Here is a 53,160-nt window from a genome sequence, read left to right on the forward strand (position 1 = left end):
ATCTTTGTTTTTCTTCTATTACCTGCAAAAAGGTTGTATAAAGCTTAGTAAGCATATCAATTGAGTTAATGAACATTCTTTCATTTTTTGATATGTCCGAGCTAATCTCTGAAGTAGGAACAAGCCCTGTATAAAATAATCTGCCATAGTAAATTTTGCAAAATATCATGGCTGCCCGTTCAAATGTGGCATCATCTTGGCTTAGATAGAGCTTTATAATACTGCCTGATTCGAGTGCAACTAAACTTGAGCCATACTGGTCATTAATTTTCCTTTCTTTTAAGCTGGTTCTAAGTGATTTTTTTCTATAAGCTCCGCCTTTTTTAATAAACTTTTCACGCTTAAACAAGCTTTTCTCATCATCAGACATAGAAAAATTCAAAGGCCTAAGCATTTTTTGTATTCTTTCATAATCAAACTTTGAGCCAAATCTTATATAAGCTTCCTGTTTATCAGGGCATACTACAATATACTCAAGATGTTCAGGCAGATTATTTTTATCAAATGCATATTTTTTATAATCTGCGTTTAATTTTGACAATCTAGTTTCCTTGAAATCCGGGTTTTCATGTAATTTTTTAGTTCTGACCAATTCCTGTATCTTTCTTAAAAAGTCTGTCATTCTATCTTCAAATAATTCAGGAAATATCAGCTTGAATATGGGCTGATATTGCGCAAAATAAACTTTTCTTATATCTCTTCTAAAAAGAGCATCTTGGTGTATTCGTGTAACTAGCCCTATTGCAGCCTGCAACCCCTCTTTCAATCTTCCATTTTCTGCAAGATTGAAATAAGGCAATGAAATAGCATAGTCTTCAATTGTTAGCGCATGGGTATTGTCCAAATAAAGTTCAGTTATATCTGAACCTCTTTTAGTTTTTAGCGCTTTTAAACTTATTTTCTGATGCAAATCAGCAGAATGCAGCAAGTCCACTATAGCTTCAGTATTCAAGGGGTCCTTAAAATAAAATAGCACATCTTCTTTTTTTATTGGCATGCATTTGAGCAAGCTATAAGCTGGCAGATATGATGTAATTCCGTCTAAAAGCATTGTGCCTGTAAAGTTTGTGTTCTTGAGAAGTGTGGTTTTATGCGCAGGATCAATGGAATGCAAAACATAATCCGCTATTGCTCCCAATGCGACATCTTCTAAAGCCCCAACATCATAATTTACTTCCTGCTTTTCTAATCGCATCGAAATTGAACCATCCAAAGGTGCCGGTCCTCGAACAAAGATTCGATTTATTTCCCTGGTTTTTTTACTTTTTGCAAGTTTTTCGACTTCGGAAAGTACGTCCACAAGCGTTTTTTCAGCCATAGTGTCTGTTAATACTATTGAATATATAAAATTTTCGTTTACTAATCATTTATAAGTGATTACAAATATAGAGTTAGTGGATGTTAACCAGCAATGAAAAAATATCATTGAATTAACGCCAAAAACACAAAAACCAAAAGCCTTAAATAGAACCACTTACTTACCTTTTCTAAGCTTTTTGATCTTAAAAATAAAATCAGGGGGGAAATAAAATGGCAAACCAGCAGATACAGCCGATCTTTATTCTGCCTGAAGGCAGCCAGAGGACAACTGGAAGAAACGCGCAGAGGACAAACATAATGGCAGCCAAGTTAGTTGCTGAAACTGTAAGGACAACTCTCGGCCCGAAAGGAATGGACAAGATGCTTGTTGACAGCTTAGGGGATGTTGTCATAACAAATGACGGGGTTACAATTCTTGAAGAGATGCAGATAGAGCATCCTTCTGCAAAAATGCTTGTTGAAATCGCAAAAACACAGGAGAATGAAGTTGGCGACGGGACAACAACAGCAGTTGTTATCGCAGGAGAATTATTGAAGCAGGCTGAGGATCTGCTTGACCAGGAGATTCATCCTACGGTTATTGCCCGCGGCTACAGGCTGGCTTCTGAGAAGGCAATAGCCATCCTGAACAATATTGCTGAAACAATTGATGAAAATGACGCTGAAACATTAAAGAAGATCGCAATAACGGCCATGACTGGCAAAGGCGCTGAAACAGACAAGGAGCATTTATCAGACATTACTGTCAAAGCAGTGAAAGAAATTGCTGAGAAAGAAAATGGCGATATAATAATAGACATTGAAAACGTAAAGCTTGAAAAGAAAGTCGGCGGAGCTGTTGAGGATACTGAGTTAATACAGGGTGTTGTCCTGGACAAGGAAAAGGTTCACTCAGGAATGCCGAGGCTGATTAAAAATGCAAAAATCGCTTTAGTTGATTCTGCATTGGAAATAAAAAATACCGAAATTGACGCCAAAATTGAAATATCAGACCCTGAAAAAATGCAGGCATTCCTTGATATGGAAGAGAATATGCTCAGGAAGATGGTTGGCAAGATAGAAAGCTCCGGAGCAAATGTTGTATTCTGCCAGAAAGGCATTGATGACATGGCGCAGCATTTTTTATCCAAGAAAGGAATTTATGCTGCAAGAAGGATAAAGCAAAGCGACATGGAAGCTTTAGCGAGAGCAACTGGAGCTAAGATTGTCACGAATTTGGACGAGCTAAGCAATGATGATTTGGGAAATGCAGGGATAGTTGAAGAAAAAAAGATCGGAGATGAAGATATGACCTATGTCAAAGACTGCAAGAATCCCAAGTCCGTAACTATTTTGATCAGAGGCGGAACAGAGCATGTTGTAGATGAAGTTAAAAGGGCAATGGAAGATGCTATCGGCGACACAGCAGCTGTGCTGAGAAGCAAAAAGATTGTGGCAGGCGCAGGCGCAGTTGAGATAGAGCTTGCCCGTGAGTTAAGGAAATACGCCGAATCATTGTCCGGAAGGGAGCAGTTGGCTGTCAATGCATTTGCAAATGCTGTTGAAGTCATTCCTAGAACGCTGGCAGAGAATGCCGGGATTGATCCAATTGACATTTTAACAGAGCTTAAGGCAGCTCATGACAAGAAGCAGAAATGGGCAGGAATTGATGTTTTCAAGGCAAAGGTTGTTGATGCCTTCGAGCAGGGCGTTATAGAGCCTTTGAAGATCAAAACACAGGCAATAAGCTCAGCTTCAGAAGTTGCAGTAATGATATTGAGGATCGACGATGTTATTGCTGCAGGCGGCGGATCTAAAGGGCCTTCAATGCCTCCTGGAATGGGCGGCGAGATGCCTGAATACTAGTTTTATTTTTTTACATTTTCTTTTTAAAAAATTAGATGCAAATTTAAGAAATAATCAACCTCTTTCCAGTATCCTCACCGTATCATCTATTGAATTCTCATCTATCCAGGAATTATCACCTGCTTCTTTTGCCATCGACTCTTTTTTATATTGTTGCGGTGCTTTCCATGCTCTTCTTTGCGTTATATTGCTGCGCTTTTCAGCAACAAATTTCTTTGCAGCATCTAGCCCTTCACTCAGGATTATTTCGATAATTTCCTTATCTGCTTCGCTAATCTCAATGTCCAAATCATCTAAAAAGCCGTTCCGACGGAAATATATGTTTATGTTATGCTTATAATTGACAATTATGCTCATTTCATGCGAGCATTTTTTTATTTCACCGTCAGTACAGTCATGTGGCGACGTCTTAGCGTGAAAAAAATATGTTGCCAGATCCTTATTCGCATATGGTTCTTCCATGCGGGATTAGAAGCGAGGATATGCTTATATTCTTTTCTATTTTGACCATTTTGAAGTATTGCGTAGGAAGATTTTGTTCTATAAATCTCAAAACGAAATCTTTATATACATTTACCCCTTAATTCCACAATAATTAGATTTTATAATGTCAAAAAGAGGTGTTTAGCATGGCTGAGGAAAATGAGGATTATGATCTTATGCCGCATCGCGAACTGATGAATCTTAAAAGGCAGGTTGATGAGATCAAGCAAAATCCGATTGTAAATGCTCCGTCAGGAAAGGAGCTGATGAATTCTGTGAATGACCTTAACAGGTCAGTTGGCGGCTTGCTGGAGCTTTTCAAGTCTGCAACAGATGAAATGAGGCTGGAAGATAAAGACCAGGATCTTGCTGTAAGGAAGATCGACCCTATTCTGGAAAAGCTTGACAAGGTTATTGAGCAGAATAAATTGATTGCAGAAGGCCTGGTTTCAATATCAGACATGATTGAGGATTTTATTTCAAAGCAAGGCGGATCTAAGCCTCAAGCGCCGCCGCCAATTCCAAGAATGAATATTGAATCAGAAGAACTGCCGGCTTTCAGCCCTTCACTTAGGGAAGCGCCGTTTGGAAGCCAGGCTCCAAGGCCAATGGACATTTCAAACCTTCCTCCACCGCCAAGTTTCGGGCAGCAAAAGAAAAGGCCATTTGGATTCTAAGATGAATTCTGATGAAGCTATAAATGCAAGCATAAACAAAGCGAGAATAAAGCATTTTCTCAGGCATTTATATAAGGCAGGCGCTAAAATAAAGGAAAGGGAGAGGTCAAGAGAAGGCTTAAAAAGGCATATTTCAAAATTAAAAGCTGTGAAAGAAAAGCCAGTATTCTTGGCAGAATTAAAAAAACTTGAAAACAAAATATTTGATGTTGTTGAGAAGGAAAAGAGTGTTCTTTACAACCAGCAAAGGGAATCTGCTGTTGTAAACCAATTAAAAGACAGGATTGCTTATCTTGAAAATGAATTGAATCTGCATAAGGAAATTAAAGAAAGAAAAATATCTGCTGAAGAAGAGTTTGCCAAACAGGAAACTGCTGAATTAAGGTCATTGTTAAGGGCGCTTGAAAGAAATTACCATAAGATAAAGGGCAGGGAGAAGAGCAAGGAGAAATTAAATGCAATAAAAGCAAGGATTGAAGAAGTGAAAAAGAAGATAAAGTTTCTAGAGTGAGTTTAATTTATTCTAGCACCTTTCTTTATGATATCATAATCTCTTATAAAATTAAACTTTAAAAATAAATTTAAACAGGCTGTAAATCATTAATCACCCATTTCCCATCTTTTTGAGACATGTGGCCTTTATCTAGACAATGCTGCCTGATATATGCGGAGATTGCCATATAGACCAAAGCACCAGTATATCCAGTTGTCATTGCAATGTCTCTTACTGTTCTGTCATTATCATAAAGAAACTTAATGAACCTGTTGTCTTCTGCAAGCTTGAATTGAAGCGTTGAGAATATTTGCTCATCAAATTGGTATTCGTCCTGTTCAGGAAATTGAATGTCTAAATAATCCCGGATATTTTCATCATCTTTTAAGAAATCATCAATTTTGCTCTGCATATGGCAAATTTTATTTCTGCCTTTTCTAGTTAAGCTGCACAAGCCACATCGTTCTTCCAAAACTTCATTTCCGACACCCTCGTTTAAAACTCCAACTATGTTGATGCTTGTCTTAAATCTAAAATGTTTTCTCATGATATCATTCCATATTTTAGGTCCTGGTGCACCTTCAGGCAGTTCCATTTAAATCACCTCCTATTAAACATCCTTTGCCATCACAGTGTTGCGGCCATTGGCTCTTGCCCTTTTGCATGATTCTGTGATCAGCTGCTCGACCTTTGCGCTCAGCGCAGGGGCATAGTCAACTGATATGTTTATTATGGCTTTTTTAGCGCCTTCCTTCTGCATCTCCTTTGCGAACTTGTCAGCAACTTCCTTTATTTTTGTTTTGACAACGATTTCAGTCATTATTATTACCTTTTAATTTAACATACATCGTATGTTTAAATAGTTTCTTATTATTGATGGTAAATATTATCATGATGGTCGAGCTCTTCAAATATGACTTTCTTTTCCTGCTCATTTACAGAAAATAAAAGAATGAAACTTTTGTCCATATGCACTCGCTTGAGATGCTGCATTGGCGCTTTAAGGTTTTTATAATGCTGCGGATTTTGAATTACTTCCTCGATTTTTTTATGTATTATTTCAAGCTGCTTGGGGTTTTTCTTAGAAATTTTGCTTAGTTTTTTGTCTAAGCTGTCTTTAATGTCAAAAGAGTACATATTAGCTCATGCCATATCTTTTTCTGAAATTCTCAAGAGTGCCAATTTTTATGGTTTTCTCTTTTGCTACCCTTTTCATCCTTTCTATGAATTCGGGCCTTAGTTCAGGCTCTAAAAGTTCTCCCCCATAATCAGCTACAACCTTTTCTATAGCTTCAGATTTATCTTTAAGGTTATACCTCGCTTTTACAATATTCAGTATTTGGTTTACACTTTCCGAAATTTGGATCATTGCCTGCACCATATACATCACCTATATTTAATATATATGTTGAGTATATAAATGTTTTGCTTTTAGAATCACTTGTGCGCAAACCAAAACACAAACTTGTCCTTTTCTTTTTTATCCAGCCTGCAGAATGCAAACCTTTCAAACTGGACAATCGTGCCTTCGCCAAGATCATTTACTGATTTTTCTGCAAGCCCTTTTTTAATTGATCCGTCATCCATAAGAATTTCTGCATTAACCAGATCTTTCCCGGCAGCCAGCCAGTGCATTATCCTCTCGCCTCTATCCTTGTATTTTTCGTATTCCAACGATTCAAAAACAAATCTATCTTTTACTTTTTTAAAATTAAGGCAGTCCATAAGCCTGTACAGCTTATTTTCCTTCAATTGCCTGAAATCATCATTCGCAATGTAAAATTCAGTGTACGTGTTAAATTCCCTTGCGCCTCTCTCCTTGAAATCAGGATGCAGGTCAAGCTCGCAGACTTGTATCGGCGCTTTTTCTATTTTTATTTTCTTAGGGTCTTCCACAAAAAAGTACCTGTTCGCTTCTTTTTCAATCAGTTTCCTGTTTTCAGAATAAAGAATATCAACCGGAACTGTTATTTCACTCTGCGTCATGCCGAAGCTCAAAATAAAGTTTCTTATTGCTTCGGGCTTTATGCCCCTTCTTTTTAAAGACTGCAGGCTCCATGTTCTTGGGTCGTCCCATCCCCTGTATTCCCCGGACAAAACTTCCTTGCTGGACTTTGATTTGCTTATCTTCACCCCTTCCAATTTCAATAATCCAGTATGTATCAAAACAGGATGCTGCCAGCCAAAAATATCCCAGATAAACTTCTCCATTTCGCTTTCAATCATCAGCTCTTTTCCTCTTATAACATGAGTCACACCCAGAAGATGGTCATCAATGCCCCACGACAGTTCAAGCATTGGCCAGACTTTGTATTTTTTTCCAACTTTAGGATGCTCTCTTTCAGAAATCCTGAACAAAACCCTGTCCCTGAATGCAGGATTTGGATGCTGCATTGAGGTTTTCAGCCTTAAAACTGCCTCTCCTTCTTTGTATTTTGCCAGCATGTTTTTCCATTCTTTAAGATTTTCCTGCGCAGATGCTTTTCTATGCGCGCATTCGTTGCTGTTTTCCCTGTTCTTCCTTAATTCTTCTGCCGGGCATAAGCAGACATATGCTTTGTCCTTTTTGATCAATTCCTCTGCATATTTGTAATAAATGCTTAATCTGTCTGACTTGTAGATTATGCTCGGCTCAAAATCAATGCCAAGCCATCTTAATCCTTCTGGAATAAGGTCAAATGCCTCTTTGATCAGCTGCTTTTCCTCTGAGCCGATTGTGTCGTCAATGATCATCAGTAATTTTCCTTCGTATTTTTTTACGTATTCATCATTAAGTATTGCCGGCCTTGCATTGCCAATGTGCAGCGGCCCGGACGGATAAGGCGCGAGGCGCATGACAACTTTGCCCATTTCTGCTTTTTCAAGGTCATGCAGCCCTTTTTTCACATTCTCTTTTTTCTCCAGCAATTCAGGAGCAAGGACTTCAAGCTCTTCTCTTATCTTATCCAAGCCCATTTTGCTGATCTTTTTTATAACTTCAGAAGTCTCCTTTGCTATTTCCTTGATCTTTGGCTTAAATGCAGGATGCTCTGCAAGAACTTTCCCAATAACTGCCCCCTGGCTTGCTTTTCCTTCGAATTTAAGGGCATTTTGAAGCGCGTATTTGTAGACTGATTGCTTTATATCCATAGTGTTTTTGTTTTTATGGATATATTTAAAGTTTGCTATAAATTGTTTATTTGTGGGTTTTGTTGATTTCTATTCTCAATATATTTTTAGTAAATCATTTATAGAAGTCTTATGTGGTTTTACTTCAGAAATTATTAATGTAATTTTGGTAGATCTTATTGTTAAACAAGATGTCATAGGGATTTAGAGTTTTGTTATAAGATCCCTTATAATCTTTGTTATAATGCCCAGCAGATTTAATTACATCTTCTAGTGTACTACAGCTTCCAACAAAAGTTTCAGCACTAAATGATGTGTCTCTTAATGCTTTAAAAATCTCCAAGAATCTTCCAAAATCAATTGTATTTTTTACTCTTAAACGAGAGGTTCCTGCTCCATATCCACGTTCAAATCCTGCAATAAAAGCGTTTCTAAAGTGAGGATAAATTATATATTTTGTATTTTCGCCATCATTTTCAAAAAGCGAAGATACTACCGTCCTTAAACTTATTGGCCCTTGCATTGCGCTATTTTTTATTGTTTCGTATTCTCTTTTTTGCAATTCTATTAGCTCTGATTCTGAAAAGTCATTAGCATCGCAAGAAGCATCAAAATCGCCAAATCCCAGCTTTACCTTGCCTGTTCCATTATAAAGGATCATGTTGCCAACGTGAGCATTGCTTCTTTCATTATCGCAGCTCCATGTTTGGCCGCTTCTATCCATGAGGCTTTTTAATTGTCCTACAATAAACCCCATATCAGAATATAAGTGTGTGATATTTATAACTGCTCTTTCTTTTTCTGAATTTCTCGAATATCTTCCATCAGGAAGCTTCTTGTTAAAAAGATTTTCAATTAAAAACATAAATTCATCTAATCTTGTATCGCCTTCCACCTTGATAATGGAAGCAGAGAAGCTCTCTCCCTTCACTTTTGTAGGATAATGCCAGTATCCTTCGCAGGTCATTAGAAGATCAATGCCCTCATTTCGCAAGACTGTATTAAATCTGTCTGACATTTGCTTTTCAAATTCAGCTGACTGTGTCGGTTGGCCCCCAAAAACTTCAAACTCTCTCCTATTGAAATTTATAACTTTGGGATTTTTAGGGTCTAAAGAAACTCCTTTCAGTTTGTATAAAGTACCGCTATCATTAACTAAAACTGACCTCCGGCCACTCCAGATTCCCGGTATAGTGTCATTAGGATTTCCGGGGTGTTTACTAAGATGTTCGTCTATTTCTTTGTAGTCAACCGAATCCGCAATAATTAAATCATCATCGCCTCTTTGCTCAAATGCATAAACCGAGTCAGGCATAACTACTCTGGGGATCTTTAATTTTTTCGGTATATCGCTATCTGATTCTAATTTTCCATTAGTTACTTTCAAAAAATTTCGGTCTCTCTTGATTAAAAGCTTCATAAAATGATTTAAATAAGCGCATATTTATAAATCTTTCTATTTTTACCCTTAAAAAGTAGTTACAAAAGATATGCTGTCTTTAAAAATGTCAGAATTTTCCATCCAGTTTTTGACTGGTGGCAGAAAGCCAACTTTTGTTGTATGTAAAAAATTCTGAGCATGCTCAAAAACCACCTGATGTGATGGAATGTAGCTAAATGCCACCCCTCTATGGTGAGTGGTTTTTGACAGAAAATTTATTAAATAACACTTCATTTCCGGCATCAAAATGGATTCTGAAGCTGCTGGGGAAAGTGAAAGACCTAGAGAAGAGAACCTTGCAGAGAGAATACTAAAAGAGCATCAGGTTCTTGATCTCAATATTGGAAAAGGGATCAAAATAGAAGCCGGAGACCAATTCTTTGGCATAGCGCAGCCAATAATCCAGGATGGAAAGCTGGTTGAGCCAATGTGCGGCATCATCCCCAGGGGCATTTTAGAAAGCTACATGGACAAAAAAGGCATGACTTATGGCGTTTTTGAACTTTTAAAAAAAGGTAAAATCGGATTAGTGGATTTGAAAGGTTTGCCGCCAAATATTTCTCTACATGATTTTGGCTTTGGCAGGTACAGATTTAAGATTACAGAAGTTTTAGAGGAAAAGATAGAAAAAATAGGCCATGTATTCTGCGCCAGAGTTTTAAGCGAGGAAAAGACAGGCGTTAAGCATACGCACTATAAGAAAGAAGTTAAATTTTTAACAGAAGTCCCTGAAAAATTTAGAAAAATATGGCTTACTGCAAAAAAACCTGGAACAGATGATGTTTATTATGTTTTAAGGGGCAATGATGAAATTGAGTGGAAAGGGATTGAGAGAGGAGACAGCTTCAATGCAACATTAACGAATTACAATGGATCGGGCAAGCATGATTTTGAGATAAAACAATTCAATGAATTTGGCTATATTGGCCATGTAAAGCCAGAAGACAAAAATCATGAGTTTAAAACAAATTTTGATTACAAAATGCTGCGTACAAATCTTGTTTATAGATTTGTAACTGTTCATGTGATGCCTCCGGGAGAAAGATTGCTGCGCAAATTCTACTGCATTCCGCTGCATTTGGTAAAAGGCATTGATGCAGCTTATGCGAGATATGAGCCTGCTAAGCCTTGTTTTTTTCGATAAATATTTATATTAAGGTTTTTTGAGTGTATATATGCCTTATGATGTTGTTCTTGGAAGAAGCGAGGAGGATAGAAAACACTTTGGTTTAAAGGGAACAGTATTTCTCGGAAAGCAATATGTCAAGATGGGCCAATTAACATCACTATCAAATCCAATTTATCTTGATGTTGCGAGGAGCCATGTTGTTTTTGTATGCGGCAAAAGAGGTTCCGGAAAGTCCTACTCGATGGGCGTTATCGCAGAAGGCATATCTGACATGCCTCAGGAAGTAAGGCAGAATCTGAGCATAATAATGCTTGACACAATGGGCATTTACTGGACTATGAAATACCCAAATCAGCAGGATGAAGAATTATTGAAAGAGTGGGGTATTGAAGCAAAAAGCTTAGATGTGCAGATTTTCACGCCAGTTGGCTTTTACAAGGAATATAAGGAAAAAGGAATTCCAACAGATGCTCCGTTTTCAATAAAGCCTTCTGAATTAAGCTCAGTTGACTGGTGCACTGTGTTTGATGTCAAGACAACAGACCCAATAGGAGTTGTAATAGAGCGCAATATAAATTTGCTTGCAAAGGAAAAAGAGAATTATTCGCTGAAAGACATTACGCAGAAAATAAAAGAAGATGATGAAACTGACTTGAATGACAGGTATGCTGCGATGAACCGCTTTATGAATGCCGAAGAATGGGGATTGTTCAGCGAGGAAGGAACGCCTTTAAAAGATCTTGCAATTGCAGGCAGAGTAACAGTTCTTGATGTAAGCTGCTACGCAACAGTCCCAGGAAGCTGGAATATAAAATCATTGGTTATAGGGCTTGTTGCGCAGAATTTGTTCATACAGAGAATGACTTACAGAAGAGGCGAGGAGTACAAGTCAATACACAAAGCAATGCATTTGTTCAGCGAGGAAGAGGAAAAAACAGAGATGCCGCTTGTATGGCTGGTCATTGATGAAGCGCATGAATTTTTGCCGAATAAAGGCAAGACAGTTGCAACTGACCCCTTAATTACAATATTAAGGGAAGGAAGACAGCCAGGCATTTCATTGATTCTGGCTTCTCAGCAGCCTGGAAAGATCCATACAGATGTGATGACACAGGCGGACATTATAATAAGCCACAGGGTAACTGCAAAGATTGATGTGGATGCCCTTGGAACATTGATGCAGAGCTATATGAGAGAAGGCCTGGACAAATTTCTTAATGACCTGCCCAGAGTGCAGGGGTCTGCCATTGTTGTTGACGACAGCAATGAGAGGATCTATCCTATGAAAATAAGGCCAAGGTTCACGTGGCATGGCGGGTCTGCGCCGCAGGCGATAAAGGAAGAGAAAAAGATATTTTGATGATTTAAGGTGATTTTTATGGTGTTAATAAGTATTGGAAATGCAATTCAGAAGTCGGCTATTTTTTAGAAGGGGACTTAATCACATAACTCTTTCTAACACAGATTCAAACCTTTTTGGATCTCTACTTGCTGTTGCTTTTCCGAGATTTAATGCATCATCAAGACTTAACCAACCAAGAACATCATCGCTATTTCCTTTCTCTTGAAGTCCAATTCCATCAAAGAGCGGTAGTGCTTCATATAATTTATAATCTCCACCATATGAACCATCCCGTAAAACTATGCTTGTACTGAATGGGCTACATTCTCTGTAACCTCCTACATCTAATTGTACGCCTCCCCATTGTGGATGTAACACAGCATATTCAGCCCAATTTGGATCCACTCTCTGAAGTTCTCTGATTGTATGTTTCCAATTTTCATATGTTTCATTAAGTCTTTCTTGGTTAAGTAATCTTTGAGCATGATTTGGTAATCCATATTGTTTCAAGGCATCAATAAAATTTAACATAAAGCCAATTCTATCTTCACTTTCATAATGTAAGTTATCTACTGCAGTTCGATACTCGCCATTTGTTTGTCTTCCTTTATGACTTATTGTTAATTGTTTATATGCTCCTTGAAGAAATCTACTTCTATCATAGGTTTTTAATTTACTCATTCTATCACTAAGTTTTTCAACCAATTGATCTTTCATATTATCAATAATAATCAACATTATGTATATAAATGTTTTGGTTATTTATCACCCCCTGGTTAATAAACAAAAAGTCCCTTCCCTTGATTTAAATTCGTCGTTTGTTCTTTCTATTGGAAATGCCTTTAATTTTCTAATATAATCGCCAAAAGGACAAATAAACAAATTGCTTCCAACTCCTATTGCGGGTGCTTCAAAACCATTTTGGCGCAGTATAAGGCTGAGTATACAGTAATCCAAATGGCTTTTATGATTTGACATGTAAATTATTCTAGATTATATAGCGGTGTATGAACCATTCTACCCTACCTTCTTGACTTGCATAAAAAGAATGGTCGTAATCATCTGTCAATTTGCTTACATCAGCTTTATTGTCCGGCATCAAGGCAGAGAAATAAAGGCTGCTTTAAAATTTTTTCTATTGGCAGTTACTTTCGCCTGTCCATCTTCAGTTCAGCTTCGCTCGGGCCGTAAGTCATGGAGATGATCGAAGCAATGAACATCAGTATGAATAACAGCAGGAATGTGAAGCTGAACGATTCTCCGATTGCATCTGCAATTGCCTCATAATAGAACACAACAATGAAAAACCCGATTATGCTCGCTGCCATGAACGTGCCGGATAACGGAGCAATAGGCCTCTGGATCCATGATTTCTCTTCAACCATAAAATCACCTCTTTATTTGGTTGTTTTTGGCTTTTTAGTATTTATATCTTTTGTTTATTTCAGAATTTGCTAACCGATATTCTGACCTAAAAACTGCGGGTAATCTTTAATTAGAAAATCTACTTGCTCTTTGGTTATATAAAGATTATAATTCTCATCGGTTTTGTAGTGTGTTAAAAAAGAATTCAATTCAGAGCGCAGAGCAAATGCTTCTCTTGTTATTGGTTTTCCTAAATCGAAAGCTGAAAAAAACTTATCAATAGACATTGGTCCATCTGAATGTAGGATCTTCCCAACAAGAACTAATGGCCCTCCATCGATTACATCTTTGACAAACACGTCTGATTTATCTCCACCGTAAAAATGTGTTTTGCAATATCTCTCAGCAAGCCCTTTAAGCATTTCATTTTTTTCCCGAAGTGGCCTGAAAAATTCTTTCCAATCTATCTCATCCATTTTACCATACACCTTTTTATCCAAACTTGACAAACTTCAAGCCATTAACCTGCTTTCTGGCTTTTTCAAGCTTTTTATTGAAATCATCCATGAATTCCGTCATCTTTTTGCATGCGATCTCTTTTATCTCGCCGCTCAGCATTTTCCCTGATTCATAGTCATCATGGATCTTTTTCAGCTCTTTATCATCTTCAACTAAATGATATTTCAGCAGCTCGAAAACCATGTCTTTCTCTATAACCGCTCCAAGCCTTCTCTGCTCTTCCAAAGTATCTCTGCCGCCAGTCAATGCCTTCTTTATTTTACTGCATGCGGAACTTGCATCTTCAGGCAGTTCTATCATGCTGTCGGGATTGGATTTTGACATTTTTAGCGAGCCGTCTAATGCAGGCATAAACTTGTGATACAATGAAGATGGCGCAAAGAACTTCTTTTCCTTAACTCTTGCTACAATGTCTCTTGTCAGCCTTAAATGAGGATCCTGGTCAATGCCGACAGGAATTATGCCGGGCATTCTTTCATTTATTTGCGGATAAAGAATATCTCCAACCTGCGTAACAGCAGACATTATCCTACCCGGGTCTGCATTCCCGTATATTGCTGTGAATTCATTCAATGTAATTTTTTTTGCAAATTCATAAGCCAGATGAACAACATCCTTGTTTTCTGACTGGAAGTAAAATATTGTTTTTTTTGGGTCTAAGCCAAGGGCAATGTAAGCCGGAATGTGAAAATTCAATGCTCTTTTTTTGGCTTCTTCCAGAGGAACGCCTCTTGCAGCAGCTGATTCCAAATCTGCAACCAAGATGAATGTTTTTGCGCCGTGATCCTGGAAATACTTGATGTTCTCAACAACCATCTTTGTTCCGAGATGGATCTTCTCAGCTGTGGGCATTATGCCTGACAGGACATAAAATGGCTTTTTTTCCTTTATGCATTTGGAAATAATGTTAAGATCCCTGCCTGCAAAAACTATGCCTCTCCTCATCAGCCTGTTTGGATCTGGGAATAGACCTAGATCAAACGGCTCCAATCCGAAGTCTTTAACGATCTTCGAATAGTCTTCAGGGAGTTCGCTTCCGTAAACGTCTATGATTTTTGACATTGGTGATCACTTACAGGGCTTATTATTTAAAGTTTTCTTAAAATAGTCTGCTAAAACTTTTCCGCAAACTATTGATGATGTAAAAGGATAACCGGGGAACCTACCACCATTTCTTGAGCCATCTGCCTTGCACTCCCCAATTGCGAAAAGGTCTTTGCAACCTGTGGCTTCTCCCAAATTATCTGTTTTAATGCCCCCAGCAGTGTAATGTGCCGTAGGTGTGATCTTAATTTTTCCGTCAGTGCCTGCAAAATAAACTTCAGAGCCTCTTTTCATATAAGCAGTTATTTGTCTAAGGAGTTGATCAAAAATTTCATGATACTTGTTGTTTCTGACCAAATCACGGGTTTCTTTGTCAAAAACAAAATTGCCTTCAGAGTCAATGAATTCACCCTCTCTGGTTTCGTTTCCAATCAAGATTTTTCTTCCTTCATTATATCCAAAAGGATGAATAAAAATGCAATCAGTGTTGATTATCTCGCTGCCATTCTTTCTGACAATATCAAAAATATTGTAACTTTTGTATCTGAAATTATTGGTATATTCAAAAGTTCCTGCATACCCTCCTGTAGCCAAAACAAGGTATCTTGCTCTTAATTTGATATCTCTGTCTTTTTTTATGAAGTATACATCAAACAAGTCATTACTCTTGGCAAAATCCATTAGGTTTGCTTCTGTTTCAAATGAAGAAATGTGTTGCTGGAGTTTTTCTAAAATCATTCTTCCGCCCTTTTTTCTACCTGAGGGAATTACCCCAAAACTTCTATGCTCAAAATTTATCTCAAGCTCTTTAAACAAACTTAAAACAAGATCTGCTCTGGAATAAATGAATCTCATTCTTTTTTCATCTTCGCCTAATTGTGTTGTGCTTTTTTCAATTATATCATCTAGTTCTTTATTTTTAGGCACTCTGCAATGGCCAAAGCTCATTGACGACGTATTTGATAAGAGCGTCTTTTGTTCAGTACAAACAAGATATTTAATATGCTTCTTTTCCAGTTCAAAGGCCAAAACACTTCCGGCAATACCGCTGCCAATAATTAAGACGTCATATAAACCATGCATGCCAGCGATAATCACCGCTTATGATTTTCATTCCCTTTTCCTCCATGTTTTAAGTCAGTATGACTGATTGAATTTAGATATTTTCGGCACATCCTGGCATAAAAAAGGGTGCAAATTGACTCACTCGGTTCATAAAAGAAATCCGCTGCAATGCCTAAAAAAGAGCCATCTGCACCGCAATAATAGCTGGATGGATCCGGTACAGTCCAGGAAGAATCTCCTTTTGGTGGCTCAATCTTTATCAAAGGGCATACTTTATCCTTCACTCTACGTTCCAATGTTTTCTTTTCGTTTTCGTTCATGATGTGCATTTTAATTTTCCTCCACGCTTTAAGTCCGTGCGACTTTGATTTATTGTATATGGGGACTCCTAAATCCTGAGGATTTGTTAGCCTTCATCTCGGTGCAATATCAAAAACTAAACTGATTATTGCATGTTCTCCATAGCAGTTATCGTCTAAATGATTGTCCAATGCGCTTTTAACTTCTTGTTCTGATGAGTTAGGGCTTAACTTGTATCTTGTCAGTATGGCTTCAAGTTCTTTTTCTCTTGCATCATAAGTGCGTCCCCTTGCTACAACCATACCAATATCCCTTAGTTCATCTCCCAAAATGGGGTGTTCAATCTGATAAACTAAAACAGAGTACCTTTTTGGTTCATATTTCATTTTCTTTTCCTCCATTGATTTTATATGGGGACGTTGGGATTTGAACCCAAATTTACCGGTCTGGAGCCGGCAGTGATAGCCGAGTTATACTACGTCCCCAAAAAGCAAACTCGGCATAAAGATCAGAAGAATTATCGCCAAAGCCAAGACTCAAAGAACATAGATCTGATTAACAGCTGATTTTTATTATAAATTTGTATAGTTTTATCTAAGAAAATGTCCTTAACTCCACCGACAATCACTTTTGTGAGTCATATGAATTGGAAATATGGGCTACTATTTAAATATTTCTTTTATTACTGCCAACGAGTTCTCTTTTTTCTTCGGGAACACAGCAAGGCTGATCTTTATATGATAGCAGTTTCCTGAGTCAGTAATGCAAAACTCGTCATTAAACAGCTTTTCCTTGTCCAGCCTTATGAAGAAATTAAGATCCTCATCTGTTCTCGAATCCGCCTGCTGCATTAAAAGCTCTTTTTGATCTTGCGTTAATTTAGAATTTAAAAATTCCAGAAATCCGTTAATATGCCTGTCTTTGATCAGTGTTACTTCAAATATTTTTATGATCCTCTCATTAAATCCAGCCGCATTCTGCTTGTTTAATGTTATTTTTTCTTCTTCAATTTTGAAGGGGATCAAAGAGATTAATTTACTCAGTATCTTTTCAGGATCCTCTCTTTCTTTTGCAAATACGCTGATTTTGACTGAGTTTGCGAGTTTCATCAATAATAAAAAACAGCATATATTTAAATAACTTTATACTTTCCGCATCTTATGAAGCACAACCTTAAGATCACCTTATTGCTTGTCTTGTTTTTCTTCCTTGCCCAGATCATCGGCCTGGCAGTTACGAGCCAGTATGTTCATGTACAGCAGACCAGCTATTTCAATGAAACGCTGAATGAAACTGTAATAATAAAAAACATAACTTACGCAGAGCTGCCTGCAGGCATTGAAAGGCCTGAAATTGAGCCGAGCGCATCAGTCATTTACATAGGCGCAGCAATCCTTGTTGGAACAATCATCCTGCTTGTCCTGATAAGATTCAAGAAAACAAACTGGTGGAAACTATGGTTTTTCTTTTCTGTACTGCTGACATTGACAGTTGCATTTGCCGCTTTCATAAATGCATGGCTGGCATTCTTATTAAGCCTTGTTTTGTCAATATTCAAGGTTTACAGGCCGAATATTTACATCCATAACCTGACAGAGCTTTTCATCTACGGCGGAATAGCTGCTATTTTTGTTCCGATAATGAACCTTTTTGCTGTTTTCATTCTGCTGATCCTCATCTCGCTCTATGACATGTTTGCAGTATGGCAGAGCAAGCACATGATAACAATGGCAAATTTCCAGACAGATTCGAAATTGTTTGCAGGATTGTCTATCCCTTACAAAAGAATCAAAGAAATAAAAGCTGAGAAAGCAAAAGGCGAAGCTAAAAAAGTAAAGATTGCAATTCTTGGAGGAGGCGATATTGCATTTCCCTTGCTGTTCGCAGGCGTTTTACTGCAGCAATTTTCATTTTTTAAAGTTTTGATAATTCCTGTTGTTGTGTCAATAGCGTTATTCATGCTTTTTGTGTTTGCGAAAAAAGATAAGTTTTACCCGGCTATGCCTTTTTTGACAGCAGGATGCTTATTGGGATATCTGATTATGAGCATAATTTAAGATGATCAAAGCAATAATTTTCGATCTCGGCGGGGTTTATTTTTCTCCAGGCACAGAGATAGCTTATGAAAAACTGGTCAAGGAATTTCCTCATATCAATTCAGAGAAAGTGCGCCTCATAATGAGAGGTGGAAAGCTATCGAGAGGCTACAAATCAGGCAAATACTCTAAAAAAGAATTCTGGAAAAAAGCAAAGGAACTGGCTGGACTGAATTTTGACGATAAAAAATTCTCAAAAATATGGAATTCTTCTTATACGTTAAATACAGATGTTAAAAATATAGTTATAAAGTTAAGAAAAAATTACAAAATAGCCGTGCTTTCCGGAAACATAAGGGAGAGAATCAGATTCTTAAACAAAAAGCATGGTTTTAAAAAGAATTTTGATGTGATTGTGTTTTCTTACATGGTTGGCGCAAGCAAGCCAAAATTGAAGATTTACAATGAAGTTCTTAAAAGGCTTAAATCAAAGGCTGATGAGTGCATCTTTATTGATAACAGCAGGAAAATGCTGAAGCCTGCAGAAAAACTGGGAATGAGAACACTTCTTTTTAAAAATGCCAAACAGCTTAGGAAAGAACTGTGTTTTTTCGGCATTAAAATTTAATTTATCTCCTTTGCATGCACTGGCTTTATGAGAATTCCCTCAGGCCTCTTTTCAAATGCTCCATAGTCTCCTGGCTCAATATGGTAATCCTTCAATAGCTGATCAGGAAATCTCATGATGGTTGAATCCCCTAAAACGCCAAATTTCCTGATCAATTTTCTTCTGCCAGCCTTTATGTCAAATTTTATTAATTCGCTGGATGTGAAATACTCTTCACCGCATTTAGGGCACTTCAGGCAGTTTAGTGCAATTCCTTCTTTTACGCATTTGGCCATCTTAACATCTGTTCCGCATTTATAGCACGTTTTCATAAACTTTCTCATTTTCTTTTCGCCTCCGGTTTTTCAGTTGTTAGTTCTGAGAAAAGCTTACGCTTTTCTGGAACCCCCAGAAAACTTCGGTTTTCTGATGGGTTTTATATGAATCAAAATAATATTCTCGTGCTCAACATAAGATAAGCACAGGCATTTCCCTCTGAACGGGTAAAACACATTATACTTGTTCTGCTTCTTTGATACCAATATATGCTCTCCTTCGTCCAACACATCCAAAACAAATTCTATTGGCTTGTTTAAATTATCAAATTCTTCCTTAAAATGCCACGTAAATACCAGCAGCTTGCCTTTCCAGTATAAATCTTCTAATATTATCTTTATCACCCAATAGATATCTAAAGTAAAGAAAAGATATTTATAAACCTTTCGCTTTTTCTGACTTTTCTCCTTCTTAAAAGCCTCTTTTGTTTTAAATTCATGCAAATCCTCTTTTTATATGAATTTTCATTAAAAAATCGAACTCTGGGTTTAATATTTTTTATTTTTTTGAAATCCCTAAACCAATCTCTGAAACCATCTCGATAGTCAACCCACTCATCGTAATAATCATCAATAAACAGATTGTATCTTATCAAATCTTTTGGAGAAATAGTTATGTGTGGAGTGACATAACCGCTATGCCTCCTGTCTTTTTTTGTTACCATCGGAATACCTCCGAACACCCTTCGCATTGGCCACTTGCTAAGCAGACAAAGCGATTGCTTCCTATGGAAGCATAGAATGTTCTTATGATATCCGATGTTTCTGTTGATGAGTCATTTTATACCCTTTAGTTTAAGTGGTTGTGATTTAAATCTTCCTATTTTCTAGATTTAAGCCAATAATCAGTACAAATTCAGCGTCTTCTGCCTGTTTGTAGCAGAATAAGAAACAGGATCAACAGCCAGGCCGTCAGTCGCAGCTATGACCTGAACATTGGTTTTCCTCTGCATCTCCCTTGCCTCATACATTGGATCGGCCTTGATCATCTTTGCTCCAAAATGCGTTATTATAACCAATTTTGGCATGACTTTTTCAACTATCTTTACAGCGCCGTCTATGCTCAGCCTGCCAGGTTCCTCAACTCCTGAAGGATTCTGGACATTGATTATAAGCACATTTGAGCCTTTGCACTGCTCTATTATGTCTTTTGAGAATTCTGTATCTGAAATGTAAGACAATACAAATTTCGGGGTGAAGAACTTATATCCAAGAGCTTCAGGATCAGAATGCTTCAGCCTTATTGGCTTTATTTCAATATTTTCTATTGCAACTTTAGTTTCCCTCTCCAGTACAATGAACCTCTCAAGGCAGCTCTTATGAAATTCAGTAAGCGGAGTTGTTATCCCTTCTGCGCCATTAATTAAAGTTTTATTGCAGACCAGGACTCCTTTTTTGTCCAGTCCTGAATATGTCATTGCCGCTATTACTGCATTAATGTCATTGCAATGGTTAATATGGGCATGAGAAACAAGCACAGCCGTATTGTCCCTTACATTGATGCCGTACTGCGCTGCTGCCAGCAATGTTCCTGGCCCGGGATCAACATGGAACTGGAAATCATCTAACTGCAGTATTATGCCGCCGGATCCCCTGATCTGCTTTCCGTATACCAGGCTTTCGCCTGCTGTCCCGAGGAAAATTATGTTGTATGGCATTATTACCCCCAAACACAGCTAATAGGCAATAAGTTTATTAATTTTTCTATTGTTTTGGGCTTTAATGAGTTTTACTTATTTCTTTTTATTTCTTCGCCGTATAAATTCATAAAGCCATAATGAGATATTTCATTAGGCAAATTTTCTTTATTTATTGGAACAAAGTTTTTAAATTCTTCTTCAAATGGTATGAACTTTTCTGCAAAGAATTTTCTATATTCTAAAAGTAGATGATGCCCCTTTTCTAAAAGATTTATTTTTTTTGATTGGTGAATGCTATTAATATTCTCAAATATTCTCCAGTTATATCCTTCACAATTTACTCTAATCGGCGTTTCACCAAGATAAGATTGAATAAAGACCAGAGTCTTTCCGCTACATTTTATGCCATCCATTTTTAATAAGGATATATTTAGATCAAGAATACTTTCTTCAAGCATTTCCACAGAATCTTCTCGTTGAATTATTTTTTTGTTTGCCCTTATTTTTTTAAGCATCTCGTTCTCGTCATGTAATAAAATGGCATACCACTTATTGTTTATATTTGACAAGAAACTATATCCAAAAGAACGATTATGAATTCTACCATTTTTATCAAGAAAGACATAATTTACATCTTCGAACTCTAAAACAGAACTTCTAGAATTTTTTTCTATAATGCCTGTTAAAACTGCAAAATTGTATTTAAACAGATCATCTGAAAACTGACACCCGCATTTTATTTTATCAACTAAGCCATCCTTTGATGAATTTTTTTCTACTCCGATCAAAACCATATATTCTTTTTCAGGTATAGCTCTGTCACTCTTTTCTTTGGGCAATACTTCCGGAGGAGCAGTTCTTTCTATTACTTCTGTCAATACAGGCATATTTAATGAGAATACGCTTAAATTTAAAAATCTTTCGAGAATTTCTCATAAATAAAACCGAAAGGTTTATATAAGTGTATGTTTTTAGCATACATATGGCTGTTAATAACATACAATTTACAAGGATCGAGATCAAGATAGCAAAATACATTTTTAAGCACTATAAAGACAGGCGCAATGCCAGGCAATTGGCCAGAATCCTAAACATTAACCATGCTCATGCGAATAAGCTGTGCAACCTTCTTGCAGAAAAGCGGCTTTTGATTAAGGAAGAAATAGGAAACTCAGCTTATTTTTCATTTAATTATGAAAATAAATTAGCTGTTAAATTCATGGAATATGTGTTAAGTTTGGAGGAAAAAGAGTTTCCAAAATGGCTTATTGTTGTTTTGCACAGCTTGAAAAAATTCATGCCTTATCTTGAGATGGGGCTCGTTTTTGGATCCTCAATAAAGACCCGTGATTTTAATGATATTGATGTCTTGCTTGTGTATGACGAAAAAGAGTCTAAGAAAATCAGTAAAATTAAAGAAGAAATAAGAAAGTCCCAATTAGTGGAACAGCCAATAAGATATGCGGATGTAGCTGAAAAGGACATGCTTCTGAACAAAGGCGATAAGACCTTCTACAGCATTATGTCAGACAGCTTAATATTTCATAATCCTGAAAAATATGTTGAGGTGGTTAAAAAATGCCGCAAATAGACAATCATCTGAAATGGTGCCTAAAGGATCAGCGAAGGCTGATGAAAATGTCAGAATTTTCCATCTAGTCTTTGACTGGTGGCAGAAAGCCAACCTTTTTCATATGCGGAAAATTCTGAGCATGCTCAAAAACAACCTGATGCGATGGAACGTAGCTACATGCCACTCATCTATGATGGGTGGTTTTTGACACAAAATCAGATTTGGATTTGGCGCAAAAACATTTGAAGAAATCAGAGTATAATTATGGTGTTTTGAAGACTCTTGAGAACTTAAAGATATATGACTGGGCCTTGAATGTCGGTTTTTATGCGATTTATCATTGCTTTTTAGGGATACTGTCAAAATACGGCTACGCATCACAGAATCAGGCATGCACGATAACGGTGCTTCTTAAGCTGATAGAAGAAAAAAAGCTAAATCTTGACAAAGACATTGTTATGCAATTTGACACGCTTGATGTTGAGGAAAACTTGGCTGCTTCCACTGTAAGAATGGAACGGGAAATCTCAACTTATGGTGTAGAGACAAGCATTGATGTGAAACAATTAAAGAAAATGAAAGAACTGATTTTAAAATTACAAAGGGAAACAATCAGGATTTTGGCAGAATAATCTGCAAAACAAAAAACTATATAAAACATGAAATAATCTTTCTTTTATGATCAGGAACAGCTTCATTTTTCTTCCAAGAATAAACAGCCAGAAAGAGGCATTGTTGTGGAAAGCGGGTATTAAAACATGGGATGACTTCCTGAATGCAAAAAGAGTTCCTGGCATCGCAGGCTATAAAAAGCCATATTTTGACAGGCAGCTGCTGAAGGCAAGGGCGAATCTTTACAATCTTAATTCAGTTTTTTTCGATGAAGCGCTGCCGAAAGCAGAGCATTGGCGGCTTTATGAGTTCTTTAAGGATGAAGCGTGCTTTCTTGATATCGAAACAACCGGATTGAGCAATTACTCTCATTTAACTTTGATCGGATTATACGACGGAATAAACACAAAGACAATGATAAACGGAATAAATCTTGATGTTAACGGATTGAAAAATGAATTGAGAAAATACAAGCTTATTGTTACATTCAATGGAGCAACTTTTGACCTTCCTTTCATAAGAAAAAGATTTCCCGGATTAGTCCCCGCTATTCCCCATATCGATCTCAGGCACGCATGCAGCAGAATCGGCCTGAAAGGAGGCTTAAAGGAGATTGAAAGGCAGCTCGGCATTAAAAGAAAAAACCCAATTATTGAAAGGATCTGCGGCGGGGATGCGGCTATGCTGTGGAAGATGTTCAAAGCAACCGGAGACGATTATTATTTAAATCTTTTAGTGGAATATAATGAAGAAGACATAATAAATTTAAAGGCAATAGCGGATTATACGTACAGGAGGCTGAAGGAAAAATGCATGGAAAGCGCATAATTAAAAGGTGTATTTTTATTTTTTTAATTGTGTCTTTCCCTGTTTTATTGATATTGTCTGCAACAATCAACACAATAAACAACAAAAGCTTTATTCTGAATGAATTCGAAAAGCACAGCATAGCTGTTGAAAACAAGGAGAAGATTGTCAGCCAGATTCTCAATTATTTCAAGAATGATAAAAGAGACCTTGATGTTTACGGCTTTGATTTGAATGAGATATCGCATATGAGAGATGTTAAGATGGTGATATTGAAAACAAGGTATTTCTTTTATGTTTTACTGGCGGTCAATATTTTATTGCTGTTTTTCAGTTATCTGTATTACGCAGAATATAAAAAGGAAAAAACAAGGATTATTCTAAAAAGATTCTTAAACTATCTTTTTTACGGCAGCATTTCAACAATGGCTTTGATTTTGCTGTTATTCTTATCCACTTTTATTAATTTTGAATTCTTATTTTCATTGTTCCACAAAACCTTTTTCCCGCAGGGAAATTATGCCTTTGCATCAGGGCTTTTGATAACATTGTTCCCTGAAGAATTCTGGGTCGATGCACTGGTCAGGATTATCAGCATCAGCTTCATTGTTTCTTTGGCTGTTTTTTTAGCGGTTTCTTTATTAAATCTTTTTGGCCGTTCAAAATTTTAGATGCCTTGAATAAAAGAATTATCTCTAAAACATATGCCGGCATCATGGTTAAAAGCCCGATTGCTGATAAGATTATTGTCAAAAAACTTGCTCCCGTGATTATGTTTAAGATGCCCGTAGCTGTTGCTATCGAGCCAAGCCTGTCCTTTAGCTTTAATACGGCAATCCCGGCAAGCAGGCTTAAAACTCCGTAAATTAACAGATATAGCACTGAAACTAAAATTAAAAGCTTATCAAAAGACGGAAGCAGTGAAGCTAAAATAACATATCCATATAAAAATATCGAGGATATTATCAGCAGATATGAACTGATTGTCAGTAAAGTGTTTTGTGTTTTCTCACCTATTACCTTGAAGCCCCATATGAACACAGCATATGATATTAGCGAAATTAAATAAGTCAGGATATATGCTGCAATCCAGCCGCTCGTGAGCATCTTTAGGCTTTTAAGAACTTCAAGTATCACCATTGGAATTGTCATGGCTATTGAAATAATGCCGGCAATTGCAGCGTACTTAATGGCTTTGTCCATGTTTTTGTTAAATTACATGCCTATTTAAATATTTATTGAAAATTGTCGGTTTAATATTAAGGCTTCAGCCTAACAATTTTCAATCCCGAAAACCGCAAGACAAATGCCTCTGGCTTTAGCCTAAAGATTGGCGGTTTTCGTTATCTCAGCTTAGAGCTCTTATAAATCTCTTCCTTATAAGGCTTCAGCCTTACAATATCCGCAAGAATTCCCCTTTTCTTTAATTCCTTTTTCAAGTCTTCAGTATAATAAAATTGATCATAGCCTAAAGCTATCACATCCGGCTTTATCTTCTCTATTATTTCGTATTTGTCATTTCCAAGGCCGCCTAAGATCGCTTCATCAACATAGGGCAGTTTTTTAATGTTCTTCAGCCTTCTTTCCTCATTGTTCTCAGGGAATCTTCCTTTCAGCTCTTTTACAGTAAGATCTCGCGACACAACAACAACTAATTTGTCAGCGTGCTTCTTTGCCTGCTTCAGGAAATTCATATGCCCGGGATGAATGATGTCGAATGTTCCGAAAGCAAGAGCTGTGGTCATAAAGGCCTAATTTATCTTTTATTATTTATTCTTTTCCATATATTTTTCAATTTCCTTGATTACTGCGTTATGTATGGCGCCATTAGATGCAATGAAAGGGATTCCCCACTTAGATGGTTTTTGTTTATAGTTAAGGGTGTTTCCATATAAATTTGTTACTTTACCGCCAGCTTCTTCTAAAATTATTTGTGGTGCACAAGTATCCCATTTAGATGCTCGAGCATTTGAACTAATATGAAAATCAGCTTTGCATTCTGCGATTAAACCTAGCTTAATACCAACACTACTCTCCGGAATTTTTTCTTTTACTTCGAAAAAGTCAGTTAATTTATCATCTTCTCTTTTTTCACCATGAGGGATTCTTGTAACCATTATAGCATCTTTCAGATATTTTTTTGAACTTACGTTCAGTCTATGGTCTTTTCCATCAATTCTTACATAAGATCCGTGACCTTTTTCAGAAAAATAAAGCAAGTTTTTCGCTGGTGCATACACCACCCCCAGAACGGGTTTTCCATCTTGGCATAATCCAATCATTATTGAAAAGCCAGTTCCTCCATTTTTGAAATCTTTTGTTCCATCTAATGGGTCAACCATCCAAATACGCGAAGTATTGTTTTCTATCCTTCCTTTCTCTTCAGAAAGAATAGAATAGTTTGGGAAGTCTTTTGATAATCTTTTTAGAATATATTCTTCTGATTTTATGTCTGCTGAAGTCACAAAATCAAACGAATCATTTTTTGTTTGATCTTAAATCCTTCTTCTCTGAGTTTCATCACTATTTTTCCTGCGCCAATCGCAATATTTATTATTTTTTCTAACATAATATGCTGAAACGTACTTCCTTTATTAAAGTTTTCTAGAAAACCTCTTTATTCAAGCCCCTAGCTGCCCTTCTGTTAATCCTTTTCTTTCAATGATCTTCTTTATTATGATCGCCTGCAATTCTGCAGGAACAGGCTCGAACATTTGATCAATTAGAGAAGAAACTCCTCTTCCGCTTGTTGCGCTTCTTAAGTCAGATGCCCAGCCGAGCAATTCAGCTACCGGCATCTTTGCTTTTGCAACAAAACCCATTCCTTCCTGGTTCATCTCAAACAACTGGCCTCTTTTTCTTGAAACAAGCTTTGAAATCTCACCCATATACTCTGCAGGGCCTTCAATAAGCAGAACTTGCAATGGCTCAAGAAGAACAGGCTTGGCATACATCATTGCGCCTCTTATGCCCTCTCTTACAGCAGGATAAACCTGAGCAGGTCCTCTGTGAATAGCATCTTCATGCAGCTTTACATCAGTTAATGTCACTTTGATTTTGTTGCATGGCTCTCTGCATAAGGGTCCTGCTCTCATAACCTCTTCAAAAGCATCTATTATAAGCTCCATAACTTCCGGAAGATGAACCTCGCCCCTGGTTATTTCTATCAACATGTTGTCTTTATAGATATCCTTGACTCTTCTTGAAGTTTTGCTGTCCATTCCCCTGATCTCCAGATTCTTCCACAGCTCTTCATCCTTTTTCCTTATTCTCATTTCAGGAAGAATTCCATCAACTGCTGCTTTGTAGATTTCATCATTAAGCGGCTCAACAACAAACATGAATTTATTGTGCTTATTGGGAGTTTTTCCCTCAATTTCAGGAGATTGTTTTGTGATAGACTCTCTGTAAACAACTATTGGCGGCGATGTCTTGACATCAACGCCTTTCTCTGTTTTTATTCTTCCTTCTATAATTTCAAGATGAAGCTCACCCATTCCGGACATCAGATGCTCGCCGGTTTCTTCATTAATTTCTATTTTAATGGAAGGGTCTTCTTTTGCAACTTTCCTGAGAACTTCGACAAGCTTTGGAAGGTCCATTGGCTTTGCAGCCTCTATTGCTTTTGTGATTACCGGCTCAAATATGTGCTTTAACTCTGTGAAAGCCTGCTCCGGCTCAGCTGTTATTGTTTCGCCTGCATTTCCAACAACTCCTGCAATTGCCAGCACGTTCCCTGCTGTAACCTCTTCCATCTGCGCAACTTTTCCGTTTGGGTTGCAGCTTATAATATCTTTTCCAAATTCAGATTCAGGGTCGCCGTGCCATATTTTCGGGATTCTGTATTTTTGGGCCTCAAGCGGATCAGGAAGGTGCTTTATAACCATGTCAAGCACAACTTCATGCAAAGGCGCATTTTCCCATACCCATTTTTTTCTCTCCTCTCCGCTCAGCTCGTAAATCTTAAGAATGTCCTTGAAGCCTATGTTTTTCTTCTTCATAAACGGAACAGACATTGCCCAGTTGTCCCTTGCTGAGCCGAATGCAACGCTTCCATCCATGATATCAACCTGAAATTTCTTCTTTAATTCAGGCTCTGCTATCTCATCTATTAAAACATTGAAATCCTTGAAAATCTTCATAAACCTTTCCTGCATCTGCTCCGGAGTAAACTGCAGCTCTTTTATCAGCCTGTCAACCTTATTAATAAAAAGAAGCGGCTTAACCCTTTCCCTTAATGCCTGTTTTATAACAGTTTCAGTCTGCGGCATTATGCCTTCGCAAGCGCAAACTAAGACGATTGTTCCGTCAATAGCTCGCATTGCCCTTGTAACATTTCCGCTGAAATCAATGTGCCCGGGAGTGTCAATCAAATTAATAAGATATTCCTTGCCTTCAAACTCATGCACCATTGAAACATTTGCAGCATCAACTGTAAGCAATCTGTCCTGCTCATCCTTGTGCTGCCACGTCTCCATTCCAGCATCTAAGCTTCCGGCATTTTTTTCAGCCATCAAGCCTGCAGCTGCAAGAAGGTTGTCTGTGAAAGCTGTATTATGAATGACCATGCCCTCTGCTACAAAATTGTGAGTTTCAGGAACAGTGAAATCATAAACCACTTCCTCAAATCCCTGCTCGATTGATTTTACTTCTATGAACGCAAGGTCTTCATCGCCTTTATCTTTCAATAATTTATTGACGAGCATAAGTTTATTTCCGACTTTCACAGTATCACAAACAATGCTTCCAGAAACTGCGTTAACTAGAGTCTTTAATTTTTCAATTTTTTCTTTTAGTCCAAAGCCTATCTGTTTCTCAAAATTAATTGCGGATAATCCTGAGATGGTTAGGGCATTATCTTTTTCTTTTATGGCAATGCAGCCGAATCTCAAGAGCAATAAATGCAAATCATCAATCATTTTTTGGCTTGCAGAAGATAGCGTAACAGCGCTTCTAGATTTTTCAACCCCCCCATCAGTATCAAAATAACCTTTTAATAATTGTGCAATGTACTTTTTATCAGAATTAAATACGAAATCCGATATTTTAATGTTGTGGGCTTTTTTCTTCAACGGATAATCAAATAGGCATTTTAACACATATGCAAGAGTCATGTTTGTAATAATCTCGGGTGTTTTTTCTTTCCATTGGACTTTTGTTGTTTTAATGCCTACTTTTCTGCATATTTCAATGACTTTATTTCCCAAATCATCTTTTCCAACAACAAATTTTTTTCCAGAACCATCTCCTAAAAATAAACCTGCAAGGTAAAAGAGTTCTTCAAAATTTACAGGCAACTTTATTTTTAATGAATTTTGGCCCCTTTGCTTTCCAGTTCTGTAAAAAATGAAACTAATATTGTCGTAAATCATTTCGATATCAAGATTGAAGAGATTACATATCTTGAGCAAATCATTTAAATTATGCCTGTTCTGCCATAGCCCATGATAAAAAGATTTGGGTTTAACAGAAATTGGCAGTTGCTTTAAATTCTTAATGCCATATTCCAGGATTTTTTTCTTCAATGATGAGCCAAAATCTGGTTTAAGATTGACATAAAAATTTTCAGTTGAAAGTTTTTCTAGAATTTTTCTTTTTGTATTCATAGTTGAGTTTGCATCCAACTTTCTTGCACATACAACCCTGTCGCCAAGCTTCAAGTCTTTAGCTTCAAGTTCTATAAAATTTCCATCCTTGGAAACAATATACTTGTGCTCTGGGGTTGTGGCGATCTCAAATCTGTTTCTTAATTTTATTTTAATTGTTTTTCCGCCTGTTAGCCTCCAGGCATATTGAATTTCTTTTTTCTCGAGTCTCCCTGTGTTTTTGTTAAGGGAAAAGACGGTTATTGATTTATTTGGAGAAAAAATAGTGCAATCTTCGTTTTCTTTGAAAACATTGCCGTTATTCGAAACTTCCTCATAGACTTCTTGTGCTGTTTTTATACGCCCATCAGCCAATATCAACCTTGAATTGCCGGATATGCATTTTCCGTGATGTATGTGCGCAGAGGTGCAGATATTCCTGATCTGTGTCTGCGCCCTCATCAATCTCCTGAATTTGTCTAGTTTTGTTTCTGCTGCCATTTTTTAGAAAACATGAATTTCATGCACGGTTTTATAGCTGTGCAGCTCATTTTTATTGAACCACAGCTCTATCTCTTTTTTTGCCTCTTCTTTTGAAGATGACGCATGTATAAGGTTCTTTATCGAAATTCCTTTCCTGTCAGTGTACTCGTAAGAATGATGCGCAAAATCTCCCCTTATTGTTCCGGGCAGCGCAGTCCTTGGCTCTGTTGCTCCTACAAGCTTTCTTACAATCTCAACTGCATGCAGGCCTTCCATGACAATCGCAATTACAGGGCCGGATGTGATAAAATCTTCCAGCCCTTTATAGAATGGCTTCTTAATATGGGCTTCATAATGCTTTTTTGAAAAATCCTTGCTCAGCCAAACCATTTTCATGCCAACTATCTTCAGCCCTGCATTTTCAAACCTGTCAATGATTTTGCCGCTGATGCTTCTTTGTACTGCATCAGGCTTCATCATTATAAATGTTCTCTCAATCATTTTTTACCCTCTTTCAACCTTTTATGCTCAGCTGTCCATTTTAATTTTCTTGGGCTTCTGTTTAAGTTGAGATTTCTCTCGCATTTTGAAGAGCAGAAATAAAGCATGCTGCCGTCATTCTTCACAAGCATTTTTCCTGTTCCCGGCTTCAGTAAATTGCTGCAAAATATGCATTTCGCCATTTTATTTCCTTCCGCTCTGCGTAAGCCTCTGGGCTTCTATCTCTGTTTCCCTTAGCATCAAAATATCCCCTATTCTTATCGGGCCTTTGACATTTCTTCTCAAGGTCTTGTTCTGGTCGCGGCCTTCAAGCACTTTGCACCTGATTTGTATCGCTTCCCCCCTTGTCCCTGTTCTTCCTATGACTTCTTCAACTCTTGCAGGAATTGCCTGCGTAAAGCTGATTACGCCTTTCTTTTCTTCCTCTGCTTTCTGGGGCCTTTGCTGTACTTCTTTCTTGCCGTCTGTTTTAAGGTGCTTTGTAACATCAGTTTGCGGTTTAGCCATTTTATCTTAAGCTGTTTGTTATCTCTTTTAATAAGTCTTTTGCTTCGCCTTCATTCACTATTGCAACGCTGACTGTCGGAACATCCAGCCCGGCAGCTGCGCCAAGCTCTTCCCTTGATGTGACTTTAACGCATGCAATGTTCTTTTCCTTGCACACCTTTTCTATTGTTTCCTTTGATGCTTCAGCCATTTTAACCTCCAATTTTTCTTTTCTGGAGAACAATCAGAATTGTCTCCTCATTCGGGCAATGATGCCTTCATTAATCATTGGTTTATATTAATTTAGAGAAAAATGGGTTTGTTTATAAAGTTTGTTGTTTTTTGCAAATAATGCTTTTGCAGCTCTGCTCGTTATTTCTCTGCTTGAAATTTGCTTCTGATTTCATTAATCTTTTTTCTGATTTTTTAACTTCTCCAGCATAATATTCTCTGCCAAAATCATTCGTAAATAGTGGTAGGGCTTGCAGAGTGTTTTTAGTCATGCTTACTTTTTTATACATATGTATGATTAATAATACAGCCAATGTATGACTCTTACGGAAATCAATTTAAGACATCTTATTGTTCTTTTAGAAAAAGGGGTTTATTTATGAAGTTTTTTGGATTTTTGATGTTAAAGCAATTCTGCAAGATCTTTCATATCCCTGTCTGCAGCATGCATGTAGATCTAAGTTGTCTGAGGTTTGCATGGCAGCATATTCTATTTCCCGCAATAACTTCGAGAAATAGTTGTTGATGTTCAATCGGCAAATGGCGAATTAGTGGAAAGGGCAAAACTCCAAAGCCGAAAGATTTATATACTACTCTACAGTTATATCACATAAGATGGAAAAAGATTTAGTATTAATTGCAACAACTGAAGAAGTTTTAAAATATGCCGATAAAGCTTGTGTTCAAGCAAGTGAAGAATTCAGAAGGGAATTCCAACTAGATAGTAGCCGACCATTTGTAAATTATTTCCTTCATATGATTCAAAATGGTAATCGAAGAACATCTTATCATGATAATTTTAGTATATTAACTCTTGATAAATTTGATCCAAAACCTGATTTAGATGGTATGGTTGACAAATATTTGCATGTAGGAATTCCAGGCACTACTATTAGAATGGTCATGCCTCCATTAATTATTACAAATGCAGAAGCACGATCTGAAGTCTTGGAAGCTTTTAAGAAAGCTGGGTATCATAGAACTGTAGATTTACTGAGAATGCAAAAATAATTCTTGCCCTTTCTTCTTCTATTCTATTGAACTTCGTTCTTGATAGTATTTGCCATTTGCCGACTTTTCGTACGAAATTTTCCCCCACTTTGTAGGATAAAAGAGTACAACGGCGATTTAAAGGAAAATTTGGTCGCTTACGCCAAATCGCCGCAACATTTTTATACCAATAATCAATTTAATCATAAATGGAGCTCACTAAAGATCAATCAGATGCAATGCAGGAGAAGATCAGCAAGATGTCTCCAGAGGAGCTTAAGGAATTCCAGAAGCAGCAGTGCGTATTCTGCCATATAATCTCCGGCAAAGTGCAGTCAAAGAAAGTTTATGAAGATGACAAGTGCATTGCAGTGCTTGACATCAATCCTGCCAATCCAGGGCATATGCTTGTTCTCCCAAAAGAGCATTATTCCATTATGCCGCAGATTCCGGAAGATGAAGTCGGCTATTATTTCAAGGTTGCCAAGGCGTTGTCGCAGGTAAGCCTGAAGGCATTGCAGAGCCATGGCACAACGATATTTGTTGCAAACGGCATTGCAGCAGGCCAGAAAGCGCAGCATTTTATGGTCCATGTTATCCCAAGAGTTGAAAATGATAATGTTGGATTGGAAATTCCTCATAATAGAATCAGCGAGGACGATCTGAACAAAGTAAGAAAGCTATTGGCTGAAAAACTCGGAGCAGTGGAAGCGGAAATTGTAGAAGAGCCTAAGAAAGAGCTTGAAGAAAAAAAAGAAATCAAACCTGAAAAGAAAGCTAAAAAAGAAAAAACAGATAAAAAATCAGAAGAAAAAGTGGATCTTGATGACATTGCAAAATTATTGGGCGGCGGAAAATGATGGACAACTGCCCTTTCTGCGCAATAATCGAGGGAAAAGCCGCTTCAAAGAAGATCTATGAAGATGAAAAAATAATCGCAATCCTTGATTTGAACCCTGCAAATGTGGGCCATGTCCTTGTCATGCCGAAAGAGCATTACCCGATAATCGAGCAGGTTCCTGATCCTCTTGTTGATGCATTGTTTAAAATTGCAAACAGGATTTCCATGACTGTGTTTGAAACATTAAAGGCAGAAGGGACAAATATCATTGTTACGAACGGAATTGCAGCAGGCCAGAAAGCAGCGCACTTTATGGTGCATATCATCCCAAGAGCTCAAAATGACAATATTAATTTCAACTGGAAGCCAAAGCAATTAAGCGAAGAAGAGATGTCAACAGTCGAGCTTAAGCTCAAGGAGCAGGCGAAAAAGATCGGAGAGTTTGAAAGGGAAAAGCCAAAGCCGATTGTGATCGAAGACAAGACTGAGAAGATCCCCGAGAAGATCGGGAAAGAGGAGAATTACCTGATAAAGCAGCTGGAGAGAATACCTTAGATAATGAAAAAGCACCCTAAATTCAGCATAGGCTTTATTATATTGTTGTTTGTTAGTTTTGTTTTTGGAGCAAATTCTCCTAGTGAAATTTGGGATTTCAATTCCGATGCTAAAGAAATCTTAATAGGCAGTATAGTGAATATAGGCCTGCCTCCTGTCTCTTGGAATCTAACAGTTAATAAAGGCATAGAAAACAAATATTTCGAATTAGGAATAATACAAGTCAGAAAAACCAGCAGTAATTTAACAGAAAGGAGAATTATAAAAATTCCTTTTTATCATTTTTTATTGCCTGTTTCAGGAGGAAAAGAGGTGATAGTAGATAAAGGCGAATTGGTAAAGATTTATGCAAATCCAACAACCATAGATGAAGATGTTTTTGAGCTTGCGATCAGCGGAGACTCAATTATACGTTTAAAAAGCCTTAATGATTCAAGCATAGAAGAAGTTAGCAAAGATTGTTTTGTTTATAGGGGAAGTTTAGTAGTTCATTTTAAAGAAGGAACAACAGAAAAGCAGACGCATAATATTCTTTGGAAACCACATGTTGCTAGCCCATCAAGTCCACTTGACCCTTTAAATTTGAGCTATATGGTCTATTTTACAAGAAATTCAACTTATTCTGATATTAAAAAATATGCAGATGATTCCCAAAAAGAAGGTATTGTAGAAGATGTTAGATTACAAAACCATAATGTAAGTTGTTATCCTGATTATTCTGAAAATTTTGAAAAAATCCTAACTGAAGAAGTGAAATATGAGAGAATAGATGCAATTGGTACGATACATTGTTTAAAAGGTTGCATTTTTAGATACAGCAATACTTCCAATACAATTTTCTCATCTAATGATCAAATTAAGAGATTTGCAGAAAGCAATCAGACTGTAAGAATTACAGGGGAATTAACTGTAAGAGATTGGTGTGGGCAAGAAAGATGGGAAACAATGCAACAACCATGTAGGCAACACTTATTAGATATTTATTCTCTAATCCCGATAAGTTCTCCAGAAGAACCAGAAATTAAGGAAGAAAAACAAATTGATAAAATCTCCAAAGAGCCTGCTTCAAGCATATTTCAAAAAATTTGGAAGCACATTTTAAATTTATTTAAATAACGATGGTCCTATCACATAAACCTTCATTCCTTTTTTACTTTCCCTATACCCCGCACTTGTCATATTGAACCTTTCACCACCGCAATCTCCGTCATAAAAAATCTCTCCGGTGTTTGGGTTTATTGCTTTTATAACAACTTGTTTATTATATATTTTTAATTGGTTGTAGAGCCTATTATATTCTACATTTTCAAATATTTCTTTTTCTTCATCTGTCAGCCTTTGCTCTGCTTTGGTGATTTCCCTGAACTTAAGCAAAAGTGCTTCTATTTTCTTATCCATTTTCTGCCTCTTTTGCAGCTCCAAATGAAAAGAATCCCAAAAATTCCTTTAGCTTCAAATAATTCAGATAAGTTTCAAAATTTCCTGAAGAAACTAGATTTTTAACAGCATCTGCATGGTTCATTCCGTTTTGCTTGAGCGCATTTTCATATGCTTTTTCATCAAAAGTTATTCCGCTTAAGCCATACATGTATAACCTATGTGCGTCGCCGGAAGTTATAAGAGGAACGTTAAACTCCCCGGCATCCAGTTCTGCCCTTACCGGAGAATAAATCTGAACCAATGTTTCGGTTCCATTCTTTTCAATCGCAGCAGCGCCTTTATCAACAGCTTCTTCGATATTTTTTCTCCCATTAGCGCCAATGCCCTCCCAAAAATAGGGATGGTTGATGACAACATAGCCTCCCATGTCAAACGCCCTGTCAATTGTTTCATCGAGGGGGATATTTTTATATGGCAGTCTGCCTTTATAGCAATGAATTCCTATTTCGCCCTTATCTGTCCAGTATTCAATTGACCTCAAAAGAACAAGCTGCCTGTCTTGGGAATGGATTACCATTGACCTTCCATCATTGTTCACTTCCAATTCGCACTTATTTTTGATGTTAAGCTTATATCTGCCTTCTTTTAACTGATCAAATGCCTCAGAATTTTCATGATCTGTAAGCGACCATATTGAAATCTCTTTCTCAAACAATAATTGGACTATCGCATTCAGATCATCGCCGTCAGAGAAACGTGAATGTGAATGATTTTCAAACCGCAAGCCAGCTTTGGGCTTTTGTGTTATGCCAAACATTTGGCGGCCTAAGAATTTAACAACAAATTCCCTGGACAGAGAATAAGGATGATCAACGCCTTCTTTGGCAAAATTCTTTAAAACATAGCTGAGATGCTTGTTAGTTAGTATCCCTTTTACAGCGTCAATATTCATGATAACCAAGAAACTATGCTTGTTTTTAAATCTTTCTATTTTTAACTACTATAAAGTAATTTAAATAGAAAAGCTTATATACTGATTCTTGCTACCGGGTAGTATGATTGTACTGTGGCAAAAATGAAAATTAAATTAAGCATTTCAATGGATCAAACCTTAGTTAAGGAAGCAGAGAAAGTCATTGAAGAAGGCAGGTTCAGGAATAAATCCCATATTGTTGAATATGCACTAAAAACATTCTTAAAAAAGGAATAAAATGGCATTAAATGCGGAAGTAATAAAGGAACTTGAATACCCTTTAGTCATGGATTGGAAGCTTGTAGAAAAATGGGCAGATAAGATTCCAATATTTAGCGAGAACGACCCAAAAAACCCAGAATGGAAAGCAACCCCGGTCAAGCAATTAGAAGGCTGCGAGAATGTTTTTGTAAAAGACGAATCAGACATTAGAAGCAACCCCACTCAAACTATAAAAGACAGGATGGCTTGGGAATTGACTGCTTTATTCAGGGATTATGCCAGAGGGCTGTACTTAAAAAAGAAATCGGGCTTAGTCAATGGAAATATTGGCTCATTAGTTGTTCCAAGATTGACTTATGTTACAGCAGGGAATGTTGGCAGATCTGTTTCAAATATGTTTGAAAAATTTGAGCTGCCGCCAATGAAGCTCTTAGTGGATTCTTATATACTTACTGAGAGGTTAGAGACATTAAAAGGATTGCATGCTGACATTTACAGGGCAGATTTAAGCAAAAAGCCCCTAACTGCTGGCGATATAAAAAGATTAACTAATAATGAAAATGGCATTGATATAACATCTGTGATGATTATAGAGCCTAATGCAGTTTTTTACGATTGGCATGTGCATGAAGCATTCAATGAATGCCCTGATGAGATTTATGTTCCTTATGGATCTGGGAGATTAATGGAAAATTATCTCACATGGCAAACGAGAAATGCACGAAACAAAGATCCAAGATTAAAGATACCGCTTGAAAAGCTTACTGGAATAAGCATATTAGGGGCAGAGCCTGAACAAAAAAGAAGCATTGCAGACAAACTTACCAAAAATTATAATCCTTTCATCATATTTGACGACCAAGATTTTTTAGCTTTAAAAACATTGGAATTTACAGGAAAAAACACAGGCGTATTTAAAGTATCAGAAGAAAGGATAAAACAAGCATATCAAATATTAAGCCAATATTGCAATACCGAACCATCAGCTGCTGCCGGGCTGGCATTATATTTGCAAAGATTTGACGAAGGCAAAATAAACCCAAGAAACAAGGCCCTGATAATTAACACAGGCAAAGGAATCTAATTTGTTATATAAGTTATAAAAGTTATAAAAAACAGAAAAGCTTAAATATAGGTTCTGGCTTTCTTACTGAAGGTGATGTTAAATGGATGTTTGCATAAAAAACATAAATGATGAAGACTGGCTGGCATTTAAGTCGGAATCTGCAAGGCATGGCATGAAAATGGGTGAGTTTTTTTCAAAAATAGTTGACGAGCATCAGGAGATGTGCAGTAAATTCAATACGAAAGAATTTCTGTTTGGAAAAAAGACATTGAGCGAAGAAGATGCAAAAAATATCAGAAAAGCAATGAAAGAATTCAGGAAGGGCTTCGAGTTCAGATAAAAATGGCTTTTGTATTGGACACTAATGTTTACATTGAAGTGGAAAGAAACAACCAGAAGGTAATAGGCGAACTGCAAAAATTGATCATATCCGATATTATATTTATCACAACAATGTCTTATTCTGAGATTTATTATGGGCTGTTGGTCGGTAAACAAGAAGAATTGAAAGAAAAAGCAGATATGCTGAATAAAATTCCCTTGCTAAACACAACCAAAAACAGCTCCAAATTGTTTTCTGAAATTAAATGCGGGTTAGAGAAGAAAGGAAAAATAATCCCTTTATTTGACATTCTTATAGCATCAATCACTATTGATAGCGGAATGACCTTATTGACAACTGATGAGCATTTTAAGCAGATTCCTGAATTAAAAGTAATCATATTGAAACCCTAAATAATCAGCAAAACCACATTCCCCCAGATCAAGGTTGCAATAAACGCGATCAGAAAGCTCGGCACAAATGGAATCCCGTCTTTAACCAATATCTTCCTGACTTTTCCTTTTTTATAAAGGCCAATCAGTTTCCTGATCTGATTTTTCTCAATTCCAAGGTCCTTGGGTCCGGCAACATACTTTCCATCAACATGAATGTCATTGACAATCCAGTCGCCTTCTGTAAGCTGCATAGGCGTTACATGCTTCAGCATAGCAACCTTTTCAACTGACTTGATGAAAGTAAAAAGATAGACAACAATTATCATTACAAAGACAATCACAAGAATAAGCAGCTTCAATATCGGGTTAGGGGCAAAGAACACAGATACAAGCAGCACAAGCCCAATCACCAAAACAGCCCTTCTCCAAAGCATAAAGCTTTTTTCAAGCATAAATTCCTTGAACACTTTTACAAAGTTCTTCTTGTTCTTAAATGCAAGGATGCAGCTCCAAACAACGCCGTATAATGCGCCGATAAAAAGCATATTGACCAAAAAAGAGATCATAAATGTGTTCAGCTTGAAATCCAGGCCGATTAAAGCGCCTAAGCCAATAAGCATCTTGCTGTCCCCGCCGCCCCATTGGCCCGTATAAAACATCAGATACGCCAATGCGAGAAACACAAGAAATCCAAAAACGCCGTACAATAAAATCCAGATGTCCCATGCAGCTAATGCCCATATAAGCCTTATCCCGAGGCCTGCAGCAACAAGCGAGTAATTCAGCCAGTCAGGCACTTCCCTCGTCTTAATGTCAGTTATAGACCCTATTAAAAGCGCTGCAATGCAGACTGCAATTATCAAAAAATAAGCCATTTCTTGATTTTAAACAAAAATGTTTATAAATCTTTTCGTTTTTATGATGGGAATGTTTAATATCTTGGCAGGGATTAATAAAAACATTCCAAAACACATTGCAATAAGTATGGAAGATTCTGTAAAAGGCAAGACAATTGAAGAGCTTTATGGCTTAAAGCTAAAAAAAACAGAGGAGATAATAGCTCTTGCAGTAAAGCTGAATATTCCTGTAGCAACATTCTATCTGACGCCCCTGAGCATTGAGAAGCATGAGAGCTTTCCCTCAATAGTTGACGCGCTTGTTGATTTTTTTGGCTCTCTTTCAGAATATAAAGCCCTCTCCGAAAGCAAGATTAAGGTTTCTGTTATCGGAAAATGGTATGATCTCCCGGACAGGGCTGTTGAAAAAATCAAGAAGATAATGGACGATACCCGCGACTATGCTGATTTCTTTGTAAATTTCTGCGTGAATTACGACGGCCAGCAGGAGATTGTTGATGCTGCGAGGATAATAGGCAGGATGATAAAGGCAGGAAGGCTTGATCCAGATGTCATAACAAAGCCGCTGATAAAGGAAAACATCTACAATTCCTATTTTGTGCCTCCTGAGCTGATCATCAAAAACGGAAGAAAAGAGCTTAACAGCTTCCTCCTGTGGGATTCCGCGCATTCCCTGGTTTATTTCACAGGAAAGTTTTTTCTCGGGCTGAGCAAGAATGACTTAATGGCTGCGATAAAATTTTATAAGGAAAACTAGACAATTCCGCAAATTTTTGATGAACTGTTCTTGACAGAAAGCTTTTTAAATAAGCTTCTTTTCCTTGGCATTATGACCAAAAGAATCGGCTCGTCAAGAAGAAAAACAAGGAATGAGTTCAAAAAAGGCTTTAGAGAGCAGGGAAAGATAAGCCTGACCAGATTTTTTGCTGATTTAAAGAATGGGGAGAAAGTTGTGCTTTTGCCTGAACCGGGTTACCAAAAAGGCCTTTTTTTCCCAAGGTTCATAGGGAAAGTAGGCACAATAACCGAGAAGATCAAGAACTGCTACAATGTGCTGATAAAAGACAGGGGAAAGAAAAAAGTTTTATTAGTGCATGCGATTCATCTTAAAAAGGTGGAATAATGAAGCCAGTAATAATAAGCGAAACTCCAATGAGAATATCTGAGGTAAAGGAAGAGCTGAAGAGAATAAAGAAAAGGGACAGCGAGTTGAACTTCAGGGCGGCAAAAACCGAGGAATATTTGGAGCATTATGCCGGATTGGGCGAAGAAAAAAGCAGGGAATTGTTTGACAAAATCAGCAAGCTTAACATACCCAGGATGAAGGACGCCCATATCTGCAAGATAATTGACCTGATGCCTAAAAATGCTGAAGACCTGAAAACAGTTCTGCAGGGGTATACAATCACTGTAAAGGCCGAAAACATAAAAAAGATTTCAGACATTATCAAAGAATTTTCCTGATTTCTAAGTAAAGTTTATATATAAGGATAATCAAGATAAAAATAAGAGGGTGGAATGGACCAGCAAAAAACAAAGGAAGAATGGGTAGTGGTGCTTGATTTCTTGCCGAATGGCTATCCTTTTGACACAAGGCCGAGCCATTTAAAGACTCCGATAGTTCAGGCAATAGGCAAAGAGCACTTCACTTTGCTGGAATTAGTGCCGAAAAAAGGCATTACATTGACTCCGAATGAAGAAGTTTATATCGGCGAAGCTAAAAGGGACAAGATCCACCACATACTTGGAAAGCTGTCCATGGCAAAGCTTACAGGAACTGCAAAATCCGAGCTGGACTATTTTGTGCAGGAGATTGTGCATAAGAATGAAGCCAGATTTGTGGATTTCTTCAATAAGGCGCAGCCCCTGACAACAAGAATGCACCAGCTTGAACTGCTGCCCGGACTTGGAAAGAAGCATATGTGGGAGATATTGGAGCAGAGAGATCAGGCTCCGTTTAAAGGCTTTGATGACCTAAAGAAAAGGGTAAAGTTAATGCCGAACCCCGAAAGAGTTGTCATTAAAAGGATCCTTCTTGAGATGGAAGGCAATGAGAAGCATTATGTGTTTGTAGAGCGGTAATTAGTTGCTTTGATTATTTCTTTTGCTATGGCAGAATAATGCTCCAGCCCGAATGTATCGCTATCATAAACAGCATGGGCTAATTCGCGTTCAGCATCAACTTCAACGTATGCATTTGTCTGTTTAATCTGTTCTTCAAGCAAAGATTTATTCTCAGGATCAATTCCCTTTCTGTTATGCAGCCTTCGCTGCACTTGAGTTTCAAATCTGCAATGCAAAGCCACGATATATAAGCCGCGCTCTTTGAGATATTTTATAGTTGAAGCTTTCACAGCATTATCAACTACATTTTGCACGCCTGGAATAACCGAACGTAAAATCAACTCAGGCCAGATAGTATCGCCATAAGCATTAAAAACTTTTTTGCCAATATCATCCATTTCCTGCCTTGAGAACTTTTTGCACTCTATATTCCCATTTTTAAAGATCGTTTCAATATAATCGGCTTTCGGCAATGAGATTAATCCAGAATCAGATGCAATTAAAGTCAGCGGAATGCCTGCGCCATACCTGTTCATATAGATTAGATTGATATTGGGATTCTCTTTCTTCAGAGCTGTTCCAAGTGTTGTTTTTCCAGATCCCATTCCGCCGATTAAGACTATGTTTTTCATTTTATCTTATGCGCTTGATTTTTTATTTTTCGTATTGCTTTAAATCAGTAGTTTCTTTTGTCCATGCTGGTTTTTCATGATATCCCCACTTTAATCTTCCAAGCAACAAACATTCATTGTTCACATATGCGCCATTTTGTGCCTTAGACCATTCCATCTTTTCTGTTCTTTCGTTAACTGCCTTTGCATACCTTGCTTCAGTATATTGTGCACAAGATGCAGCAATACAAACTGCCTGCCGTGCTTCCTTTGGCAGAACTTCACGATCTCTCCAAAAAGCAGAATTTGCATCATCTGTGATTAAAATCAATTCAGACAGCGTCATATCCTTAACTTCGGGCATTACGTCTGTGGTCGAATCATGCATTATAAAATACCTCTGAACCCATGGCTGTTTTCTTTGACCATTCATATCATTAGATGAAATAATAAGTTTTTCTTGGAGGTAAAGCTTCTGTACGCAATCATTAGATAAACCAATTAAGCTTAATCTTCTAGCATACTCTTGACCAAAAAGATCACTTAGTCTTTCGGATAAATAGACTAGCTCAGAAGTCATGGTGTTATCTACTGTGGGGATTGCTGTTTTTAATTCTCTCATTGCTTTTTCTTCTTCTTCATTTTTCAACATTTCTGTTAGTGCTACATCAACATCTAGTCCGGCATCTTTTAAAATTCTTAAAGTCTCTTCTCCAACCCGTTCAGAAATAATTTTTTTCTTTTGTTCTATATCGCTCATTTTGATCAAGTTTATTTTTCAATCCAAGAAATGAAAGTTCATTTATAAATCTTTCTTTTTTTAACCACTTTAAAGTAAAAAAGAACTATCTGCTGCTGTCTGACTGCCTTTCGACTTCAAACTTCTTTGCTATCGCGCCGGAAGCCTGGTTTTTTTGGTATGCGAAGATGATCTCATCAGCAAGCGCGTCTATAATATGCTTCTTGGAATTGAATGATTTTTGAAATGCGCTCTGCGCCATGTAGCGCAGCGCAATGTCCACCCTTCTCTGAGGCGAGCAGTCTGTTGCTTTAGGATACCTTGCTCCGCCATACTCGATTGTTATGATCTCTTCGCGGGGAGCTGCATTTTCAACTGCCTTTACAAAAACCTTGAGAGGATTCTCCTTCAGTTTCCTTTCAACAATCTTGAACGCCTCTTTTACAATATGATATGCATTGCTTGCCTTGCCGGTCATATGGTAGCTTGTCTTTAAATGCTTCTTGCTTTTATGGCCAGGAATCATCAACTTGTTTATCAGCCTTTCAACAATAAAAGTTTTTGACTTGTGGAATTTTTGGCCAACATAGCGCGCTCCTGTCTTAGGCACAATCTTTGGCTCAACTGTGATGTAATCAATCAGCCCAAGGTCTTCTACTTTTATTCCCTCTGCGCCCCATATATTAAATGCTTTTATGACACTCATTTTCTGGCCTTCTCTATCTTGCCTTTAAGTAAGGCAATTAAGCTTTGATCATTAACCTTGATAACTCTCCACCTGACTCCAGGGAGGTCTCCATAAGAACGGCCCATTCTGCCGCCTATGCATTCAATTATGACTTCATCATGCTCATCAATCAATTTCTGGGCGCCGTCACCCGGCATAAATGCTGTTACCTGCCTTCCGTTTTTTATAAGCTGTACTCTGCAGCACTTCCTCATTGCTGAGTTTGGCTGCTTAGCCTCAAGCTGCACCTTTTCCAGAACTATTCCGCGCGCCTGTGAAGAGCCTTCCAGCGGGTCAGACTTCTCTTTAAGCTTAAGTATCCTTCTGACGTAAAGCCTCTGCTTCCATCTGCTTTTATGCCTTCTTCTCATCAGCTTTTTAGCAGAGTTTAACCCTTGTGACTTACTTGCCATGTTTATAAAATAAGATTTTTGGTTTATTTATAAAGGTTTTTGTTTTAGGCCGTGTTGCGCAATTGCCGGATAAATGTCTGCTAGGAGATTTTTTGGGCAGGAGGAAATGGTTGTTATGCAAAATAATTTTCAAGGGCTAAATACAGAAGGGGACTTTGGCTTGAAGATTATTCTTGAGAATCAAATAACATATTGATTAGGTAATCGATCTAATGCGGCTCTATGTCTTTTTATAGCATAATAGGTAAAAGGCCCCGTTATTCTCATACTTTCATAAGTACATTCAAAAATCCCTTTTATCCCAGAAGCAACGTCGGGTTTAGCCTCAATCTTTTTAGTTATGCGATCGATATTTTTAGCAAATCCATAGTCACAACTTAAATAACCTACAACTACACAAGTTCCGATTATAGCCGTTAAACTCATTTTAATCACCAGTTAATTTATTATAAGAAATAAGGCGTAGTATATAAAACTTTCGTTTATGTAGCTACTATTAAGTGAATATCGAATCATAACACAAAATATCTACTTCACCGACCTAAATAACTTTGATCCCGTCAATCTCAAAATACCTTTTGACAACATTCTCATAAGCTCGCAGATTCTGGGCATCTCTTCCTATAAGCAGCCCCTTGGTTTTTCCATCCTGCCCGAATATTGTGACGATCTTGTTCTCTTCCTTTATTTCTTTCACAGCAAGAGGATATATCAGATTCCTGACAAAATGCAGCAGATCATTATTAAACTCAATTACCTTTATCCTCTTATTCAGCACATTTTCCAGCCTTTTTGCATTCACTCCGCTTTTGCCGATCGCCTTTCCGATCTCGCCTTCTTCAACAATGAATAAAAGCCTTCCTTCTTCGTTAACAACATCCTTTAATCTGGCTCCGGTTATAGTTTCGAACAGAGAAATGAACTTCATCAGGCTAATATCGTATTTTATCCTATTCACTTTCAACCCTTAACAACGGAGGCAACAGCTACGGAGAAAGGCTTCTTGCATAGCGCGCCAAGCTCCTCGTTATTCTGCTTAAGATCGATGAAGTTTGCGCCTGAAAGGCTGCAGTATTTTTTAAGATCTTTTTTAATGCCATCCGGGCAGTTTGCAGATATAAATATCTTTTCAGCCGTCTTATTCTTCAAAAGCTTGATGGCCCTCTCGCAGCCTATAATAAGCTTCTTGCTCTTTGCCAATTTTTTAATTTCTTCTTCTGTGTCCATTTTAGCCCCTTATTTTGTTCTCGTTACCAATCCTGGCAGGCCGGTTCCAATCGGCACAGGCTGGTTCAGCATTACATTCTCAACAACAGAATTAAGCTCGTCCACTTCCCCGCATACAGATGCGCCAATCATGTGCTTTATCGGAGTTTCGAATGACGCCCTTGCCAATACCGACGCCTTCTCTTTCACAATTCCGTATCTTGTAATGCCTCTTATCTTGCCTGATGTGCACATTGTATCAGCAACAAGCATGATGTGCCTTATATCAATATCCAGCACCTGGCTCTCCATGACCTTGAATACCTCGTTTATTATTGACTGCCTTGCAGCCTCTATTCCCAAGATCTCAGAAATCTCAAAAATATCATTCGATATTGTCTTTGTTTCATCAACATAATTCAGCTCAAACACGTCTTTGAGGTTTGTGCCTGCTGTTATTATTATAAACTCATCTCCTCTTTTTACAGGAAGAACCTGTGAAATGCCCTTTATGCCCTTTATATATACTTTCTTTAATTTTTCCTTAAGCTTATACAGGTCATTAAGGCTTTCTTCTTTCCCCTTTGGCTTTACAGCAACATCTTCACCCTTAACTTTAACGCTGTGGCCCTTGACAGATTCTATTGCTTTTGCAACAGCGCCGGCAGTTATGTCAATTTCATTCATCTTTTCTTTATCCAGCCTGACATCAAGCGACATATCGGCAATATTTATCGAAATCTCCTTTGTTATCTCCCATAATTCTGTTTCCTTTATTGACAAGGCAATCTTCCTTATATCCTTGCCTTTTGAATAAGGCTCTTTGAGGTGTATCTCCATCATCGGCGTTGAGATTTCTTTTCTTCCGTCAAAAATCTCAATTATCCTTGGCAGCCCCATTGTGACATTCATCTCAGCAACTCCTGCAAAATGGAATGTGTTCAGCGTCATCTGAGTTCCTGGCTCTCCGATGCTTTCAGCGCTTATCAAGCCGACGCTGTCTCCCGGCTCCACCTGGGCATTAATGTATTCATTATAAACAGATTCAACTATTTCTTTCATTTTCCCCTTGCCTAAGCCTTTCGGCATATTCTCTTTTATTTCTTCAAGTATTTTTTTAGGCAGCTTATCTTCATATTCCTTCAACAAATCCTCAACCATTTTATTCTCCCATCAGCTCAATAATTTTTTTAACATTTATTATTCCTTTTTCAGATTTTGCAACATCAACATTATCCTCGCCATAGCTGAACTGTATTATCTTGCCTCCAGCATCCCTTACTGTGCCGTCATACTCTGCTTTCAGGTCCTGCATGGCATTTGCAAGCCTTCTGTAAAGGTAGCCTGATTTCGGAGTTCTCAGCGCAGTGTCCATCAGTGAATCTCTGCCAGTCATTGCTCCGAAAAAGAATTCGCTCGGAGATAAGCCTGATTTAAAGCTGTTCTTGATGAAACCCCTGGCAGCAGGCCCATAATCATCCCTCTTAAAGCAGCTTAAAGTTCTTCCTATATATCCTTTTCCGATTCTTCTGCCGCGCATAGCCTGCTGTCCGACAATAGCAGCCATCTGCGCCATATTGATGATATTGCCTCTTGCTCCGGAAGCAGCCATTATTGAAGTGTGGGCTTTCTTGTCTATAAACTCTGAAACTATTGTTCCGGCTGCGCTTCTTGTCCTGTTAAGCAGCTCAAGTATTTTCAATTCAAGGGTTTCAAGCATTGTTTTTCCAGGGAAGGTTTCGAGTTTTTGCTCGTGATACAGCTGTATAAGGTTCTGCACTTCCTCTTCTGAGCTGGCCAGAGTTTCCCTGATTTTTTTCTTTGCTTCTTCTGGAAGATCAGTATCTGAAATCGCAGTTGAAAAGCCATAGCTAAGCAAAACTTCTATGCCGAGCCTGAACATCTTGCCCAGCAATTCAAGGGCATAATCAGCGCCATATTGCTTGTGCAGGTTTCTGAGCAATAAGCCGGATCCCTCGCCTAGATTTGCGCCATCCATGACGCCTTTTATAAGCTTGCCCTTTCTTATGAGGATATCCTTGTTGCCATCAACATCAGCAGCTTTTGACCTGCCAACATAATCAAAGTTATGGGGCAGCAAAACAGAGAATATTTCCTTGCCGTCAACCTCGTTTTTGTCAGCCAGCCTTGAAAAATCAAAAACACCTGCGTTTGAAAGCAGATTAACAGCTTCATTTCTTTTTAATTTAAATTCCCTTGTCAGCAGATAATTTCCTACTATTGCATCCTGTATGCAGCTTATTATGCTTAACCCGTTTCTGGGTGATATCAGCTGCGTCTGGACCTGCATCAGTATTTCAGCTTCAGCTCTTGCCTCTTCTGTCTGGGGAACATGCAGGTTCATTTCATCACCGTCAAAATCAGCATTATATGGAGCGCATACAGCAGGATTCAGCCTGAAGGTTCTTCCACTCAGCACTTTTACCTTGTGGCACATCATGGACATTCTGTGCAGGCTTGGCTGCCTGTTGAAAATAGCAACATCTCCATCCATTAAATGCCTCTCAACAATATATCCCGGCTGCAGCTCTTCTACCAGCTGCTCCCTTGTCTCATCAGTTATTTTCTTCTTTTTTCCATCAGGCCTTACAATGTAATTTGCGCCCGGGTATTTATTCGGGCCGTTTTGTACAAACTTCACAACATACTCCTTGTTCCAGTCCCTCAGTGTTTCAGGAACAGTGAGCTTCATCGCAACAATCAAAGGAATTCCGACTTCATTGAGGTCAAGCATCGGATCCGGGCTTATAACTGTTCTTGACGAGAAATTAGTTCTCTTGCCGGCAAGGTTGTGCCTTATCCTTCCTTCCTTGCTTTTTATTCTCTCAGAAATTGTTTTCAAAGGCTGGCCGCTCCTATGCCTTGCAGGCGGCAGCTGCGCAACATCATTGTCAAAGAAAGTTGTGATGTGGTACTGGAGCAGATCCCATAAATCCTCTATTATTATTTCTGGCGCTCCGGCATTTATATTTTCAAACAGCCTTTGGTTGATTCTCACAATATCGCCGAGCTTGTGCGTCAGGTCATCCTCGCTTCTCTCGCCGGATTCAAGTGTTATAGACGGCCTCATAGTGACTGGCGGAATTGACAGCACAGTGAGCACCATCCATTCAGGCCTTGCAAATTCAGGCTTTAAGCCAAATAATCTTATGTCTTCATCAGGTATTTTTTCCAGCCTTGTCCTGACCTCAATAGGGCTCAGCCTTTTTTCTTCCTCAAGGAAAGTTGTTGGCTTTTCAACTATTATCTTTTTCCACTTGGCATTGCAGTGGGGGCATTTCTTAACGTTCTTCACGTATGTTACAATACTTTTTATCAGGGCTTTAGCCTCATATGTGCCTTTTTCTTTCTCTATTTTTTCAATCTCAGCAAGCGCCTTCTCAATTTTTGCTTTTGGAAGCATTATTCTGCCGCATTCCCTGCACGTTCCCCTAAGAATATCGGTTATATAGTTGACAAATTCTATATGGATCACAGGGCGCGCAAGCTCTATATAGCCAAAATGCCCTGTGCATTCTTTCAGCTTTGAGCCGCAGGTCTTGCACCTTAACCCAGGGTCAATTACGCCGAGCCTTATGTCCATCAGGCCGCCGTCAACAGGATATCCTTCCTTATCATAAAGCTCAGGAGTCACAATCTTGACAGAAGCCATCTTTTTTATCATCTTGGGGCTCAGCATTCCGAATAATATGTTCTTTACTTGCTTGTATACATAAATTTCCTGCTCTTCAATTATCACTTCTTTTTCAGCAGTTTTCTTTTCTGCCTCTTCAGCTATTCCAGCTTCCTTTTCCTTGTTTTTTTCTTCAGCCATTTTTGTTTTTTATTCAATATTTATTTTTTAAAACCAATTTCGGATAAATTCCAAGCGACTTCATTTCATCCATCAGCAGCTTGAATGCATAGCTTAATTCTATAAAGCTGATTTCAGTGTTCTCCCCGCATATAGGGCAGAAGCTTTTATTCTTGTACTCGTCATGAATTGCCAGCAGTCCGCATTCCTCGCAGACCGGCACTATTGTTTTGTCAGAATCAAATCTCTCTTTCAGCAGCAATGATGCGCCGTGGGCAACAAAAGTGTCTTTCTCCATTTCTCCCAATCTTAATCCGCCTTCTTTTGCCCTTCCTTCTGTAGGCTGCCTTGTAAGCAGCTGTATAGGCCCGCGAGCTCTTGCATGAAGCTTATTTGCCACCATATGCTTAAGCTTCATATAATACATGTCTCCTATAAAAATCTTTGATTCGAATGCCTCTCCCGTTATTCCGTTGTACATAGTTTCAGTTCCATTCTCTCTGAAGCCGAGTGAAAGCAGCTCTTTTCTAAGATTATCCTCTGTTTCAACATTGAAGGTTGTTCCATTCACATAGCGGCCGCTTAAAGATCCGACTTTGCCGCCGATCATCTCAATTAAATGGCTTATTGTCATTCTTGACGGGATTCCGTGCGGGTTAAACAGCAGATCAGGAACAATTCCGGAAGCAGTGAAAGGCATGTCCTCTACAGGAACAATCAGGCCGATAACTCCTTTTTGGCCGTGCCTGCTTGTAAATTTGTCGCCTATTTCAGGTATTCTCTGGTCGCGAAGCCTTACCTGCACTAATTTGTTGCCTTCTTCATTTTCTGTTATCAATACAAAATCAACTGCGCCTTCCTCGCCATGCTTTAAGCTGACTGAGCTTTCTCTTCTTGTTGAGGAAGCGAGATTATATTCATCTAAGCTGCTTAAGAATCTTGGCGGCGAGGTTTTTCCAATCACAACATCGCCTTCCCTGATATAAGCTTCAGGGAAGATTATGCCGTCTCCTTCTAAAAATCTGTAATCTTTCTCGCTTTTATAGCCTTTGACATCCTTGTCAGGGACAGAAACTTCATCAATTAAGCCGCCGCTGTATCTCAGCTCTTCAGCAATTGCCGGCCTGAAATAAGTGCTTCTTCCCAAACCGCGCTCTATGGATGCCTTATTCATTACAATTGCATCTTCCATGTTATAGCCTTTGAAGCTTGATATTGCAACTACAAGATTTTGCCCGGAAGGATGCTCATCATAATTTGAAGCAGCATACATCATGGTTGTTACAACAGGCCTTTGGGCGCTGTGCAAAATATTGACATCCATATCTATTCTCAATGAAAAGTTTGCAGCATACATGCCAATTGCCTGCTTCTGGTTTTTTGAGCCCATGTTAAGCCTGGCTGAAGGGCAGAAATTGCCATACGGCACAAGAGCAGCTGCCAATCCAAGATCTGCCAAAGGCGAAATCTCCAGATGTGTATGCTCTTTTGTTATTTCATTTTCAAAGAAAGCCACCAGTGAATTCTCTTCTTCAAGCGCATCAATATTTTCTATAATGCCCTGCTGCACAAGGTCGTTCCATGTTAATTCGTTTTTTTGCAGCTGCTGCACATGCTTTTCAGTCAGCAGAGGCTCGCCATTTCTTACAACAATCAGCGGCCTTCTTACTCTGCCGCGGTTATTTTCTATAAAGATAGACTCGCTTCGCTTGTCATAATAAATATTAACATTGCTTGAAACCTTGCCTTTTCTTCTTTCGGTTTTTATCCTTTCTGTAAAGTCAGCTGCATTTTCAGCTGTTCCGAGGAACTTCCCGTTTAAATAAACTTCTCCTGCCATTTTATCTCACGCCCTTCAGCCCAAATGACTTTAGCTGCTTCAAAAGCTCAGTTTCATCTTCATTTTTTGTAACGCTGGCAAGCAGCGCAAGATTTTTCCTTAACCCGATGTTTGTTCCTTCAGGTGTTTCAATCGGGCATAATCTTCCAAGATGAGTGCTGTGAAGCTCTCTTGCTTCAAAATTTTCCTGCGATGCGCTTAATGGGCTGACAACGCGCTGCAGATGGCTCATTGTATCAAGAAAATTTATTCTTTGTATGCGCTGGCTTATTCCTTTTCTCGAGCCAATCCATGCTCCGGTAGCCATGCTGCTGTAAAGCCGCTGTGTCAGCAGCTTGTTTCTTATCAATGACCTTAGAGGAGGAAATTTGCCTCTCTTTACATGGCGGTGAAAATTGTAAAGAAGGTCGCTTATCAGCACTTTTAAATCAACCCTGAAAAGGTCTGCAAGCGAATCTCCGCTTAACTTTAATCTCTTATTTGAATAATGATCCTTGTCATCAAGGGAAAGTTCTCCAGTTGAAACCTGTATGAATTTTTTCAGCATCTTGCACAGGTTGTATGCCTTGTAAATCCTGTCTTCTCTTTTTGTCCCAAGATGCGGCAAAAAGAATTTATCAATTATCTCGTACATCCTTTCAAGCCTTATCTCTTTGGACTGAGTGATGCCTATTTTCTTTGCAATATAATCAGCTGCATCCTCCTCTGTTTTTATGTCGACAAACTCATAAAGATTGATAAGCACGGGGTCATACTGCTTTTCCTGGCTCACAAATTTCACAATATCTTCATCTTTTGTAAGGCCCAGCGCTTTCATTATTATTATCAAAGGCACTCTCTTAACCCTGGTGAAGGTCAGATAAAAAATTCCATCTTTCAGATGCTCAAGCTTATGAGGAATCTTATACGAGCCGTACTCTGAAAACATTTTACCGACAAACTCACTGACTCCCAGCTCGTCTTCTTCAACCAGCAGTTTGTTGGCAGCCAAATCTTCCACCTTAATTATCACTTTTTCAGTGCCGTTTATAACAAAGTATCCTCCTGGATCATTTGGGTCTTCGCCTTTCTCAACAAGCTCATCCTTTGACAGCTTATGCAGGTTGCAGAATTTGCTTTTCAGCATTACAGGAATAGAAGCTATCTGCGTCGGGAAGTTTTCCCTCTGCACTCCGTTGATATGCGAGCTTATCTCTATAAAGCAGGGCGCTGCATAAGTCATGTTTCTCAGCCTTGCTTCCATCGGGAAGATTTTATTTGTGCTGCCGTCAGCCTCTGTTATCTTTGGCTTTTCAATCCATATCTTGTCAAGCCTTATCTTGTATTCCTCTACATTTGAAGGAATTATTGTAGGCTCGATAAGCTTATTTTCCTCGATTATAACCTGCAGCTCTTTTTCCATAAAATTATCAAAGCTTTCAATATCAGAATCTATAAAACTCTGTTCTGAAAAATACCTGTTTATCAGCGCATCCCTATTCAGCATCTGCCACACCCCTGTAAAATATGGTTTCGCCTGTTGTTCCGCTTTCTCTCACAACAATTATAACATCGCCTGCTTTTGGATCTAAATGCTTTATAGCAGGGTCATTCTTCATTATTTTCGGCAGCTCTTTCATAGAAATGTTGTATTTCCTGAACAGCTCTTCTTTCTGCTTTTCACTAAGTTTAGAGTGTTTTGGAACTAATGCGTGCTTGGTCTCTTTGCTCATTTTGAATAACTATTCCTCCTAAATATGAACGGGCCGGACGAGATTCGAACTCGCGGAGATTTTTAGTAAAAATCTCGTAAAAACACATGGAGCATAAAGCTCCATGCCGCATTGCGGCACTGATTTTTCATCTGCATATTATGAACGGGCCGGACGAGATTCGAACTCGCGACCACCGCATTTCTGCGTTGCTTAAAAGTGCGGTGCTCTAAATGCCCATGAGTGGCTTCCAATAAGGATGCCCAACTCGCATTTCCAGGCTGAGCTACCGGCCCAACCGCCCTGGCCGGGACTTTCAATCGCTTTTTGAACCCGGGTTATAGCCGTGACAGGGCTAAGTGCTAGGCCGCTGCACTACCAGGGCATTAGCGTGAAACAAATCCTCCTATAAACATAGCTTACGCAAGTATAGCAACGTCTATAGAAAGATAAGTATTGTCATAATACGGGGGAAAATGCAACCCTTTATAAAGCTTGCGGTTTTTAAGATTTTAAATTAATATCTGCACATACAAACTAAACTTAATTAAAATTAAATCCCCACCGCCGGACTTGAATTTGCCAAGATTTCTCAATGAAATCTTACCAGCAACATCACGGTCACAGCTGGTCATAGATCATCTCAGCCAGTATGGCAAGTCAAATTATGACATCTACAGCCGTGCACTCTGCCATTGAGTTAGGTGGGGATTAAGAAAAGTATTTTATTATTTCTTTATAAAGATTATTGTTTTTAATTTTAAATTGCTTTAGAGACATAACAAAACATGAAGACTGGGCAAAGAAAGTATCTACGTTTTTATTGCCTTTCCATTTTTGCGTTCGATATATTCTGCTATAATCCGGCTTATGCCTTTTGTATAATTTCCATCAATTAATGTCGGAGGGGTTCCGTTTTTCCAGCTTGCAGAATGGATCTTTAATGTTTCCAGTGTTGAGTGGCCTGTGTCACGGGTAATCCTTATCATAGATCCGCTTGTGCTACCCGCATTTTTTGAAAAGTCATAGCGCACAACTGTCTGATCTTCATGATTTATGCTGAACCAGCCTCCTTTGTTCATATTATCCATAAACTTTTCACGTGTTGAAGCAGAGTCTATATTGACGTCATTAAGGAGAAAATCAATGCTGAATCCCTCGAAGAACTTTTTAAAAGGAATATTAATGTTGAAATTAAAATGACTATTGCCGCTATATGCTTCTTTATAATTATTTTTGACATATTCTGCGGGATCCACCACATCAATGCCGTAAGGCCGCATCATATGGCTTGCACTTTCATAAAATCTTTTCAATTTACCCGGGCTTTTTTTTATTACTTTTTCTATTGTGCTTTTTAAGCTTTTTTCAGAAGGATTAACAAGACCTTTAAATTTTTCTTCATCAATTATTTTTATAATTTTTCT

At 38.1% G+C, this 53,160-nt stretch carries 70 protein-coding genes and 3 tRNA genes (1 of these 73 only partly in view); 22 read left to right on the forward strand and 51 right to left on the reverse strand.

Annotation, left to right across the window (positions count from 1 at the left end; all coding sequences use genetic code 11):
- A partial coding sequence (locus tag HYU07_03075) for a hypothetical protein (protein ID MBI2129199.1) occupies window positions 1–1,195 on the reverse strand: 1,195 nt, incomplete at its 3' end.
- A gap of 335 nt (window positions 1,196–1,530) precedes the next feature.
- Here HYU07_03075 and HYU07_03080 point away from each other — a divergent pair.
- Window positions 1,531–3,165 carry a TCP-1/cpn60 chaperonin family protein gene (locus HYU07_03080; GenBank protein MBI2129200.1) on the forward strand — a complete coding sequence of 545 codons (1,635 nt, stop codon included), beginning with the start codon at window positions 1,531–1,533 and terminating at the stop codon, window positions 3,163–3,165.
- Between the two features lie 54 nt (window positions 3,166–3,219).
- On the opposite strand, the gene HYU07_03085 is transcribed toward HYU07_03080, so the two are convergent.
- Window positions 3,220–3,627: a hypothetical protein gene (locus tag HYU07_03085; protein ID MBI2129201.1), complete on the reverse strand. Its 408-nt coding sequence runs from the start codon at window positions 3,625–3,627 to the stop codon at window positions 3,220–3,222.
- Window positions 3,628–3,794: 167 nt separating this feature from the next.
- Between HYU07_03085 and HYU07_03090 the strand changes: the two genes are divergently transcribed.
- Both HYU07_03090 and HYU07_03095 read left to right on the forward strand, forming a co-directional pair.
- Window positions 3,795–4,325, forward strand: coding sequence for a hypothetical protein (locus tag HYU07_03090; protein MBI2129202.1), 531 nt, complete (start codon window positions 3,795–3,797; stop codon window positions 4,323–4,325).
- Between the two features lies 1 nt (window position 4,326).
- Window positions 4,327–4,836, forward strand: coding sequence for a hypothetical protein (locus tag HYU07_03095; protein ID MBI2129203.1), 510 nt, complete (start codon window positions 4,327–4,329; stop codon window positions 4,834–4,836).
- Window positions 4,837–4,906: 70 nt separating this feature from the next.
- Here the strand turns inward: HYU07_03095 and HYU07_03100 are convergent, their stop codons facing one another.
- From HYU07_03100 to HYU07_03125, 6 genes are all read right to left on the reverse strand, one after another.
- The gene (locus HYU07_03100; GenBank protein MBI2129204.1) at window positions 4,907–5,413 is read right to left on the reverse strand and encodes a hypothetical protein; all 507 of its coding nucleotides are present in this window, start codon (window positions 5,411–5,413) and stop codon (window positions 4,907–4,909) included.
- Between the two features lie 15 nt (window positions 5,414–5,428).
- Window positions 5,429–5,638, reverse strand: coding sequence for a hypothetical protein (locus HYU07_03105; protein ID MBI2129205.1), 210 nt, complete (start codon window positions 5,636–5,638; stop codon window positions 5,429–5,431).
- Between the two features lie 50 nt (window positions 5,639–5,688).
- Window positions 5,689–5,955, reverse strand: a complete 267-nt coding sequence (locus HYU07_03110) for a hypothetical protein (protein MBI2129206.1) — start codon at window positions 5,953–5,955, stop codon at window positions 5,689–5,691.
- Between the two features lies 1 nt (window position 5,956).
- Window positions 5,957–6,199: a DUF2683 family protein gene (locus HYU07_03115; protein MBI2129207.1), complete on the reverse strand. Its 243-nt coding sequence runs from the start codon at window positions 6,197–6,199 to the stop codon at window positions 5,957–5,959.
- Window positions 6,200–6,255: 56 nt separating this feature from the next.
- Window positions 6,256–7,947, reverse strand: coding sequence for a glutamate--tRNA ligase (locus HYU07_03120; GenBank protein MBI2129208.1), 1,692 nt, complete (start codon window positions 7,945–7,947; stop codon window positions 6,256–6,258).
- Window positions 7,948–8,071: 124 nt separating this feature from the next.
- Entirely contained in the window at window positions 8,072–9,346 is a 1,275-nt protein-coding gene (locus HYU07_03125) for a hypothetical protein (protein MBI2129209.1), read from the reverse strand.
- A 268-nt stretch (window positions 9,347–9,614) separates the two neighbouring features.
- Here HYU07_03125 and HYU07_03130 point away from each other — a divergent pair, with 268 nt between their 5' ends.
- Together HYU07_03130 and HYU07_03135 are read left to right on the forward strand one after the other, a co-directional pair.
- Window positions 9,615–10,511, forward strand: a complete 897-nt coding sequence (locus tag HYU07_03130) for a hypothetical protein (protein MBI2129210.1) — start codon at window positions 9,615–9,617, stop codon at window positions 10,509–10,511.
- Window positions 10,512–10,542: 31 nt separating this feature from the next.
- Window positions 10,543–11,856, forward strand: a complete 1,314-nt coding sequence (locus HYU07_03135; protein MBI2129211.1) for an ATP-binding protein — start codon at window positions 10,543–10,545, stop codon at window positions 11,854–11,856.
- A gap of 81 nt (window positions 11,857–11,937) precedes the next feature.
- On the opposite strand, the gene HYU07_03140 is transcribed toward HYU07_03135, so the two are convergent.
- The 10 genes from HYU07_03140 to HYU07_03185 all read right to left on the reverse strand — a co-directional run bounded on the left by HYU07_03140 (window position 11,938) and on the right by HYU07_03185 (window position 17,240).
- The gene (locus tag HYU07_03140) at window positions 11,938–12,555 is read right to left on the reverse strand and encodes a hypothetical protein (GenBank protein ID MBI2129212.1); all 618 of its coding nucleotides are present in this window, start codon (window positions 12,553–12,555) and stop codon (window positions 11,938–11,940) included.
- A gap of 48 nt (window positions 12,556–12,603) precedes the next feature.
- The gene (locus tag HYU07_03145) at window positions 12,604–12,816 is read right to left on the reverse strand and encodes a 1-acyl-sn-glycerol-3-phosphate acyltransferase (protein ID MBI2129213.1); all 213 of its coding nucleotides are present in this window, start codon (window positions 12,814–12,816) and stop codon (window positions 12,604–12,606) included.
- Between the two features lie 167 nt (window positions 12,817–12,983).
- The gene (locus HYU07_03150) at window positions 12,984–13,223 is read right to left on the reverse strand and encodes a hypothetical protein (protein ID MBI2129214.1); all 240 of its coding nucleotides are present in this window, start codon (window positions 13,221–13,223) and stop codon (window positions 12,984–12,986) included.
- A gap of 69 nt (window positions 13,224–13,292) precedes the next feature.
- A complete protein-coding gene (locus tag HYU07_03155) occupies window positions 13,293–13,679 on the reverse strand; it encodes a hypothetical protein (protein ID MBI2129215.1) in 387 nt (128 codons plus the stop codon).
- Between the two features lie 16 nt (window positions 13,680–13,695).
- The gene (trpS, locus tag HYU07_03160) at window positions 13,696–14,784 is read right to left on the reverse strand and encodes a tryptophan--tRNA ligase (protein MBI2129216.1); all 1,089 of its coding nucleotides are present in this window, start codon (window positions 14,782–14,784) and stop codon (window positions 13,696–13,698) included.
- Between the two features lie 6 nt (window positions 14,785–14,790).
- Window positions 14,791–15,849: an FAD-binding protein gene (locus HYU07_03165; GenBank protein MBI2129217.1), complete on the reverse strand. Its 1,059-nt coding sequence runs from the start codon at window positions 15,847–15,849 to the stop codon at window positions 14,791–14,793.
- 11 nt (window positions 15,850–15,860) lie between these two features.
- Complete coding sequence (locus HYU07_03170) at window positions 15,861–16,160, reverse strand: hypothetical protein (GenBank protein ID MBI2129218.1); 300 nt, start codon at window positions 16,158–16,160, stop codon at window positions 15,861–15,863.
- 84 nt (window positions 16,161–16,244) lie between these two features.
- A complete protein-coding gene (locus HYU07_03175) occupies window positions 16,245–16,517 on the reverse strand; it encodes a hypothetical protein (protein MBI2129219.1) in 273 nt (90 codons plus the stop codon).
- A gap of 25 nt (window positions 16,518–16,542) precedes the next feature.
- Window positions 16,543–16,616 (reverse strand) — tRNA-Trp (locus tag HYU07_03180).
- A 177-nt stretch (window positions 16,617–16,793) separates the two neighbouring features.
- Window positions 16,794–17,240: a hypothetical protein gene (locus HYU07_03185; protein ID MBI2129220.1), complete on the reverse strand. Its 447-nt coding sequence runs from the start codon at window positions 17,238–17,240 to the stop codon at window positions 16,794–16,796.
- 51 nt (window positions 17,241–17,291) lie between these two features.
- Between HYU07_03185 and HYU07_03190 the strand changes: the two genes are divergently transcribed.
- Entirely contained in the window at window positions 17,292–18,188 is an 897-nt protein-coding gene (locus tag HYU07_03190) for a hypothetical protein (protein MBI2129221.1), read from the forward strand.
- A 1-nt stretch (window position 18,189) separates the two neighbouring features.
- A complete protein-coding gene (locus HYU07_03195; GenBank protein MBI2129222.1) occupies window positions 18,190–18,795 on the forward strand; it encodes an HAD family phosphatase in 606 nt (201 codons plus the stop codon).
- On the opposite strand, the gene HYU07_03200 is transcribed toward HYU07_03195, so the two are convergent.
- The 5 genes from HYU07_03200 to HYU07_03220 form a co-directional block, all read right to left on the reverse strand.
- Window positions 18,792–19,118, reverse strand: coding sequence for a zinc ribbon domain-containing protein (locus HYU07_03200; protein ID MBI2129223.1), 327 nt, complete (start codon window positions 19,116–19,118; stop codon window positions 18,792–18,794). The two genes, HYU07_03195 and HYU07_03200, sit on opposite strands and share 4 nt — an antisense overlap.
- Window positions 19,119–19,163: 45 nt before the next feature.
- A complete protein-coding gene (locus tag HYU07_03205) occupies window positions 19,164–19,454 on the reverse strand; it encodes a hypothetical protein (GenBank protein ID MBI2129224.1) in 291 nt (96 codons plus the stop codon).
- An 11-nt stretch (window positions 19,455–19,465) separates the two neighbouring features.
- Entirely contained in the window at window positions 19,466–19,774 is a 309-nt protein-coding gene (locus tag HYU07_03210) for a hypothetical protein (GenBank protein ID MBI2129225.1), read from the reverse strand.
- Window positions 19,775–19,954: 180 nt separating this feature from the next.
- Entirely contained in the window at window positions 19,955–20,767 is an 813-nt protein-coding gene (locus tag HYU07_03215) for an MBL fold metallo-hydrolase (protein MBI2129226.1), read from the reverse strand.
- 71 nt (window positions 20,768–20,838) lie between these two features.
- Entirely contained in the window at window positions 20,839–21,636 is a 798-nt protein-coding gene (locus tag HYU07_03220) for a hypothetical protein (protein MBI2129227.1), read from the reverse strand.
- A gap of 95 nt (window positions 21,637–21,731) precedes the next feature.
- Between HYU07_03220 and HYU07_03225 the strand changes: the two genes are divergently transcribed.
- The 4 genes from HYU07_03225 to HYU07_03240 all read left to right on the forward strand — a co-directional run bounded on the left by HYU07_03225 (window position 21,732) and on the right by HYU07_03240 (window position 24,412).
- Window positions 21,732–22,340: a hypothetical protein gene (locus tag HYU07_03225; GenBank protein MBI2129228.1), complete on the forward strand. Its 609-nt coding sequence runs from the start codon at window positions 21,732–21,734 to the stop codon at window positions 22,338–22,340.
- Window positions 22,341–22,519: 179 nt separating this feature from the next.
- Window positions 22,520–22,954, forward strand: a complete 435-nt coding sequence (locus HYU07_03230) for a hypothetical protein (GenBank protein MBI2129229.1) — start codon at window positions 22,520–22,522, stop codon at window positions 22,952–22,954.
- Between the two features lie 46 nt (window positions 22,955–23,000).
- Window positions 23,001–23,762 (forward strand): ribonuclease H-like domain-containing protein, encoded by a 762-nt coding sequence (locus HYU07_03235; GenBank protein MBI2129230.1) that lies wholly within the window; start codon window positions 23,001–23,003, stop codon window positions 23,760–23,762.
- Window positions 23,744–24,412 (forward strand): DUF1461 domain-containing protein, encoded by a 669-nt coding sequence (locus HYU07_03240; protein ID MBI2129231.1) that lies wholly within the window; start codon window positions 23,744–23,746, stop codon window positions 24,410–24,412. Before HYU07_03235 ends, HYU07_03240 begins: the two co-directional genes overlap by 19 nt.
- On the opposite strand, the gene HYU07_03245 is transcribed toward HYU07_03240, so the two are convergent.
- The 9 genes from HYU07_03245 to HYU07_03285 form a co-directional block, all read right to left on the reverse strand.
- Entirely contained in the window at window positions 24,345–24,944 is a 600-nt protein-coding gene (locus HYU07_03245; GenBank protein ID MBI2129232.1) for a hypothetical protein, read from the reverse strand. The genes HYU07_03240 and HYU07_03245 overlap by 68 nt on opposite strands.
- Window positions 24,945–25,084: 140 nt before the next feature.
- A complete protein-coding gene (locus HYU07_03250; GenBank protein ID MBI2129233.1) occupies window positions 25,085–25,486 on the reverse strand; it encodes an FAD synthase in 402 nt (133 codons plus the stop codon).
- Between the two features lie 21 nt (window positions 25,487–25,507).
- On the reverse strand, window positions 25,508–26,206 hold the full coding sequence (locus HYU07_03255; protein MBI2129234.1) for a 3'(2'),5'-bisphosphate nucleotidase CysQ: 699 nt from the start codon (window positions 26,204–26,206) through the stop codon (window positions 25,508–25,510).
- Between the two features lie 156 nt (window positions 26,207–26,362).
- Window positions 26,363–29,827, reverse strand: coding sequence for a GTP-binding protein (locus HYU07_03260; GenBank protein ID MBI2129235.1), 3,465 nt, complete (start codon window positions 29,825–29,827; stop codon window positions 26,363–26,365).
- A gap of 3 nt (window positions 29,828–29,830) precedes the next feature.
- Complete coding sequence (ndk, locus tag HYU07_03265; protein ID MBI2129236.1) at window positions 29,831–30,310, reverse strand: nucleoside-diphosphate kinase; 480 nt, start codon at window positions 30,308–30,310, stop codon at window positions 29,831–29,833.
- Window positions 30,307–30,492 (reverse strand): 50S ribosomal protein L24, encoded by a 186-nt coding sequence (locus tag HYU07_03270; GenBank protein MBI2129237.1) that lies wholly within the window; start codon window positions 30,490–30,492, stop codon window positions 30,307–30,309. Before HYU07_03270 ends, ndk begins: the two co-directional genes overlap by 4 nt.
- Before the next feature lies 1 nt (window position 30,493).
- Window positions 30,494–30,817 carry a 30S ribosomal protein S28e gene (locus HYU07_03275; protein MBI2129238.1) on the reverse strand — a complete coding sequence of 108 codons (324 nt, stop codon included), beginning with the start codon at window positions 30,815–30,817 and terminating at the stop codon, window positions 30,494–30,496.
- 1 nt (window position 30,818) lies between these two features.
- A complete protein-coding gene (locus tag HYU07_03280; protein ID MBI2129239.1) occupies window positions 30,819–31,007 on the reverse strand; it encodes a ribosomal L7Ae/L30e/S12e/Gadd45 family protein in 189 nt (62 codons plus the stop codon).
- Window positions 31,008–31,119: 112 nt separating this feature from the next.
- Entirely contained in the window at window positions 31,120–31,299 is a 180-nt protein-coding gene (locus HYU07_03285; protein MBI2129240.1) for a hypothetical protein, read from the reverse strand.
- A 343-nt stretch (window positions 31,300–31,642) separates the two neighbouring features.
- Between HYU07_03285 and HYU07_03290 the strand changes: the two genes are divergently transcribed.
- From HYU07_03290 to HYU07_03305, 4 genes are all read left to right on the forward strand, one after another.
- On the forward strand, window positions 31,643–32,038 hold the full coding sequence (locus HYU07_03290) for a hypothetical protein (GenBank protein MBI2129241.1): 396 nt from the start codon (window positions 31,643–31,645) through the stop codon (window positions 32,036–32,038).
- 188 nt (window positions 32,039–32,226) lie between these two features.
- The gene (locus tag HYU07_03295; GenBank protein ID MBI2129242.1) at window positions 32,227–32,877 is read left to right on the forward strand and encodes an HIT family protein; all 651 of its coding nucleotides are present in this window, start codon (window positions 32,227–32,229) and stop codon (window positions 32,875–32,877) included.
- The gene (locus tag HYU07_03300) at window positions 32,874–33,413 is read left to right on the forward strand and encodes an HIT domain-containing protein (protein ID MBI2129243.1); all 540 of its coding nucleotides are present in this window, start codon (window positions 32,874–32,876) and stop codon (window positions 33,411–33,413) included. Before HYU07_03295 ends, HYU07_03300 begins: the two co-directional genes overlap by 4 nt.
- A 45-nt stretch (window positions 33,414–33,458) precedes the next feature.
- Window positions 33,459–34,529, forward strand: a complete 1,071-nt coding sequence (locus HYU07_03305) for a hypothetical protein (protein MBI2129244.1) — start codon at window positions 33,459–33,461, stop codon at window positions 34,527–34,529.
- On the opposite strand, the gene HYU07_03310 is transcribed toward HYU07_03305, so the two are convergent.
- The gene (locus tag HYU07_03310) at window positions 34,518–34,811 is read right to left on the reverse strand and encodes a hypothetical protein (protein ID MBI2129245.1); all 294 of its coding nucleotides are present in this window, start codon (window positions 34,809–34,811) and stop codon (window positions 34,518–34,520) included. The genes HYU07_03305 and HYU07_03310 overlap by 12 nt on opposite strands.
- Complete coding sequence (locus HYU07_03315; protein MBI2129246.1) at window positions 34,804–35,745, reverse strand: hypothetical protein; 942 nt, start codon at window positions 35,743–35,745, stop codon at window positions 34,804–34,806. Before HYU07_03315 ends, HYU07_03310 begins: the two co-directional genes overlap by 8 nt.
- Window positions 35,746–36,004: 259 nt before the next feature.
- Here HYU07_03315 and HYU07_03320 point away from each other — a divergent pair, with 259 nt between their 5' ends.
- The 3 genes from HYU07_03320 (at window position 36,005) to HYU07_03330 (ending at window position 37,789) form a co-directional block, all read left to right on the forward strand.
- Complete coding sequence (locus HYU07_03320; GenBank protein MBI2129247.1) at window positions 36,005–37,072, forward strand: hypothetical protein; 1,068 nt, start codon at window positions 36,005–36,007, stop codon at window positions 37,070–37,072.
- 82 nt (window positions 37,073–37,154) lie between these two features.
- The gene (locus tag HYU07_03325) at window positions 37,155–37,394 is read left to right on the forward strand and encodes a hypothetical protein (protein ID MBI2129248.1); all 240 of its coding nucleotides are present in this window, start codon (window positions 37,155–37,157) and stop codon (window positions 37,392–37,394) included.
- A gap of 2 nt (window positions 37,395–37,396) precedes the next feature.
- Window positions 37,397–37,789, forward strand: coding sequence for a type II toxin-antitoxin system VapC family toxin (locus HYU07_03330; protein ID MBI2129249.1), 393 nt, complete (start codon window positions 37,397–37,399; stop codon window positions 37,787–37,789).
- Here HYU07_03330 and HYU07_03335 read toward each other — a convergent pair.
- Window positions 37,786–38,646 (reverse strand): prepilin peptidase, encoded by an 861-nt coding sequence (locus HYU07_03335; protein ID MBI2129250.1) that lies wholly within the window; start codon window positions 38,644–38,646, stop codon window positions 37,786–37,788. The genes HYU07_03330 and HYU07_03335 overlap by 4 nt on opposite strands.
- 52 nt (window positions 38,647–38,698) lie before the next feature.
- Here HYU07_03335 and HYU07_03340 point away from each other — a divergent pair, with 52 nt between their 5' ends.
- The 4 genes from HYU07_03340 to HYU07_03355 all read left to right on the forward strand — a co-directional run bounded on the left by HYU07_03340 (window position 38,699) and on the right by HYU07_03355 (window position 40,710).
- A complete protein-coding gene (locus HYU07_03340) occupies window positions 38,699–39,385 on the forward strand; it encodes an undecaprenyl diphosphate synthase family protein (protein ID MBI2129251.1) in 687 nt (228 codons plus the stop codon).
- A 72-nt stretch (window positions 39,386–39,457) separates the two neighbouring features.
- On the forward strand, window positions 39,458–39,751 hold the full coding sequence (locus HYU07_03345; GenBank protein ID MBI2129252.1) for a 50S ribosomal protein L21e: 294 nt from the start codon (window positions 39,458–39,460) through the stop codon (window positions 39,749–39,751).
- Window positions 39,751–40,092, forward strand: a complete 342-nt coding sequence (locus tag HYU07_03350) for a hypothetical protein (GenBank protein ID MBI2129253.1) — start codon at window positions 39,751–39,753, stop codon at window positions 40,090–40,092. The genes HYU07_03345 and HYU07_03350 overlap by 1 nt, the downstream gene beginning before the upstream one ends.
- A gap of 54 nt (window positions 40,093–40,146) precedes the next feature.
- Entirely contained in the window at window positions 40,147–40,710 is a 564-nt protein-coding gene (locus HYU07_03355) for a DUF655 domain-containing protein (GenBank protein ID MBI2129254.1), read from the forward strand.
- On the opposite strand, the gene HYU07_03360 is transcribed toward HYU07_03355, so the two are convergent.
- The 16 genes from HYU07_03360 to HYU07_03435 all read right to left on the reverse strand — a co-directional run.
- On the reverse strand, window positions 40,689–41,324 hold the full coding sequence (locus HYU07_03360; GenBank protein ID MBI2129255.1) for an AAA family ATPase: 636 nt from the start codon (window positions 41,322–41,324) through the stop codon (window positions 40,689–40,691). The genes HYU07_03355 and HYU07_03360 overlap by 22 nt on opposite strands.
- A gap of 22 nt (window positions 41,325–41,346) precedes the next feature.
- A complete protein-coding gene (locus HYU07_03365; protein ID MBI2129256.1) occupies window positions 41,347–42,063 on the reverse strand; it encodes a hypothetical protein in 717 nt (238 codons plus the stop codon).
- Between the two features lie 85 nt (window positions 42,064–42,148).
- Window positions 42,149–42,748, reverse strand: a complete 600-nt coding sequence (locus tag HYU07_03370) for a 30S ribosomal protein S7 (protein ID MBI2129257.1) — start codon at window positions 42,746–42,748, stop codon at window positions 42,149–42,151.
- On the reverse strand, window positions 42,745–43,182 hold the full coding sequence (locus HYU07_03375; protein ID MBI2129258.1) for a 30S ribosomal protein S12: 438 nt from the start codon (window positions 43,180–43,182) through the stop codon (window positions 42,745–42,747). Before HYU07_03375 ends, HYU07_03370 begins: the two co-directional genes overlap by 4 nt.
- Before the next feature lie 180 nt (window positions 43,183–43,362).
- Entirely contained in the window at window positions 43,363–43,608 is a 246-nt protein-coding gene (locus tag HYU07_03380; protein ID MBI2129259.1) for a hypothetical protein, read from the reverse strand.
- Between the two features lie 115 nt (window positions 43,609–43,723).
- Entirely contained in the window at window positions 43,724–44,140 is a 417-nt protein-coding gene (locus tag HYU07_03385; GenBank protein ID MBI2129260.1) for a NusA-like transcription termination signal-binding factor, read from the reverse strand.
- A gap of 2 nt (window positions 44,141–44,142) precedes the next feature.
- Window positions 44,143–44,409: a ribosomal L7Ae/L30e/S12e/Gadd45 family protein gene (locus tag HYU07_03390; protein ID MBI2129261.1), complete on the reverse strand. Its 267-nt coding sequence runs from the start codon at window positions 44,407–44,409 to the stop codon at window positions 44,143–44,145.
- Between the two features lie 9 nt (window positions 44,410–44,418).
- Window positions 44,419–45,549 carry a DNA-directed RNA polymerase subunit A'' gene (gene rpoA2, locus HYU07_03395; GenBank protein ID MBI2129262.1) on the reverse strand — a complete coding sequence of 377 codons (1,131 nt, stop codon included), beginning with the start codon at window positions 45,547–45,549 and terminating at the stop codon, window positions 44,419–44,421.
- 1 nt (window position 45,550) lies between these two features.
- On the reverse strand, window positions 45,551–48,223 hold the full coding sequence (locus HYU07_03400) for a DNA-directed RNA polymerase subunit A' (GenBank protein ID MBI2129263.1): 2,673 nt from the start codon (window positions 48,221–48,223) through the stop codon (window positions 45,551–45,553).
- 13 nt (window positions 48,224–48,236) lie between these two features.
- Window positions 48,237–50,042, reverse strand: a complete 1,806-nt coding sequence (gene rpoB, locus HYU07_03405; GenBank protein MBI2129264.1) for a DNA-directed RNA polymerase subunit B — start codon at window positions 50,040–50,042, stop codon at window positions 48,237–48,239.
- Window position 50,043: 1 nt separating this feature from the next.
- Window positions 50,044–51,528: a DNA-directed RNA polymerase subunit B'' gene (locus HYU07_03410; protein ID MBI2129265.1), complete on the reverse strand. Its 1,485-nt coding sequence runs from the start codon at window positions 51,526–51,528 to the stop codon at window positions 50,044–50,046.
- Window positions 51,518–51,754, reverse strand: a complete 237-nt coding sequence (locus HYU07_03415) for a DNA-directed RNA polymerase subunit H (protein MBI2129266.1) — start codon at window positions 51,752–51,754, stop codon at window positions 51,518–51,520. The genes HYU07_03410 and HYU07_03415 overlap by 11 nt, the downstream gene beginning before the upstream one ends.
- A 145-nt stretch (window positions 51,755–51,899) precedes the next feature.
- Window positions 51,900–52,029: transfer RNA gene (locus HYU07_03420), tRNA-Lys, on the reverse strand.
- Window positions 52,030–52,032: 3 nt separating this feature from the next.
- Window positions 52,033–52,118, reverse strand: a tRNA-Asp gene (locus tag HYU07_03425).
- 427 nt (window positions 52,119–52,545) lie between these two features.
- A complete protein-coding gene (locus HYU07_03430; GenBank protein ID MBI2129267.1) occupies window positions 52,546–53,019 on the reverse strand; it encodes a hypothetical protein in 474 nt (157 codons plus the stop codon).
- A 128-nt stretch (window positions 53,020–53,147) separates the two neighbouring features.
- Window positions 53,148–53,160: the 3' end of a hypothetical protein gene (locus tag HYU07_03435; GenBank protein ID MBI2129268.1), read on the reverse strand. 167 nt of this gene lie beyond the right edge of the window; 13 of the gene's 180 nt are visible here — the last part of the coding sequence; its start codon lies beyond the right edge, outside the window — the gene reads right to left on this strand; its stop codon occupies window positions 53,148–53,150.

Source organism: Candidatus Woesearchaeota archaeon (assembly GCA_016180285.1).
Taxonomy (GTDB): Archaea; Nanobdellota; Nanobdellia; order Woesearchaeales; family JACPBO01; genus JACPBO01.

What these genes read in the sequence shown, in the direction of transcription:
- HYU07_03080 (MBI2129200.1), top strand. Translation starts at nt 1,531, where the DNA reads ATGGCAAACCAGCAGATACAGCCGATCTTTATTCTGCCTGAAGGCAGC.
- HYU07_03085 (MBI2129201.1), bottom strand. Translation starts at nt 3,627, where the DNA reads ATGGAAGAACCATATGCGAATAAGGATCTGGCAACATATTTTTTTCAC.
- HYU07_03090 (MBI2129202.1), top strand. Translation starts at nt 3,795, where the DNA reads ATGGCTGAGGAAAATGAGGATTATGATCTTATGCCGCATCGCGAACTG.
- HYU07_03095 (MBI2129203.1), top strand. Translation starts at nt 4,327, where the DNA reads ATGAATTCTGATGAAGCTATAAATGCAAGCATAAACAAAGCGAGAATA.
- HYU07_03100 (MBI2129204.1), bottom strand. Translation starts at nt 5,413, where the DNA reads ATGGAACTGCCTGAAGGTGCACCAGGACCTAAAATATGGAATGATATC.
- HYU07_03105 (MBI2129205.1), bottom strand. Translation starts at nt 5,638, where the DNA reads ATGACTGAAATCGTTGTCAAAACAAAAATAAAGGAAGTTGCTGACAAG.
- HYU07_03110 (MBI2129206.1), bottom strand. Translation starts at nt 5,955, where the DNA reads ATGTACTCTTTTGACATTAAAGACAGCTTAGACAAAAAACTAAGCAAA.
- HYU07_03115 (MBI2129207.1), bottom strand. Translation starts at nt 6,199, where the DNA reads ATGGTGCAGGCAATGATCCAAATTTCGGAAAGTGTAAACCAAATACTG.
- HYU07_03120 (MBI2129208.1), bottom strand. Translation starts at nt 7,947, where the DNA reads ATGGATATAAAGCAATCAGTCTACAAATACGCGCTTCAAAATGCCCTT.
- HYU07_03125 (MBI2129209.1), bottom strand. Translation starts at nt 9,346, where the DNA reads ATGAAGCTTTTAATCAAGAGAGACCGAAATTTTTTGAAAGTAACTAAT.
- HYU07_03130 (MBI2129210.1), top strand. Translation starts at nt 9,615, where the DNA reads ATGGATTCTGAAGCTGCTGGGGAAAGTGAAAGACCTAGAGAAGAGAAC.
- HYU07_03135 (MBI2129211.1), top strand. Translation starts at nt 10,543, where the DNA reads ATGCCTTATGATGTTGTTCTTGGAAGAAGCGAGGAGGATAGAAAACAC.
- HYU07_03140 (MBI2129212.1), bottom strand. Translation starts at nt 12,555, where the DNA reads ATGAAAGATCAATTGGTTGAAAAACTTAGTGATAGAATGAGTAAATTA.
- HYU07_03145 (MBI2129213.1), bottom strand. Translation starts at nt 12,816, where the DNA reads ATGTCAAATCATAAAAGCCATTTGGATTACTGTATACTCAGCCTTATA.
- HYU07_03150 (MBI2129214.1), bottom strand. Translation starts at nt 13,223, where the DNA reads ATGGTTGAAGAGAAATCATGGATCCAGAGGCCTATTGCTCCGTTATCC.
- HYU07_03155 (MBI2129215.1), bottom strand. Translation starts at nt 13,679, where the DNA reads ATGGATGAGATAGATTGGAAAGAATTTTTCAGGCCACTTCGGGAAAAA.
- trpS (MBI2129216.1), bottom strand. Translation starts at nt 14,784, where the DNA reads ATGTCAAAAATCATAGACGTTTACGGAAGCGAACTCCCTGAAGACTAT.
- HYU07_03165 (MBI2129217.1), bottom strand. Translation starts at nt 15,849, where the DNA reads ATGCATGGTTTATATGACGTCTTAATTATTGGCAGCGGTATTGCCGGA.
- HYU07_03170 (MBI2129218.1), bottom strand. Translation starts at nt 16,160, where the DNA reads ATGCACATCATGAACGAAAACGAAAAGAAAACATTGGAACGTAGAGTG.
- HYU07_03175 (MBI2129219.1), bottom strand. Translation starts at nt 16,517, where the DNA reads ATGAAATATGAACCAAAAAGGTACTCTGTTTTAGTTTATCAGATTGAA.
- HYU07_03185 (MBI2129220.1), bottom strand. Translation starts at nt 17,240, where the DNA reads ATGAAACTCGCAAACTCAGTCAAAATCAGCGTATTTGCAAAAGAAAGA.
- HYU07_03190 (MBI2129221.1), top strand. Translation starts at nt 17,292, where the DNA reads ATGAAGCACAACCTTAAGATCACCTTATTGCTTGTCTTGTTTTTCTTC.
- HYU07_03195 (MBI2129222.1), top strand. Translation starts at nt 18,190, where the DNA reads ATGATCAAAGCAATAATTTTCGATCTCGGCGGGGTTTATTTTTCTCCA.
- HYU07_03200 (MBI2129223.1), bottom strand. Translation starts at nt 19,118, where the DNA reads ATGAGAAAGTTTATGAAAACGTGCTATAAATGCGGAACAGATGTTAAG.
- HYU07_03210 (MBI2129225.1), bottom strand. Translation starts at nt 19,774, where the DNA reads ATGGTAACAAAAAAAGACAGGAGGCATAGCGGTTATGTCACTCCACAC.
- HYU07_03215 (MBI2129226.1), bottom strand. Translation starts at nt 20,767, where the DNA reads ATGCCATACAACATAATTTTCCTCGGGACAGCAGGCGAAAGCCTGGTA.
- HYU07_03220 (MBI2129227.1), bottom strand. Translation starts at nt 21,636, where the DNA reads ATGCCTGTATTGACAGAAGTAATAGAAAGAACTGCTCCTCCGGAAGTA.
- HYU07_03225 (MBI2129228.1), top strand. Translation starts at nt 21,732, where the DNA reads ATGGCTGTTAATAACATACAATTTACAAGGATCGAGATCAAGATAGCA.
- HYU07_03235 (MBI2129230.1), top strand. Translation starts at nt 23,001, where the DNA reads ATGATCAGGAACAGCTTCATTTTTCTTCCAAGAATAAACAGCCAGAAA.
- HYU07_03240 (MBI2129231.1), top strand. Translation starts at nt 23,744, where the DNA reads ATGCATGGAAAGCGCATAATTAAAAGGTGTATTTTTATTTTTTTAATT.
- HYU07_03245 (MBI2129232.1), bottom strand. Translation starts at nt 24,944, where the DNA reads ATGGACAAAGCCATTAAGTACGCTGCAATTGCCGGCATTATTTCAATA.
- HYU07_03250 (MBI2129233.1), bottom strand. Translation starts at nt 25,486, where the DNA reads ATGACCACAGCTCTTGCTTTCGGAACATTCGACATCATTCATCCCGGG.
- HYU07_03260 (MBI2129235.1), bottom strand. Translation starts at nt 29,827, where the DNA reads ATGGCAGCAGAAACAAAACTAGACAAATTCAGGAGATTGATGAGGGCG.
- ndk (MBI2129236.1), bottom strand. Translation starts at nt 30,310, where the DNA reads ATGATTGAGAGAACATTTATAATGATGAAGCCTGATGCAGTACAAAGA.
- HYU07_03270 (MBI2129237.1), bottom strand. Translation starts at nt 30,492, where the DNA reads ATGGCGAAATGCATATTTTGCAGCAATTTACTGAAGCCGGGAACAGGA.
- HYU07_03275 (MBI2129238.1), bottom strand. Translation starts at nt 30,817, where the DNA reads ATGGCTAAACCGCAAACTGATGTTACAAAGCACCTTAAAACAGACGGC.
- HYU07_03280 (MBI2129239.1), bottom strand. Translation starts at nt 31,007, where the DNA reads ATGGCTGAAGCATCAAAGGAAACAATAGAAAAGGTGTGCAAGGAAAAG.
- HYU07_03285 (MBI2129240.1), bottom strand. Translation starts at nt 31,299, where the DNA reads ATGACTAAAAACACTCTGCAAGCCCTACCACTATTTACGAATGATTTT.
- HYU07_03290 (MBI2129241.1), top strand. Translation starts at nt 31,643, where the DNA reads ATGGAAAAAGATTTAGTATTAATTGCAACAACTGAAGAAGTTTTAAAA.
- HYU07_03295 (MBI2129242.1), top strand. Translation starts at nt 32,227, where the DNA reads ATGGAGCTCACTAAAGATCAATCAGATGCAATGCAGGAGAAGATCAGC.
- HYU07_03300 (MBI2129243.1), top strand. Translation starts at nt 32,874, where the DNA reads ATGATGGACAACTGCCCTTTCTGCGCAATAATCGAGGGAAAAGCCGCT.
- HYU07_03310 (MBI2129245.1), bottom strand. Translation starts at nt 34,811, where the DNA reads ATGGATAAGAAAATAGAAGCACTTTTGCTTAAGTTCAGGGAAATCACC.
- HYU07_03315 (MBI2129246.1), bottom strand. Translation starts at nt 35,745, where the DNA reads ATGAATATTGACGCTGTAAAAGGGATACTAACTAACAAGCATCTCAGC.
- HYU07_03320 (MBI2129247.1), top strand. Translation starts at nt 36,005, where the DNA reads ATGGCATTAAATGCGGAAGTAATAAAGGAACTTGAATACCCTTTAGTC.
- HYU07_03325 (MBI2129248.1), top strand. Translation starts at nt 37,155, where the DNA reads ATGGATGTTTGCATAAAAAACATAAATGATGAAGACTGGCTGGCATTT.
- HYU07_03330 (MBI2129249.1), top strand. Translation starts at nt 37,397, where the DNA reads ATGGCTTTTGTATTGGACACTAATGTTTACATTGAAGTGGAAAGAAAC.
- HYU07_03335 (MBI2129250.1), bottom strand. Translation starts at nt 38,646, where the DNA reads ATGGCTTATTTTTTGATAATTGCAGTCTGCATTGCAGCGCTTTTAATA.
- HYU07_03340 (MBI2129251.1), top strand. Translation starts at nt 38,699, where the DNA reads ATGTTTAATATCTTGGCAGGGATTAATAAAAACATTCCAAAACACATT.
- HYU07_03345 (MBI2129252.1), top strand. Translation starts at nt 39,458, where the DNA reads ATGACCAAAAGAATCGGCTCGTCAAGAAGAAAAACAAGGAATGAGTTC.
- HYU07_03350 (MBI2129253.1), top strand. Translation starts at nt 39,751, where the DNA reads ATGAAGCCAGTAATAATAAGCGAAACTCCAATGAGAATATCTGAGGTA.
- HYU07_03355 (MBI2129254.1), top strand. Translation starts at nt 40,147, where the DNA reads ATGGACCAGCAAAAAACAAAGGAAGAATGGGTAGTGGTGCTTGATTTC.
- HYU07_03360 (MBI2129255.1), bottom strand. Translation starts at nt 41,324, where the DNA reads ATGAAAAACATAGTCTTAATCGGCGGAATGGGATCTGGAAAAACAACA.
- HYU07_03365 (MBI2129256.1), bottom strand. Translation starts at nt 42,063, where the DNA reads ATGAGCGATATAGAACAAAAGAAAAAAATTATTTCTGAACGGGTTGGA.
- HYU07_03370 (MBI2129257.1), bottom strand. Translation starts at nt 42,748, where the DNA reads ATGAGTGTCATAAAAGCATTTAATATATGGGGCGCAGAGGGAATAAAA.
- HYU07_03375 (MBI2129258.1), bottom strand. Translation starts at nt 43,182, where the DNA reads ATGGCAAGTAAGTCACAAGGGTTAAACTCTGCTAAAAAGCTGATGAGA.
- HYU07_03380 (MBI2129259.1), bottom strand. Translation starts at nt 43,608, where the DNA reads ATGAGTTTAACGGCTATAATCGGAACTTGTGTAGTTGTAGGTTATTTA.
- HYU07_03390 (MBI2129261.1), bottom strand. Translation starts at nt 44,409, where the DNA reads ATGGACACAGAAGAAGAAATTAAAAAATTGGCAAAGAGCAAGAAGCTT.
- rpoA2 (MBI2129262.1), bottom strand. Translation starts at nt 45,549, where the DNA reads ATGGTTGAGGATTTGTTGAAGGAATATGAAGATAAGCTGCCTAAAAAA.
- HYU07_03400 (MBI2129263.1), bottom strand. Translation starts at nt 48,223, where the DNA reads ATGGCTGAAGAAAAAAACAAGGAAAAGGAAGCTGGAATAGCTGAAGAG.
- rpoB (MBI2129264.1), bottom strand. Translation starts at nt 50,042, where the DNA reads ATGGCAGGAGAAGTTTATTTAAACGGGAAGTTCCTCGGAACAGCTGAA.
- HYU07_03410 (MBI2129265.1), bottom strand. Translation starts at nt 51,528, where the DNA reads ATGCTGAATAGGGATGCGCTGATAAACAGGTATTTTTCAGAACAGAGT.
- HYU07_03415 (MBI2129266.1), bottom strand. Translation starts at nt 51,754, where the DNA reads ATGAGCAAAGAGACCAAGCACGCATTAGTTCCAAAACACTCTAAACTT.
- HYU07_03430 (MBI2129267.1), bottom strand. Translation starts at nt 53,019, where the DNA reads ATGATGCGGCCTTACGGCATTGATGTGGTGGATCCCGCAGAATATGTC.